Source organism: Stenotrophomonas sp. CASM114 (assembly GCF_049384325.1).
GTDB classification, from domain to species: domain Bacteria; phylum Pseudomonadota; class Gammaproteobacteria; order Xanthomonadales; family Xanthomonadaceae; genus Stenotrophomonas; species Stenotrophomonas muris.
Window position 1 is genome coordinate 1 of the sequence record NZ_JBMRGJ010000023.1, and the last position, 54139, is coordinate 54139.

A 54139-nucleotide genomic window follows, 5' to 3' on the forward strand; every position below is an offset into this window, starting at 1 on the left:
GGCCACGGCATCCATGCCGCGGACACCCCGCCATCCGACACCTCCCCGCCTCCGACAGTTTCCCGGTGACGGTTGGTGGGTGTCGACCTTGCTCGACACGGTAGATCCACGCCATGCGTGGATGAGATCTGTCAGATCGAAGTGGGGCAGGGCACGTGGTATGCCGCTTTTGCTCTTGCTCTTCTTTTTTCTTTCCGTGGCGGGCGGAACCGCCGGAATGTGTCGGAGGCCGGGCGGGTGGGGATGACGGGGGTGTCCGCGGCATGGATGCCGCGGCCAAGCCCCCACGGACGGGTTTACGGCGTCCCCCGCCATCCCCACCCGCCCGGCCAAGCCCACCAATCCAACCGGGCTTTCCGCGACCAACCCAAACAAACTCCCGCCACGAGGGGCTGCGCCGTTGGCTGAAAATCCATGTAACCGCTTACAAGGAAACGGATTTTTGCCGCAACGGGTATCATGACCGGCTGACTTCACACAGGAGCCACCCGCTCATGCGCCGCAAGATCGTCGCCGGAAACTGGAAGCTGCATGGCAGCCGTCAATTCGCCAATGAACTGCTGGGGCAGGTGGCCGCCGGGCTGCCGCTGGAGGGGGTGGACGTGGTGATCCTGCCGCCGCTGCCGTACCTGGGCGAGCTGGTCGAGGACTTCGGCGAGACCAGCCTGGCCTTCGGCGCGCAGGACGTGAGCAGCAACGAGAAGGGCGCCTATACCGGCGAGGTCTGCGCGGCCATGCTGGTCGAGGTCGGGGCCCGCTATGGCCTGGTCGGCCATTCCGAGCGCCGCCAGTATCACCATGAAAGCAGCGAGCTGGTCGCGCGCAAGTTCGCCGCCGCCCAGCATGCCGGCCTGGTGCCGGTGCTGTGCGTGGGCGAGACCCTGGAGCAGCGCGAGGCCGGACAGACCGAAGCGGTCATCGCCAGCCAGCTGGCGCCGGTGCTGGAACTGGTCGGCGCGGCCGGCTTCGCCCAGGCCGTGGTCGCCTACGAGCCGGTCTGGGCCATCGGCACCGGCCGTACCGCCAGCAAGGAGCAGGCGCAGCAGGTGCACGCGTTCATCCGTGGCGAAGTTGCGCGCTTCGATGCTAGAATTGCTGATTCACTGCCCATTGTTTACGGCGGTAGCGTGAAGCCCGACAATGCCGGGGAACTGTTCGCGCAGCCGGATGTCGATGGTGGGCTGGTCGGCGGCGCCTCCCTGGTGGCCGCGGACTTCCTGGCCATCGCACGGGCGGCGGCCGCGAACTAATCCTAGAAGTATTGTCCGAGGGCGGTTTCCAATGCTGATGTTGATCCTCAATGTCGTCTACGTGCTGGTCGCTGTGGCCATGATCGCGCTGATCCTGATGCAGCGTGGCTCGGGTGCGGCGGCGGGTTCGGGCTTTGGCGCCGGCGCCTCGGGTACGGTGTTCGGTGCGCGTGGCGCCTCGAACTTCCTGTCCAAGTCGACCAAGTGGCTGGCCGTCGTGTTCTTCGGCATCAGTCTCTTCATGGCCTGGTATGCCGGTCACGGCACCCGTCCGGCGGCCGACCAGGACCTGGGCCTGATGTCCGCCCCGGCGGCCAGCGCGCCGGCGGCTCCGGCGGGCGAACTGCCGGCCGTTCCGAAGGCCGATCCGGTCCCGGCCGCCCCGGTTCCGGCGGCGAATGTGCCGGCTCAGGCGGAATCTTCGGTTTCTGGTGAAGAAAAGCCTTCGGAAGGCTCCCAGAAACACTGAAGCCGGTTACAATACGCGGCGCATCGGGAAGATAGTCTGATGTGATCGTTTGCCCAGGTGGCGGAATTGGTAGACGCACTACCTTGAGGTGGTAGCGACGCAAGTCGTAGGGGTTCGAGTCCCCTCTTGGGCACCATTTGTAAGTAAAGCGGGTTCGTCTGGCGCGCAAGGCGCCGGGCAGGTTCCCGTCCACTCCCCCATGCCAAAGCGCCTGCAGGCGCGGCGGCAGAGGCAAGAGAGAATCGCTGTGCTGGCCGAATATTTGCCTTCTCTGCTGTTTCTGATCGTTGCCACCGGTATCGGCATTACGCTGATGCTGGTTGGTCGATTCCTCGGTCCCCGCCGCCCCGATCTGGAAAAGCTGTCGCCGTACGAGTGCGGCTTCGAGGCCTTCGAAGACGCGCGCATGAAGTTCGACGTGCGCTACTACCTGATCGCGATCCAGTTCATCGTCTTCGACCTGGAAATCATCTTCATCGTGCCGTGGACCCAGGTCTTCATGGAGCTGGGCGCCCGTTCGCTCATCACCATGGGCCTGTTCGTCGGCATGCTGTTCCTCGGTTTCATTTACGTCTGGAAGAAGGGAGCGCTGGAATGGGAGTGATTCAGACTCTCGATGGCCTCATGAACAACCCGTCGCCGGAAGGCCGGGTTGATGACATCCTGCGGCCGGAAGGCGACAACCCGCTGCTGGAAAAGGGCTTCGTCACCACCAGCGTCGACGCACTGCTGAACTGGGCGCGCACCGGCTCAATGTGGCCGATGACCTTCGGCCTGGCCTGCTGCGCGGTCGAGATGATGCACGCCGGCGCCGCGCGCCTGGACCTTGACCGTTACGGCGTGGTGTTCCGCCCGTCGCCGCGTCAGTCCGACGTGATGATCGTGGCCGGTACCCTGGTCAACAAGATGGCCCCGGCGCTGCGCAAGGTCTACGACCAGATGCCGGACCCGAAGTGGGTCATCTCGATGGGTAGCTGCGCCAACGGCGGTGGCTATTACCACTACTCCTATTCTGTCGTGCGCGGCTGTGATCGCGTGGTGCCGGTGGACGTCTACGTCCCGGGCTGCCCGCCGACCGCCGAGGCGCTGGTGTACGGGATCCTGCAGCTGCAGAAGAAGATCTGGCGTACACAGACCATCGCCCGCTGACCCCTTAACCTGACAAGAGCGCGCCAAGCCCCCATGGCAGAGCAAGCATCCTTCATCGACCGACTCTCCGCACGTTTCGCTGGTGCGAAGGTCATCGTGGTCGAACCCCGCGGCGAAGTGACGCTGGAAGTGCCTGCCGCCGAGTGGCACGCCACCGCCCTGGCGCTGCGTGACGAGTTTGGTTTCGAGCAGGCCGTGGATCTGTGCGGCGTCGACTACCTCGGTTATGGCTCCGACGAATGGGACACCGCCGACGTGTCCTCGCAGGGCTTCAGCCGTGGCGTCGAAGGCAAGGCCCAGGGCCGCTTCGCGTGGGGCGAGTTCCCCACAGAGGAAAACGGTGCCGACGGTGCCCGCCCGCAGCACATGCCGACCCAGCGTTTCGCCGTGGTCGCCCAGCTGCGCTCGTACCAGCACAACCTGATGATGCACCTGCGCTGCTTCGCCCCTGACGAAGCGCTGCCGGTGGTGTCCTCGCTGACCAGCGTGTGGCCGGGCCTGAACTGGTTCGAGCGCGAAGCGTTCGACCTGTACGGCGTGATCTTCGAAGGCCACCCGGACCTGCGCCGGATCCTGACCGACTACGGTTTCGTCGGCCATCCGTTCCGCAAGGACTTCCCGCTGATCGGCAATGTCGAAGTCCGCTACGACGAAGAAAAGAAGCGCGTGATCTACGAACCGGTCACCTCGGTGGAGCCGCGTGTCGGCGTGCCGCGCGTGATCCGTGACGACGCCCGTCTGCAGACCGCAGCCGGTGAGCGCGCGCAGGAGGCAGTGAAGTGAGCCACGTACACCAGGCCGGCGAAGCGTTCGCCAGCAACGCCGCCGAAAGCCGGCAGGAAATCCGCAACTACACCATGAACTTCGGCCCGCAGCATCCGGCCGCTCACGGTGTGCTGCGCCTGATCCTGGAAATGGACGGCGAAACCATCATGCGTGCCGACCCGCACGTGGGTCTGCTGCACCGTGGCACCGAGAAGCTGGCCGAGTCCAAGCCGTTCAACCAGTCGATCGGCTACATGGATCGCCTCGACTACGTGTCGATGATGTGCAACGAGCACGCCTACGTGCGCGCGATCGAGACCCTGATGGGCATCGAGGCGCCGGAGCGTGCGCAGTACATCCGCACCATGTACGACGAGATCACCCGCATCCTCAACCACCTGATGTGGCTGGGCTCCAACGCGCTCGACCTGGGTGCGATGGCCGTGATGCTGTATGCCTTCCGTGAGCGCGAAGAGCTGATGGACTGCTATGAAGCGGTCTCCGGCGCGCGCATGCACGCGGCGTACTACCGCCCGGGCGGTGTCTACCGCGACCTGCCGGACCACATGCCGAAGTACAAGGAATCGCGCTGGCACAAGGGCAAGGCGCTGAAGCAGCTCAATGCTTCGCGCGAAGGCTCGCTGCTGGACTTCCTGGAGAACTTCACCGTCGAGTTCCCCAAGCGCATCGACGAATACGAAACCCTGCTGACCGATAACCGCATCTGGAAGCAGCGTACCGTCGGCATCGGCGTGGTCACTCCGGAACTGGCCCACCAGTGGGGCATGACCGGCGTGATGCTGCGCGGCTCGGGCATCGCCTGGGACCTGCGCAAGAAGCGCCCGTATGCCAAGTACGATGCCGTCGATTTCGACATCCCGCTGGGCAAGGAAGGCGACTGCTACGACCGCTACCTGGTCCGCGTCGCCGAAATGCGCGAATCCAACCGCATCATCAAGCAGTGCGTGGCGTGGCTGAAGGCCAACCCCGGCCCGGTCATGGTCAAGAACTTCAAGGTCGCTCCGCCCAAGCGCGAGGACATGAAGGACGACATGGAAGCGCTGATCCACCACTTCAAGCTGTTCAGCGAAGGCTATTGCGTGCCGGCGGGTGAAACCTATGCGGCCGTGGAAGCGCCCAAGGGCGAATTCGGCTGCTACCTGGTCTCCGATGGCGCCAACAAGCCCTTCCGCGTGCACCTGCGCGCACCGGGCTTCGCCCACCTGTCCTCGATCGATTCGATCGTGCGCGGCCACATGCTGGCCGACGTGGTGGCGATGATCGGTACCTATGACCTGGTGTTCGGCGAGGTTGACCGGTAATGCCGTCCGCCACGCCAACGCCCGCTGCAGGCAGCCGGCGCAAGCCGGCGCCGCAGTTTCTGGAATTTCACGTTATGCATTTCGCTGAGGTCGGCCGATGAAGGCGACAGGTAATTTCGAGGCGGCGCGCGACGTCGACCCGATGGTGGTGCTGAGCGACAAGACCCGCGCTCACATCGATCACTGGCTGTCCAAGTTCCCGCCGGACCGCAAGCGCTCTGCCGTGCTGCAGGGCCTGCATGCGGCCCAGGAGCAGAACCAGGGCTGGCTGACCGACGAGCTGATCGCCGCCGTCGCCAAGTACCTCGACCTGCCGCCGGTGTGGGCCTACGAGGTCGCCAGCTTCTACTCGATGTTCGAGACCGAGAAGGTGGGCCGCAACAACGTGGCCATCTGCACCAACATCAGCTGCTGGCTCAATGGCGCCGAGGACATCGTCCGCCATTGCGAGAAGAAGCTGGGCATCAAGCACGGTGAATCGACCCCGGACGGCCGCGTCTACCTCAAGCGCGAGGAAGAGTGCCTGGCCGGTTGTGGCGGCGCGCCGATGATGGTCATCAACGGTCACTACCATGAGCGTCTGACCCTGGAAAAGGTCGACGAGCTGCTGGACGGGCTGGAGTAAGGGCATGGCACATCACCACGAATCCAAGGGTCCGGTCGGCCCCGCGCCGCTGCCGCACCAGGTGGTTTACACCACCCTGCATTACGACACCCCGTGGTCGTACGAAAGCTACCTGAAGACCGGTGGCTACGCCGCCCTGCGCAAGATCCTCGAAGAGAAGATCCCGCCGGAGCAGGTCATCGAGATGGTCAAGGCCTCGGGCCTGCGCGGCCGCGGCGGCGCAGGCTTCCCGACCGGCCTGAAGTGGTCCTTCATGCCCAAGGGCAACATGCAGAAGTACATCCTCTGCAACTCGGACGAATCCGAGCCGGGCACCTGCAAGGACCGCGACATCCTGCGCTACAACCCGCATTCGGTGGTGGAAGGCATGGCGATCGCCTGCTACGCCACCGGTTCGACCGTGGGTTACAACTACCTGCGCGGTGAGTTCCACCACGAGCCGTTCGAGCACTTCGAGCAGGCCCTGGCCGACGCCTATGCGAACGGCTGGCTGGGCAAGAACATCCTCGGCAGCGGCGTAGACATCGACATCTACGGTGCGCTGGGCGCCGGCGCGTACATCTGCGGCGAAGAAACCGCGCTGATGGAATCGCTGGAAGGCAAGAAGGGCCAGCCGCGCTACAAGCCGCCGTTCCCGGCCAATTTCGGCCTGTATGGCAAGCCGTCGACGATCAACAACACCGAAACCTACGGTTCGGTGCCGGCGATCATCCGCAACGGTCCGGAGTGGTTCAAGGGCCTGAGCCTGACCGCCAACGGCGGTCCGAAGTGCTTCTCGGTGTCCGGCTGCGTGCAGAACGGCGGCAACTTCGAAGTGCCGCTCGGCACCAAATTCCACGACCTGCTGGAAATGGCCGGTGGCCTGCGTCCGGGCCGCACGCTGAAGGGCGCGATCCCGGGCGGCGTGTCGATGCCGGTGCTGACCGCGGCCGAGCTGGAGGACCTGCCGATGGACTACGACACCATCCGTGCACTGGGCTCCGGCCTGGGTTCGGGCGCGATCGTGGTGCTCGACGACAGCGTCTGCTGCGTCAAGTTCGCCTGCCGCATCAGCCAGTTCTTCCACAAGGAATCCTGCGGCCAGTGCACCCCGTGCCGTGAAGGTACCGGCTGGATGCACCGCGTGCTGGAGCGCATCGTCGCCGGCAAGGCCACGATGGAAGACCTGCACCAGCTGAAGGCGGTGGCGGGGCAGATCGAAGGCCACACCATCTGTGCGTTCGGTGAAGCGGCTGCATGGCCCATCCAGGGCTTCCTGCGCCAGTTCTGGGACGAATTCGAGTACTACATCGTCAACGGTCATTCGATGGTTGACGGCAAGAAGGTGGAGGCAGCCGCCGCATGAGCGCGCAACCCGTAAACCCGAACGTGCCACCGGATCACGTGACCATCGAGATCGATGGCAAGTCGCTGGTCGTGCCCAAGGGTTCGATGATCATCCAGGCGGCCGACAAGGCCGGTATTCCGATTCCGCGCTTCTGCTACCACGAGAAGCTGCCGATCGCCGCCAACTGCCGCATGTGCCTGGTGGACGTGGAGAAGTCGCCGAAGCCGGCGCCGGCCTGCGCCACCCCGGTGATGGACGGCATGAAGGTCGCCACCCGTAGCGAGAAGGCACTGAAGTTCCAGCGCTCGGTGATGGAGTTCCTGCTCATCAACCACCCGCTGGACTGCCCGATCTGCGATCAGGGCGGCGAGTGCGAGCTGCAGGACGTCTCGTTGGGCTATGGCCGTTCGGTCAGCCGCTTCAACGAGCGCAAGCGCGTGGTGCCGGACGAGGACATGGGCCCGCTGGTCGCCACCGAGATGACCCGCTGCATCCAGTGCACCCGCTGCGTCCGCTTCACCGCCGACGTTGCCGGTACCTACGAACTGGGTGGCATGTACCGCGGTGAGAACCTGCAGATCGGCACCTTCGACGGCAAGCCGCTGACCACCGAGCTGTCCGGCAACGTCGTCGACGTCTGCCCGGTCGGCGCGCTGACCAACAAGGTGTTCCAGTTCCGCGCCCGTCCGTGGGAACTGACCGCGCGCGAATCGCTGGGCTACCACGACGCGATGGGTTCGAACCTGTTCCTGCACGTGCGTCGCGGTGAAGTGCTGCGCACCGTGCCGCGCGACAACGAAGCCGTGAACGAGTGCTGGCTGTCCGACCGTGACCGCTACTCGCACCAGGGCCTGTACAGCGAAGACCGTGCGGTCAAGCCGCTGCGCAAGGTCAATGGCGAGTGGAAGGAAGTGAGCTGGGCTGAAGGCCTGGCCGCGGCCGCCGAGATCCTCAAGGCCAACCAGGGCGACAACCTGGGCGTGCTGGTGCACCCGTCCACCTCGAACGAGGAAGGCGCGTTGCTGGCCCGCCTGGCCAAGGGCCTGAGCACGGGCAACATCGACCACCGCATCAACAACCGCGATTTCTCCGACGCCGCAACCGCCGAAGTGTTCGGCCTGCCGCTGGCCGAAATCGAGGGCGCTGACCGCATCGTCGTTCTGGGCAGCAACATCCGCCACGAACTGCCGCTGCTGCACGCCCGCCTGCGCAAGGCGCAGACCACCAAGGGCGCGAAGATCCATGTCGTCAACCCGGTGGACTTCGACTTCGCCTTCAGCATCGCCGGCAAGCAGATCGTCGCACCGTCGAAGTTCGTCGACGCGCTGGCCAACGCCGAGCTGCGTTCGGCAGTGCAGGGCGGCAACAACACCGTGCTGATCGTCGGTGGCATCGCCGAAAACCACCCGCAGGCTGCCGCGATCCGCGCTGCTGCGCGTGAGTTCGCCGCCGCCACCGGTGCCAAGCTGTGCCGCATCCCGCAGGGCGCCAACGCCGTTGGCCTGACCCGCGCCGGTGTGCTGCCGGCTGGCAAGGACGTCGCCGCGATGCTGGCGCAGCCGCGCCAGGCCTATGTGGTGTACGGCCTTGAGCCGGGCCTGGACTTCGCCGATGCACCTGCCGCGCGCAAGGCGCTGGCCGGTGCCCAGGTGGTGGCTTTCAGCCAGTTCGCCTGTGCCTCGACCCGCGACGTCGCCGACGTGATCCTGCCGATCGGTGCGCTGCCGGAAATCGACGCCACCCTGACCAACCTCGATGGTCGCGAGCAGTCGGCCCGTGCCGGCGGCAAGCTGCCGGGCGAGGCCCGTGAAGGCTGGCGCGTGCTGCGCGCCCTGGGCGGCGAGCTGGCCGTGGCCGGTTTCGACTTCACCGACCTGGCCGGCCTGCGCGCCAGCCTGGCCCCGGTACCGGTCACCGTTGCCGCTTCGGCGCAGCCGGTGGTTGCCGGCGAAGGCCTGGAAGTGGCTTCGACCGCCGCGATCTACCGCACCGATGCGGTGGTCCGTCGCGCCCCGGCGCTGCAGTCGCATCCGCTCAACAACGCCCCGCGCATCGTGCTGAACGCTGAAGATGCCGCTCGCCTGCAGCTGCAGGAAGGGCAGATGGCCAAGGTCGGCACCGATGCCGGCAAGGCCACCCTGCCGGTGGTGGTCGACGCCCGCGTCGCTGCGGGTTCGGTCTGGATTGAATCGGGCCACGGCGCGACCGCGCCGCTGGGTGCCGCTCGCGTAACGGTGGTGGCTGCATGAACGAATTGCTGTTGAACGCGGTCGACCCGCTGCACCAGTGGCTGCTTGGCCTCGGTGACATCGGCGCGCTGATCTGGATCATCCTGAAGATCCTGGTGATCACCGTTCCGGTGATCATCTCGGTGGCCTTCTACGTGGTCTGGGAACGCAAGCTGATCGGCTGGATGCACGTCCGCCACGGCCCGATGTACGTGGGCATGGGCATCTTCCAGGCCTTCGCCGACGTCTTCAAGCTGCTGTTCAAGGAAGTGGTCCAGCCGAGCAGCGCCAACAAGGCGATCTACCTGCTGGCCCCGCTGATCACCCTGGCCCCGGCCTTCGCGGCCTGGTCGGTGGTGCCCTTCGATTCGCAGATCGTGCTGTCCAATGCCAATGCCGGCCTGCTGTACCTGCTGGCGATGACCTCGCTGGGCATCTACGGCATCATCCTGGCCGGTTGGGCGTCCAACTCGAAGTATGCGTTCCTGGGTGCGATGCGCGCCTCGGCGCAGATGATCAGCTACGAAATCGCCATGGGCTTCGCCCTGGTCGGCGTGATGATCGCCTCGGGCAGCCTGAACCTGAGCAACATCGTGATGGCGCAGGCCGGCAGTTCCGGCTTCTTCGACTGGTTCCTGCTGCCGCTGTTCCCGCTGTTCGTCATCTACTGGGTCTCGGGCGTGGCTGAAACCAACCGCGCGCCGTTCGACGTGGTGGAAGGCGAATCGGAAATCGTCGCCGGCCACATGGTGGAATACTCCGGCGGTGCCTTCGCTCTGTTCTTCCTGGCCGAATACGCGAACATGATCCTGATCAGCTTCCTGATCTCGATCTTCTTCCTCGGCGGCTGGCTGAGCCCGGTCCAGGGCTGGGTCAACTTCGGCGATGTCTCGCCGCTGGTCGACTGGATCTGGAAGGGGGGCGCGCCGTGGCTGTTCGTCAAGGTGTTCTTCTTCGCCAGTGCCTACATCTGGTTCCGCGCCAGCTTCCCGCGCTTCCGCTACGACCAGATCATGCGCCTGGGCTGGAAGGTCTTCATCCCGCTGGCCATTCTGTGGATCGCGGTTACCGCCGTCATGGTGTTCTTCGGCGTGATTCAAAAGGGCGTCTAAAGTGATGAACAGGATTACCCATTACTTCAAGAGCCTGCTGCTGCTCGAACTGCTGGCGGGCCTCTGGCTGACGCTGAAGTACAGCTTCAAGCCGAAGTACACGATGATGTACCCGATGGAGAAGTTCCCGCAGTCGCCGCGCTTCCGTGGCCTGCATGCGCTGCGCCGTTATCCCAACGGCGAAGAGCGCTGCATCGCCTGCAAGCTGTGCGAAGCGGTGTGCCCGGCGCTGGCCATCACCATCGACTCGGCCAAGCGCGAGGACGGCACCCGCCGCACCACGCGTTATGACATCGACCTGTTCAAGTGCATCTTCTGTGGCTTCTGTGAGGAAAGCTGCCCGGTGGACTCGATCGTCGAAACCCACATCCTCGAGTACCACTTCGAGAATCGTGGCGAAAACATCGTTACCAAGCCGCAGCTGCTGGCCCTGGGCGACCGTCTCGAAAACGAGATCGCCGAGCGTCGCGCCGCCGATGCCGCTTACCGCTGAGGTCGAGAGATGGATTGGGTAAATATCGCTTTCTGGGTGTTCGCCATCGCGGCAACGGTTTCGGCCGGTGCGGTGATCAGCGTGCGCAACCCGGTTCACGCCGTGCTCTGCCTGGTGCTGACCTTCTTCTCCATCGCCTGCGTGTGGCTGCTGGTGGGCGCCGAGTTCCTCGGTGTGGCGCTGGTGCTGGTCTACGTCGGTGCGGTGATGGTGCTGTTCCTGTTCGTGGTGATGATGCTGGACATCGACCCCACCAAGCTGCGTGAGGGCTGGGTGCGCTACCTGCCGGTTGGCCTGATTGTCGCGGTCGCGATGCTGGCGCAGATGCTGATCCTGATCGGAGTCAAGGCGCGTTCGGTCACGCCGTTCCCGGCCGACAACGCCGCTGCGGTCGCCGCCGACAGCTCCAACATCACCTGGCTGGCACGCACGCTGTTCACCGAGTACCTGCTGCCGTTCGAGTTCGCCGCCGTCATCCTGACCGTGGCCGTGGTTGCCGCCGTGATGCTGACCCTGCGTCGCCGTACCGGCGTGAAGAGCCAGAACCCGGGCCAGCAGACCATGGTCAAGGCCGGCCAGCGCCTGCGCATGGTCAAGATGGGTGCCGAAGCACCGGTCGTGCACAGCAACAGCAAGCCGGTCGCCGGCGAGGAGACCCAGCCGTGATCACCCTTGGCCATATCCTCGCGCTGGGCGCGGTGCTGTTCGCCATCAGCCTGGCCGGTATCTTCCTCAACCGGAAGAACGTCATCGTCCTGCTGATGTCGATCGAGCTGATGCTGCTGTCGGTGAACATCAATTTCGTCGGCTTCTCGCGTCAGCTGGGCGATCCGTCCGGCCAGCTGTTCGTGTTCTTCATCCTGACCGTCGCCGCCGCGGAAGCCGCCATCGGCCTGGCGATCCTGGTGACCCTGTTCCGTACACGCCGCACGATCAATGTCGGCGAAGTCGATTCGTTGAAGGGCTGATCCACAGATGGAAATCACTCTCTCCAAGAGTCTGTTGATCGCAGTGGTGCTCGCACCGCTGTTCGGCAGCATCATCGCCGGCCTGTTCGGTCGCCAGGTCAAGCGCTTCGGCGCGCAGACCATCACCATCCTCGGCGTCGCGGTGGCCTGCGGCCTGTCGATGTATACGCTCTACCAGCTGCTGTGGGGCGGGGCGCAGCCGTTCAACCAGAACATCTACACGTTCTTCGAAGTCGGCCAGTACTCGGCCCACGTCGGTTTCATGGTCGACAAGCTGACCGCGATGATGATGGTGGTGGTGACCTTCGTGTCGCTGCTGGTCCACATCTACACGATCGGCTACATGCAGGACGATCCGGGCTACCAGCGGTTCTTCAGCTACATCTCGCTGTTCACCTTCTCGATGCTCACCCTGGTGATGAGCAACAACTTCCTGCAGCTGTTCTTCGGCTGGGAAGCGGTGGGCCTGGTGTCGTACCTGCTGATCGGCTTCTGGTTCAAGCGCCCGACCGCGATCTTCGCCAACATGAAGGCGTTCCTGGTCAACCGCGTCGGTGACTTCGGCTTCCTGCTGGGCATCGCCGGCGTGCTGTGGGTGTTCGGCACCCTGGATTACTCGCAGGTGTTCTCGCAGGCCGGCATGCTGGCCGACCCGCGCGCCCAGCTGCAGATCTGGGACGGCACGATCCTGGGCATGCAGCTGCTGAACGAGCCGGTGATCTGGTCGATCGCCACCGTCATCTGCATCTGCCTGTTCATCGGTGCCATGGGCAAGTCGGCCCAGGTCCCGCTGCATGTGTGGCTGCCGGACTCGATGGAAGGCCCGACCCCGATCTCGGCGCTGATCCACGCCGCGACGATGGTGACCGCCGGTATCTTCATGGTCACCCGCATGTCGCCGCTGTTCGAGCTGTCGCAGACCGCGCTGAACTTCGTGCTGTTCATCGGTGCCACCACCGCGTTCTTCACCGGCCTGATCGGCATCGTGCAGAACGACATCAAGCGCGTGGTCGCGTACTCGACTCTGTCGCAGCTGGGCTACATGACGGTTGCGCTGGGCGTGTCGGCCTATTCGGCTGCCGTGTTCCACCTGATGACCCACGCCTTCTTCAAGGCCCTGCTGTTCCTGGGCGCCGGCTCGGTCATCATCGCGATGCACCACGAGCAGGACATGCGCAAGATGGGCGGCCTGCGCAAGTACATGCCGATCACCTTCATCACCATGTGGATCGGTACCCTGGCGCTGGTCGGCACGCCGTTCTTCTCCGGCTTCTACTCGAAGGACACCATCATCGAGGCGGCCGAGCTGCACGCGCACCTGTCCAACAGCTGGGTGGCCACCTATGGCTACTGGGCGGTGCTGGGTGGCGTGATCGTCACCAGCTTCTACAGCTTCCGCCTGCTGTTCCTGACCTTCCACGGCAAGGAGCGTTTCCGCGACGCGCATGATGACCACGCCCATGGCCACGGCCATGACGATCACCACGCCGCCGACGCCCACCACGGCGATGCGCATCATGACGACCACGGCCATGGCCACGGTCCGCACGAGCCGCACGAAACCCCGTGGGTGGTGACCCTGCCGCTGATCCTGCTGGCCATCCCGTCGATCGCCATCGGTTTCTTCAGCATCGGCCCGATGCTGTACGGCACCGACTGGGCCGGCAACCACGCGCACGATGCCATCAAGGGCCAGGCGCACACGTTCTTCACCGGCATCGTCGACTTCTACGATCCGGCCAAGAACACCATCGGCTTCCTGGGTGAGGAGTTCCATGGCCCGGTCGCCTTCGCGCTGCATGGCATGATGGCTCCGGCGTTCATGCTGACCGTTGCGGGCTTCCTGCTGGCCGCACTGTTCTACCTGTGGAAGCCGGACCTGTCGGGCAAGGCCCGCAAGACCTTTGCTCCGCTGGTGTCGGTGCTTGAAAACAAGTACGGCTTCGACAGGCTGTGGATCGATGGCTTTGCCGGTGGCAGCGTCAAGCTGGGCAAGGTCTCGCGCTGGATCGACAGCAACATCGTCGACGGCGTGGTCAATCTCTCGGCACGTGTTGTGGACGTCGCAGCCGGCGTGCTGCGTCGTACCCAATCCGGTTTCCTCTATCACTACGCCTTCGCGATGATCATCGGCCTGATTGCCCTGCTGGGCGTGCTGATGCATTACCTGCGTTGATGACCTGTACGGAATAAGAAGACGTGTCGAACTGGCCTCTACTCAGTGTCCTCATCTGGCTGCCGATCATCGGTGGTGCCCTGATCCTTGCGATCCGTGATGCGCAGACCGCCCGCTGGGCGTCGCTGGGCGTAGCGGTGCTGACCTTCGTGGCGAGCCTCTCGCTGCTGAGCGGCTACAACGCAGGCGTCGATGGTCTGCAGTTCGTCGAGACCCATGCCTGGATCCCGGCGTACAAGATCGGCTACAACCTGGGCGTGGACGGCATTGCCGTGGCGCTGATCCTGCTGACCACCCTGGTCAGCGTGCTTGCCCTGATCGGCGCCTGGAGCGCCATCGACAAGCGCGTGAACCAGTACGTGGCGGCCTTCCTGATCCTGGAAGGTGTCACCGTCGGCATCTTCGCCGCGACGGACGCGATGCTGTTCTACGTGTTCTTCGAAGCGATGCTGATCCCGATGTTCCTGATCATCGGTGTCTGGGGCGGTCCGCGCCGCATCTACGCCGCGCTGAAGTTCTTCCTGTACACCTTCCTCGGCTCGGTGCTGATGCTGGTGGCGCTGATCTACCTGTACATGAAGGGCGGCAGCTTCCAGTTGGCCGACCTGTACGCGCTGCCGCTGTCGGCCAAGGAGCAGACCTGGATCTTCTTCGCCTTCCTGATCGCCTTCGCGGTCAAGGTGCCGATGTTCCCGGTCCACACCTGGCTGCCGGACGCCCACGTGGAAGCGCCGACCGCCGGTTCGGTGATCCTGGCCGCGATCGCCCTGAAGATCGGTGGCTACGGCTTCCTGCGCTTCAACCTGCCGATCGTCCCGGACGCGTCGCAGGAGTGGGCCTGGCTGGTGATTGCACTGTCGCTGATCGCGGTGATCTACGTCGGCCTGGTCGCCCTGGTGCAGGACGACATGAAGAAGCTGATCGCCTATTCGTCGATCGCGCACATGGGCTTTGTCACCCTGGGCACCTTCATCGCGCTGTGGCTGGTGCGCGAAGCCGGCAACGCCGATGCCGCGCGCCTGGGCCTGCAGGGCGCCATGGTGCAGATGATCTCGCACGGCTTCGTGTCCGGCGCGATGTTCTCCTGCGTCGGCGTGCTGTACGACCGCATGCACAGCCGCCGCATCGCCGACTACGGCGGCGTGGTCAACGTGATGCCGTGGTTCGCCACCTTCGCGATGCTGTTCTTCATGGCCAACGCGGGCCTGCCGGGTACCAGCGGTTTCGTTGGCGAGTTCATGGTCATCCTCTCGGCCTTCCAGCGTAATCCGTGGATCGCCCTGGGCGCGGCCACCACCCTGATCATCGGCGCCGCCTACACCCTGTGGCTGTACAAGCGCATCTTCTTCGGTGAAGTGGCCAACAGCCATGTTGCCGAACTGAAGGACATCAACGGCCGCGAATGGCTGGTGCTGGGCGTGTTCGCCATCGGCGTGCTGGCCCTGGGCATCTACCCCAAGCCGCTGACCGACCTGATGGAGCCCTCGATCGCGAAGCTGGCGATGCAGATCGCATCCAGCAAGCTGCTGTAATTCCAGGATTTGATGATGACCACCTCGCCGCTGCTGCCATTGACCGCCGCTGACCTGCCACCGCTCGCTCCCGAGCTGGTGCTGATCGGCAGCGCCTTCGCCCTGATGATCCTCGACCTGTTCGTCAGCAACCGGAACAAGATCGTCACCCACCTGTTCTCGCTCGCTGCGCTGGCCGTGGTGCTGTTCATGCTGGCCACCGGCGTGGGCGGGCAGGGGGAGGTCTTCCATGGCATGTTCGTGCGCGATACCGCCGCGGACGTGATGAAGACCGGGATCGTGCTGCTCAGCGGCCTGACCCTGGTCTACGGCTGGCGCTACCTGCGTGATCGCGACCTGTTCCAGGGCGAGATCCCGGTGCTGATCCTGTTCGGCACCGCCGGCATGATGATCCTGGTCTCGGCCGGCAGCCTGCTGATGGTCTACCTGGGCCTGGAACTGCTGGCGCTGTGCTCCTACGCCCTGGTCGCCAGCAACCGCGAAAGCGGCCTGGCGTCGGAAGCGGCGATGAAGTACATCGTGCTGGGTTCGCTGGCCTCGGGCCTGCTGCTCTACGGCATGTCGCTGATCTACGGCGCCACCGGCAGCCTGCACCTGGATGTGATCCGCGAGGCCATCCCGCACTCGGAAGAGCGCGTGCTGCTGATCACCGGTGCGGTGTTCATGATCGCCGGCGTCGCCTTCAAGCTGGGCGCCGCGCCGTTCCACATGTGGCTGCCGGACGTGTACCAGGGTGCCCCGGCACCGATCGCACTGTTCATCAGCTCGGCGCCGAAGCTGGCCGCGTTCGGCATGGCCTACCGCCTGCTGGAAATGGGCGTGGGCCCGCTGTCGACCGAACTGCAGCTGCTGATTGCCGGCCTGGCCGCGGTATCGCTGGTCATCGGCAACCTGATGGCCATCGCGCAGAGCAACCTCAAGCGCATGCTGGCGTTCTCCACCGTCTCGCACATCGGCTTCCTGCTGATGGGCATCGCCGGTGGCGGTTCGCAGGGCTACGCCGCCGCGCTGTTCTACGCACTGGCCTACGCGATCATGTCCACCGCCGCCTTCGGCGCGATCATCGCGCTGTCGCGTGCCGGCTTTGAAGCCGAGAACATCGAGGACTTCAAGGGCCTGAACGCCCGCAACCCGTGGATGGCCGGCCTGGTGCTGTGCATCATGGCGTCGCTGGCCGGCATCCCGCCGTTCCTGGGCTTCTGGACCAAGCTGGCGGTGCTGGGCGCGGCCGTCAACGGCGGCCTGCTGTGGCTGGCCATCCTCGGCGTGCTGTGCGCCGTGGTCGGCTGCTTCTACTACCTGCGCCTCATCAAGGTCATGTACTTCGATGAGCCGGTGGGCGAGGCCATGCCGCGCAGCAACGACCGCGTGCTGGGCGTGGTGCTGGGCGTGAATGCCCTGGCGCTGCTCGCGCTGGGCCTGGCCTGGAACCCGATCATGGTCTGGTGCCAGCAGGCATTTGCGCATCTTGCATAAAAGTTGACACAAAGCTGCGCGATTCGTGTAATATGCGCAGCCTGAGTTGTCACTGCAGCGGTTCAGCCAGAACATCGTTGCGGTAGCCTTCCTCGAAAGAGCAGGGCAGCAGTTCAAACACTTCCGGTGCGGGGTGGAGCAGTCTGGCAGCTCGTCGGGCTCATAACCCGAAGGTCGCAGGTTCAAATCCTGCCCCCGCTACCAACGTCGGACCGGCGCCAACCGGTTCGATGAATGAGGGAAAGCTTGCATTTTTCGCAGCAATGCCTCATGATTCCGCTTCTGATGCGGGGTGGAGCAGTCTGGCAGCTCGTCGGGCTCATAACCCGAAGGTCGCAGGTTCAAATCCTGCCCCCGCTACCAAGTAAAGAGATCGCCTTCGAAGTCCTGCTTCGAGGGCGTTTTTCTTTGGGGTCTGCGTTGTTTCTGCGTGATCGGGGTCAGATCCCTTATCCACGGGAAAAGGGATCTGACCCGGGTCCGCACCTTGCACCAGCGCGGTGCAGTCGCTATCATCAGCGGCCTAGCAGTACCCCTGAAGGCGGCCTCCCAGCGGGAGTCCGGACCCGGAAGGAGGGCCGCAACCGGCAGGCAATGCAGGTTGCAACCGGAATCCAGTCACCGGAGTCTTTCCGGAAAAGGGGCCCAACGGGCCCTTTGTCGTTTCCGGGGCGTCACGTTTCCACGCCGGCCAAGGCCGGCACCCAACCATAGAGATCAAGGCAGGCTGTGAGCGACAAGGCAACCGACATCGCGAATCTGCTCGCCCCGACCGTTGTGTCGCTGGGCCTGGAGCTGCTGGGCGTTGAGTATCTGCCGGCCCCCGGCGGTGCGACCCTGCGCCTTTACATCGACGTGCCGCTGGCTGAACAGCCCGAGCGCATCATCAATGTCGACGACTGCGAGCGGGTCAGCCGCGAAGTGTCGGCGCAGCTGGACGTCGAGGACCCGATCAGCGGCAATTACACGCTGGAAGTGTCCTCGCCGGGCGTCGACCGTCCTCTGTTCAGCCTGGAGCAGTTCGGCCGTCACCTCGGCGAATCGGCCAAGGTCACGCTGAAGCTGCCGCAGGACAACCGTCGTCGCCTGCAGGGTCGTATCGAGGCGACCGACGAGGCGGCGGGGACCATCACTTTCATCGTCGACAAGGCCGAAGTGGTCGTGTCGGCCGACAACATCGACAAGGCACGGATCATGCCCGACTGGGTGGCGCTGGGGCTGGCCCCGAGCAAGCCGACCGGTCCGGCACCGAAGCGTCCGAAGCCGAACACGAATTCTTCTTCCAACGAGCCGGCGGCAAAGAAGCCGCGCGCGGAGTGAGCCAATGAGCAAGGAACTGTTGCTGGTAGTCGACGCAGTCGCCAACGAGAAGGGCGTGCCGCGTGAAGTGATCTTCGATGCCATCGAGGCCGCCCTGGCCTCGGCAGCGAAGAAGCGCTATCCCGACGAGGAAGTGCTGACCCGCGTGGTCATCGACCACAAGGACGGCAGCTACGAAACCTTCCGCCGCTGGGAAGTGGTGGCCGATGACGTGGTCATGGAATCGCCGGACCGCCAGATCCGCCTGATGGATGCCGTCGATGAAGCCGAAGGCGTCGAGGTCGGCGACTACATCGAAGAGCAGATCGAGAACCCGGATTTCGGCCGCATCGCTGCCCAGGCCGCCAAGCAGGTCATCGTCCAGCGCGTGCGCGAAGCCGAGCGCCAGCAGGTCGTGGATGCGTGGAAGGATCGCGTGGGTGAGCTGATCACCGGCGTGGTCAAGCGCGCCGAGCGCGGCAACATCTATGTCGACCTCGGTGGCAACGCCGAAGGCTTCATCCCGAAGGACAAGGGCATCCCGCGCGACGTGCTGCGCGCCGGTGACCGCGTGCGCGGCTACCTGGCCGAAGTGCGCTCGGAGCCGCGTGGCCCGCAGCTGTTCATCAGCCGTGCCGCCCCGGAATTCATGATCGAGCTGTTCAAGCTGGAAGTGCCGGAAGTCGGCCAGGGCCTGGTGGAAATCAAGGCCTGTGCACGTGACCCGGGCGACCGCGCCAAGATCGCCGTGCTGGCCCACGACCAGCGCACCGATCCGATCGGCGCCTGCATCGGCATGCGCGGTTCGCGCGTGCAGGCCGTGTCCAACGAGCTCAATGGCGAGCGCGTGGACATCGTGCTGTGGAACGACAACCCCGCCAACTTCGTCATCAACGCGATGGCGCCGGCCGAAGTGCAGTCGATCATCGTCGATGAAGACAAGCACTCGATGGACCTGGCCGTTGCCGAAGACCGCCTGGCCCAGGCGATCGGCAAGGGCGGCCAGAACGTGCGCCTGGCCAGCCGCCTGACCGGCTGGCAGCTCAACGTGATGACCCAGGACCAGGTCACCGCCAAGTCGGAAGCCGAGCAGGCTGCGGCCCGCCAGCTGTTCATGGACAAGCTGGAAGTGGACGAGGAAATCGCCGGCATCCTGGTCAGCGAAGGCTTCGGCACCGTCGAGGAAATCGCATATGTCCCGGTCGGCGAACTGCTGGCCGTGGAAGGTTTCGACGAGGACATCGTCGAAGAGCTGCGCGCTCGTGCCCGCGATGCGCTGCTCAATGAGGCCCTGGCAGTCGAGGAAGGCCTTGAAGACGGCCAGCCGGCGCAGGACCTGCTGTCCCTGAAGGGCATGGACGAAGCCACCGCATACGCGCTGGCCGGCCACGGCGTGCGTACCAGCGAGGATCTGTCCGACCTGGCCGCCGACGAGGTCATGGACTTCGGCATCGAAGGACTGGATCAGGCGCGCGCCGCTGCGCTGATCCTGGCCGCCCGTGCCGAGGAGATCGCCCGACTGGAACGCGGCGAATGAGCCGGCAATGAACAGGGCCCTGAGCCGCTCAGGGCGTAGAATCCGCGCCACCTCCACATGCGGGGGGGCGCCCACAAGATCATAGGATCCGAATGTCGCAGCAAACCACCATCCGCAAGCTTGCCGAACTGGTCAACACGCCGGTCGAAAAACTGCTGGAACAGCTGGCCGGTGCCGGCATGAAGTTCAGCGGTCCCGACCAGGTCGTGACCAGCTCCGAGAAGGTGAAGCTCCTGGGCTTCCTTCGTCGTTCGCACGGCAAGCCCGAGCAGGCCCCGGAAGAGACCGATCAGTCTGCGAAGAAGATCACGCTCAACCGCCGGAAGCAGCAGGAAGTGACGGTCAATTCCGGTCGCAACAAGACGACCGTGAATGTCGAGGTGCGCCAGAAGCGTACCTACGTCAAGGATGGTGCTCGCGCCATGACCCCGGACGAAGAGCGCGCCGACATCCTGCGCAAGCTGGAAGAGTCGCGTGCCCGCAACCTTGCCGAACAGCAGGCCCTGGCCGAGAAGGATCGTCTGCGCGACGAAGCCATCGTCCGTGCCCGTGAGGAAGAGGCCGCCGCCAAGGAACGCGCCGAGGCCGAAAAGAAGGCCGCCGAGGAAGCTGCGGCTGCCGCCAAGGCGGCCGAGACGCTGGCTGCCAGCAAGCCCAAGCGTGCTCCGATCGACGAAACCGCGCCGCGCCCGCCGCGCACCCCGGCCGCAGCCCCGGCTGCGCCGCGTGGTGCACCGCCGCCGCCGCGCAACGACGACCGCAACAACCGCAGCGCGCCGCGCAACGAGCGTGGCCCGGGTGACCGTTTCGCCGGCCAGATGCACCTGTCGGCCGCCGACCGTGCGCGTCGTGGCAACAGCAACAACAGCAACACCCGGGGTCGTCCGGGCGGGCGCAACCAGGCCGGTGGCCGTCGCGACATGTCGCGCGGTGGCAACAATGCCGGCCCGCACGCCTTCGAGCGTCCGACCGCACCGGTGGTGCGTGAAGTGGCGATCGGCGACACCATCACCGTGGCCGACCTGGCGCAGAAGCTGGCGCTGAAGGGCGGCGAGGTGGTCAAGGCGCTGTTCAAGATGGGCGTGATGGCGACCATCACCCAGTCCATCGACCACGACACCGCCGCACTGGTGACCGAAGAACTCGGCCACAAGGCGATCCGTGCCAACGACAACGACGCCGAAGACGCACTGCTGGCCTCGACCGGTGAAAACCAGGGCGAAGCCACCCAGCGTCCGCCGGTGGTCACCATCATGGGCCACGTCGACCACGGCAAGACCTCGCTGCTGGATTACATCCGCCGCACCAAGGTCGCCACCGGCGAAGCGGGTGGCATCACCCAGCACATCGGCGCTTACCACGTCGATACGCCGAAGGGCGTGATCAGCTTCCTGGACACCCCGGGCCACGCCGCCTTCACCTCGATGCGTGCGCGCGGCGCCAAGCTGACCGACATCGTGGTGCTGGTCGTGGCCGCCGACGACGGTGTCATGCCGCAGACCAAGGAAGCGATCCAGCACGCCCGTTCGGCGGGTGTGCCGCTGATCGTGGCGATCAACAAGATCGACAAGTCCGACGCGGATCCGATGCGGGTCAAGAACGAACTGCTGTCCGAGCAGGTCGTGGCCGAAGACTTCGGTGGTGACACCCAGATGGTGGAGATCTCGGCCAAGACCGGCCTGGGCATCGACGACCTGCTGGACGCCATCTCGATCCAGGCCGAACTGCTGGAACTGAAGGCGGTCGATGAAGGCCGCGCCTCGGGCGTGGTGATCGAATCGTCGCTGGACAAGGGCCGCGGCCCGGTCGCGACGGTGCTGGTGCAGCAGGGCCGCCTGAAGAAGGGCGACTACCTGGTGTGCGGCATCCAGTACGGCCGCGTGCGTGCGCTGTTCGACGAAACCGGCAAGCAGCCGGAGTTCGCCGGCCCGTCCATCCCGGTGCAGGTCCTGGGCCTGTCCGGCGTGCCGGAAGCTGGTGACGACTTCGTGGTCGTCGAGGACGAGCGCCTGGCCAAGGACGTTGCCCAGCAGCGCGAGACCAAGCGCCGTGAATCGCGCCTGGTGGCCACCGCTGGCAGCCGCATGGAAGACATCATGGCGACCCTGGGCAAGGGCGAGGGCCAGCAGGTCCTCAACCTGGTCATCAAGGCCGACGTGCAGGGTTCGGTGCAGGCGCTGAGCCAGGCACTGGTCGCGCTGTCCAACGAAGACATCCGCATCAACGTGATCCACTCCGGCGTGGGTGGCATCACCGAGTCGGACGCCAACTCGGCCGCCGCTTCGAAGGCCACCGTCATCGGCTTCAACGTGCGTGCGGACGCTTCGGCCCGTCGCATCATCGAATCCAATGGTGTCGACCTGCGTTACTTCTCGATCATCTATGACGTGATCGACCAGGTGAAGCAGGTGGCCTCCGGTCTGCTGGGCGTGGAGATCCGCGAAGAGATCATCGGTATCGCCGAGGTCCGCGACGTCTTCCGCAGCTCGAAGCTGGGTGCCGTCGCCGGCTGCATGGTCATCGAGGGTGTGGTCAAGCGCAACAAGCCGATCCGCGTGCTGCGCGACAGCGTGGTGATCTTCGAGGGCGAGCTGGAATCGCTGCGTCGCTTCAAGGAGAACGTCGAGGAAGTCCGCAACGGTACCGAATGCGGTATCGCGGTGAAGGCCTACAACGACGTCAAGCCGGGTGACCAGATCGAGTGCTTCGAACGTATCGAAGTGCCGCGCACCCTGTAATGCTGCAAGGTGGCCCGGCCAACGGTCGGGCCCCACCATGTACCTGTAGCGCCCGACCGTTGGTCGGGCGACAATCGAATCAAAGGTAGTGCCCGACCGTTGGTCGGGCGACAACTGAACCAAGAGCTCCTCGTGCCCAAGACTTTCCATCGAACCGACCGTGTCTCCGCCCAGCTGCGCCGTGAACTCGGCACCCTGGTGCACAACGCCGTGCGCGAGCACGGGTTGCCCTCGGTGAGCGTGTCCGACGTGGAAATCACCCGCGACATGGCCCATGCCAAGGTGTTCGTCACCGCGCTGATGCCGGAACGTTCGGCTGAAGCCGTGGCCGGCCTGAAGGAACTGGGCTACCGCCTGCGCATGGACCTGGCCCGCGCGATGAAGCTGCGCCACGTGCCGGAGCTGCATTTCCACTACGACGACTCGGTCGACCGTGGTGAGCACATCGACAACATCCTGCGCGACCTGCCCGATACGCTGGCCGCCGAGAAGCGTCGCGAGAGCGACGAAGAATAACCGCGCGACGCCGGGCATGCCCGGCGTTGCTGCATTCCGGCTGCGCGATGTCTGATGCAGGCCGCGCTGCGGCAGCCGAGCATGGCCCGTCCCAACACTTTCCTGTCATGACCCGAATTCAGTTCCGTCGCCTGGATGGCATCCTGCTGCTCGACAAGTCGACCGGCATGAGCTCCAACGCCGCCCTGCAGGTGGCGCGCCGCCTGTTCCGCGCCGAGAAGGGGGGGCATACCGGCAGCCTCGACCCGCTGGCCACCGGCCTGCTGCCGCTGTGTTTCGGCGAGGCGACCAAGATCGCTGGCCTGCTGCTGGGTTCGGCCAAGGCCTACGACGCCGAGATCGTGCTCGGCCAGACCACCGATACCGACGATGCCGAAGGCCAGGTGCTGCTGCAGCGCCCGGTGCCGGCGATCAGTGCCCAGGCCCTGCAGGCTGCGCTGGCGCCGCTGACCGGCACCATCCGCCAGCGTGCCCCGATCTATTCGGCGCTGAAGCAGGGCGGTGAACCGCTGTATGTGAAGGCCCGCCGCGGTGACGTCATCGAAGCGCCCGAACGCGAGGTGCAGGTACACGCCATCGAGGTGCTGGAGCAGCAGCCGGAACGGCTGCGGCTGCGCGTGACCTGTGGTTCCGGCACCTATATCCGCAGCCTGGCCCGCGACCTCGGCGAACGCCTGGGCTGTGGCGCCCACATCAGCGCGCTGCGCCGGCTCTGGGTCGAGCCGTTCCGCGAGCCTGCCATGGTCACCCTGGACCAGCTGCGGGCGATGGTCCAGGCCGGTGACGAGGCTGGCATGGACGCGTTGCTGCTGCCGCTGGCGGCCGGCCTGGCTGAATACCCGAGGGTCGACCTGGACGCCGACCAGGCCCACCGGTTCTGCGTGGGCCAGCGCCAGCGCGACCTGTCCTGGCCGCGCGGCCTGGTGGCCGTGTTCGGTCCGGACGATGCCGTCCAGGGCCTGGGCCAGGTCGACGAGAGTGGCCTGCTGGCCCCGCAGCGCCGTTTCAACCTCTGACCGGGGCCTGCCGGTTCAGCCCCGGTCCTTGTCCCGGACGCCCCCGGCCGTTACAATTTCGCGGCCGTTTTCCGGCAACCTGCCTCGCGCAGGTTTCATCCTCGTAGTCCACGGCGAGCCTGGCGGTGCGCGAAGCGCGTTCCTGCCGGCCACGCATCACAGAGAAAAAAGAAATGTCGATCGACACCCAGAAGGTCATTGAAGACAACAAGCGCAGCGCGGCTGACACCGGCTCCCCGGAAGTCCAGGTTGCACTGCTGACCGCCCGCATCGAACTGCTGACCGGCCACTTCAAGACCCACAAGAAGGACCACCACAGCCGCCGCGGCCTGCTGCAGATGGTCAACCGCCGTCGCAGCCTGCTCGACTACCTGAAGAAGAAGGACGTCGAGCGCTACAAGGCCCTGATCGAGAAGCTTGGCCTGCGTCGCTAAGCAACGAATCCCCCGCGGCGCAGCGATGCGCCGCGGTTTTGTTTTGTAGTACCGCAATCCCCGATTCAGGCCGGAACGATCCGGCCACCCGCTGGCGGCAAGGGTCGCCGACGGTCCAAATTCGCAGACAGCATCCCCAAGGACACCCTCCGTGGCAAAAATCACCAAAACCTTCCAGTACGGCAAGCACACCGTCACGCTTGAGACCGGCGAAGTCGCCCGTCAGGCCAGCGGCGCCGTCATCGTCAAGATGGACGACACCGTACTGCTGGTCACCGCCGTCGCCGCCAAGAGCGCGCGCGAAGGCCAGGACTTCTTCCCGCTGACCGTCGATTATCAGGAAAAGTTCTACGCCGGCGGCCGTATCCCGGGTGGTTTCTTCAAGCGCGAAGGCCGTGCGACCGAGAAGGAAACCCTGATCTCGCGTCTGATCGACCGTCCGATCCGCCCGCTGTTCCCGGAAGACTACAAGAACGAAGTGCAGATCATCGCCACGGTGATGTCGCTGAACCCGGACGTGGACGGTGACATCCCGGCCCTGATCGGTGCTTCGGCTGCCCTGGCCCTGGCTGGCACCCCGTTCATGGGTCCGATCGGCGCGGCCAAGGTCGGTTACAAGAACGGCGAGTACATCCTGAACCCGACCGTCAGCGAACTGGCTGACTCGCAGCTGGAGCTGGTCGTCGCCGGTACCTCCAACGCCGTGCTGATGGTTGAATCCGAAGCCGCGCTGCTGTCCGAAGAAGTGATGCTGGGCGCCGTGACCTTCGGTCACCGCGAAATGCAGAAGGTCATCAACGCGATCAACGAGCTGACCGTCGAAGCCGGCACCAAGCCGTCGACCTGGGAAGCCCCGGCCAAGAACGAAGCGCTGATCTCCGCCCTGAAGGAAGCCATCGGCCCGCGCCTGGGCGAAGCCTTCCAGGTGCGTGACAAGCTGCAGCGCCGCGACGCCATCTCGGCGATCAAGAAGGACGTGTTCGAAGCCCTGGCTGGTCGCGTGGCCGCTGAAGGCTGGAACCCGGCCGAGCTGTCGAAGGAATTCGGCGAGCTGGAATACCGCACCATGCGTGACTCGGTGCTGGACACCAAGGTCCGTATCGACGGCCGTGCGCTGGACACCGTCCGCCCGATCACCGTGAAGACCGGCGTGCTGCCGCGTACCCACGGTTCCTCGCTGTTCACCCGTGGCGAAACCCAGGCCATCGTGACCATCACCCTGGGCACCGCCCGTGACGGCCAGGTCATTGACGCCGTTGCCGGTGAGTACAAGGAAAACTTCCTGTTCCACTACAACTTCCCTCCGTTCTCGGTGGGTGAGTGCGGCCGCATGATGGGCCCGAAGCGCCGCGAAATCGGCCACGGTCGCCTGGCCAAGCGCGGCGTGCTGGCTGTCATGCCGTCGCTGGAATCCTTCCCGTACACCATCCGCGTCGTCTCGGAAATCACCGAGTCGAACGGTTCCTCGTCGATGGCATCGGTCTGCGGCTCGTCGCTGGCCCTGATGGACGCCGGCGTGCCGGTGAAGGCGCCGGTGGCCGGTATCGCCATGGGCCTGGTCAAGGAAGGCGAGCGCTTCGTCGTCCTGTCCGACATCCTGGGTGACGAAGATCACCTGGGCGACATGGACTTCAAGGTGGCCGGTACCGCTGAGGGCATTTCCGCCCTGCAGATGGACATCAAGATCGAAGGCATCACCGAAGAGATCATGAAGCAGGCTCTGCAGCAGGCCAAGGCTGGTCGTCTGCACATCCTGGGCGAAATGGCCCACGGCCTGACCGCTCCGCGTGAAGAGCTGTCCGACTACGCGCCGCGCCTGCTGACCATCAAGATCCACCCGGACAAGATCCGCGAAGTGATCGGCAAGGGTGGCTCGACCATCCAGGCCATCACCAAGGAAACCGGCACCCAGATCGACATCCAGGATGACGGCACCATCGTCATCGCTTCGGTCAATGCCATCGCCGCCCAGGCCGCCAAGGCCCGCATCGAGCAGATCACCTCGGACGTCGAGCCGGGCCGCATCTACGAAGGCAAGGTCGCCAAGATCATGGACTTCGGTGCGTTCGTCACGATCCTGCCGGGCAAGGACGGTCTGGTCCACGTGTCGCAGATCTCCAGCGATCGCGTCGAGAAGGTCGGCGACGTGCTGAAGGAAGGCGATGTGGTCAAGGTCAAGGTGCTGGAAGTCGACAAGCAGGGCCGTATCCGCCTGTCGATGAAGGCCGTGGAAGAAGGCGACGCCGTCAGCGCCGAGTAATCGACCTCCGGTCGATTACGGTAGGTGTCAACCTTGGTTGACACGCTTCTGGAATCGCTGAATTGAAAAAGCGGGCTTCGGCCCGCTTTTTCTTTGCCTTGATGTCATGCAGTGCCGCTCATCCAGGTCGCTGCATGTCCTGCTGCAGTGCGTGAGCGCCGCCACGTGGCCATCGTTCTGTCACGGTTGCGCGGATCACGCCTGTCCACGGGACGACATGCCGCGACAACCGTCCCGCAGCCACATCGGTTTGCTAACGTGGCGGCGCCTTCGAACCGGGAGATCCCATGTTCCGCCAGACCGTGGCCGTCCTTGCCGTGCTGATTGCCGGTGCCGTGCCCATCGCTGCGCGCGCCGCGCCGGCGCCGCCGCCGATCTTCGGTGCCTACTACCCCGGCGGCTCGGCCGAGCGCTATCCGGTGTCGAGCATTCCCGCCGAGCGCCTGACCCATCTGTTCTATGCGTTCTCCACCATCGAGGACGGCCGCTGCGCGGTCGGCGCGGAAGCGCCGAAGAACTTCGCCGCGCTGGCCGAGCTCAAGAAGGCGCATCCGCACCTGCGCACGCTGATTTCGATCGGTGGCTGGGGTGCGGGTGGGTTCTCCGATGCAGCGTTGACCGAGGCCAGCCGCAAGCGCCTGGTGGACTCATGCATGGCACTGTTCTTCGATCACCATGCCGGCAGCTTCGATGGCGTGGATATCGACTGGGAGTTCCCGGTCAGTGGCGGGCCGAAGGAGCTGGCGCATCGCCCGCAGGATCGCGCCAACCTGACCAGGCTCGCGCAGGCGTTCCGCGTGGCACTCGACGCGCACGGGCGCAAGGTGGGGCAGCCAATGCTGCTGAGCGCCGCGCTGGCCGCCGGTCGCCTGCAGACCGATGGCCCCTATGATCCGGCGGCGAGCTACGACCTGCCGGCGCTGGCCAAGGTGTTCGATTTCATCAACCTGATGAGCTATGACATGGGCACCGGCTTCTCATCGGTGTCGACCTTCAATGCGCCCCTGCATGAAGTGCCGGCCGATCCGCTGGCGCCGGAGCTGCGGCGCTGGAACAACGTGGCCGGCGCGGTGCAGTACTACCGCGAGCACGGTGTGCCGGCCGACAAGCTGGTGCTGGGCGTGCCGTTCTATGGGCGCGGCTTCAAGGTCACCGGCGATGCGCCGGATGGCCTGTATCAGCCCTACAGCGCACCGGCCGACGCCGGCGACTGGCGGGTGATCAAGGCGCGCTATCTCGACCAGCCGGGTTGGGTGAAGCACTGGCAGCCGCAGGCGCAGAGCCCGTGGCTGTACAACGCCGTGCAGAAGATCTTCATCAGCTATGAAGACCCGCGCTCGATCGGCCTGCGTGCCCGGTTCGCCCGCGAGCAGGGCCTGGCCGGGGTGTTCATGTGGGAGCTGACCGGCGACGACGAGCAGGCCAGCCTGCTCAACGCGATGCTCGGCCCGTGGCAGAAGGCGCGCATCGGCGATTGAGTCACTGGTGGCGCCGGGCCATGCCCGGCGCCAGGCGGCAACGCCATCGGCCCGACACCGCACATTGCGACGACGCCGGCGGCGCTACGCTTTGGGCATGATCCATCTCGAACGCCTGGACCACCTGGTCCTCACCGTCGCCGACATCGAACGCAGCTGTGACTTCTACCAGCGCGTGCTCGGCATGCAGGTCGTGCGCTTCGGCGCTGGCCGTACCGCGCTGCAGTTCGGCCAGCAGAAGATCAACCTGCATCCGGCCAGCGCGCCACTGCAGCCGCATGCGCTGCGACCCACGCCGGGCAGTGCCGATCTGTGCCTGGTCACGCATACGGCAATGGTCGATGTGCTGGCGCACCTGCAGGCGCAGGCCATCGTGGTGGAGGAGGGGCCGGCCACACGTACCGGTGCGCTGGGACCGATCGAATCGGTGTACTTCCGCGACCCGGATGGCAACCTGATCGAAGTGAGTCGTTACCCGGGCGAAGAACACCCGCAGCGGTAGCGCCGGGCCATGCCGGGTGAAGGCTTAGTTGGCCCAGACGCTGTTGGGGTCGCCGTTGCGGGCGCGGCGCTGGCTGGCGACGGCCAGGCGAGCGAAGCCGAAGGCCATGGCCAGCGCGATGGCATCGACCCAGAACACCGGCCAATGGCCACGCGCGGCGGCGCGCCACAGCCAGTCACCATTGAGTGCGCCGTGCAGGACCGGCACCAGTGCAGTGCTGAGCGCTGCGGTCCACAGCAGCTCGCGCGCCGCCTGCGCGGGTCGGCGCAGTGCGGCCCACAGCGCACAGGCTGCCCAGCTGCCGAAGCAGGCCCAGCGGATGCCATGGTCGACCGCCGACGGTGCCAACCGCTCCAGCACCAGCGCGGTGATGAAAGCGACCGAGATCGCCACGCACAGGCCGATGCACACGCCGACCGTGGCCCGCGCCATGTTCACCCCGGCGCGTGGCTGTTGCGGCTGGCGACGCTTGCGCCGCGACTCGATCCACAACAGGTTGCCGGAGTAGAACAGGAACGCACCGCCGAGGCCGAGCAGGAAGTACAGCCAGACCACCACGCCGTTGCCGAACTCGCCGAAGTGCAGGGCATAGGCGGCGCTGAGCGTGGCGTGGTTGGCATCGCGCTGGCCCGGCAGCTGGGAGGCCAGGACGTTGCCGGTGGCCACGTCCAGGGCCACCGAACCGAGCGGCCCGAGTGTGCCGGTGGATTCGCCCGTGATCTCGATCGTGGCGTTGGCATCGCCGGCGTTGGCCAGCTTCAGGTAGGCCGGCTCGAAGTTGGCCACGCCCTGTGCGCGGGCTACTTCAAGCGCGCGCGCATGCAGCAGGCGCAGGCTGCCCGGCGGTGCCGGGATGCCACTGGCGTCGCGCACCGGCGCGGTGTCCATTGCAGTCGGTACCGCCTGCAGGGCCTTGCCGTCGTAGATCAGTGGATTGAGCAGGGCCATCTGCACGAACACCAGGCAGAGCAGGGCGCCAGTGACCGCGAACATCAGGTGGAAGGGCAGGCTGAGCACGCCGATCACGTTGTGCGCGTCCTGCCACAGTTGTTTCAGGTTGCGGCCCGGACGCAGCGCGAACAGGTCGCCGAACAGCTTCGGCAGGTGGATCACCAGGCCGCTCAGCAGCGCCATGCCATACAGCAGGCTGACGATGCCCATCACGTAGATGCCGGCCACCGGCAGTCCGAGGCTGTAATGCAGTTCGTTGACCAGTTCGGCCAGCCCGGTCTGTGGCGGCGTCGGGCTGCCGGCGATCTCGCCCGGCCAGGCATAGCGCCAGCTGCCGTCGTCGGCCTGCCAGTAGGCCAGGGGTTGCGGATGTTCGGCGCCGGGGAACGTCATGCCGACGTGGCGGCGGGCTTCCGGGTGTGCCGCCAGCACGTCTTCCAGCAGGTACTGCGCATCGTCCAGGCCCGCCGGCAACGCGGTGGCTGCACCGGGCGTCTGCCACAGCGGCAGGTCGTGGTGGAACAGGGTCAGCGCACCCGCGTAGAAGGCCACGAACAGGCCGAAGCCGGCAACCAGGCCGACCCAGGTGTGCAGGGTGGTGAACGTACGCAGGGTCTGCGAGCTGAACTTCATGGGCGGAGTCTCATTGCACCGCGCCGGTCAGGCGCAGCAGCGTCAGCACGGCGAAGCCGGCCGCAGCGCTGCCGGCCAGTGTCACCCAGGCGCGCAGCGCGCTGCGGAAGCTGAACGCCCACAGGGCAGCCAGCATCCACAGCGGGATGAACGTGATCAGGCTGGGCACCAGCGCGTTCTGCCAGGGGCCCGGCGGCAACCACGTCACCAGCCCGGTCGCGGCCGCGGCCAGCAAGAAGCCGGCCACGATGCCGGCGAAGGCGCGCGGCCACATCAGGGCGACTCCGTGCCCGGGCGATGCCAGGCGGCCAGTGCCGGCAGCAGCATCGCGGCCAGCATCCAGGTGCACAGCATCGCCACCAGGCCAGCGGCAAAGCCGAGTTCGGCCATCCACAGCCACAATGCGGCAGCCGCGGCGACCAGGCCGATCTGGCGGCCGAGGCGGCCGGCGCGGCGCAGGCGGGGCCAGCGGCAGTGCGGCGAGGCGGCATAGAAGGCCAGTGCCGAGAACATCGCTGCCAGCATGCCCAGGCTGCAGAAGCCCAGCGTGGAAAGGCCGACGGTGATCATTGCGGGCGGCCGCCATGGCAGCGGGCCAGCGAACGCGGGGCACGGGCGGGGCCGGCGGGAGCCGGTCGGAGCGGGTGGCGCATCACGAGGTCCTGGGGGGAAGCGGGCAGGCTGGCACGGGGCGGGCTGCGCGGACATGGTAATCATTGCGTTTTCACGCCGCCAGCGAGGACCATTCAGCGGACCGTACGGTAGGCCTTGGGCTTTCCGGTGTGCTGGTTTAAGATCGTCGCAGAACCCTGACTGGAACAAGGTGGCCCGCGCCCAGCGCCGGCCGAGCGTGCGACATGAGCACTACCACCGCCCACTGTTGACCTGCCCCCGAAGGCCCTGTGTTCCAGGCGCCCTCGCGGCGCTTTTTTATTGCCCGGGCAATGGCCCGGGAACGCTTTCCAGCCCGCCCAGCGGGCCCCGCACGAAGCCAATGCGATGATCAACATTACCCTTCCCGACGGCAGCCGCCGCGAGTTCGAAAACCCCGTCAGCGTCATGGACGTCGCCCAGTCGATCGGTGCCGGCCTGGCCAAGGCCACCATCGCCGGCTCGGTCGATGGCGTGCTGGTCGATGCCAGTGACGTCATCGACCACGATGCCAGCCTGCGCATCATCACCGCCAAGGACGAGGAGGGCGTGGAGATCATCCGCCACTCCTGCGCCCATCTGGTCGGCCACGCCGTCAAGCAGCTGTACCCGGACGTGAAGATGGTGATCGGCCCGGTGATCGCCGAGGGCTTCTACTACGACATCTATTCCGAGCGCCCGTTCACCCCGGACGACATGGCCGCGATCGAGAAGCGCATGGGTGAGCTGATCGCCCAGGATTACGACGTCATCAAGAAGATGACGCCGCGCGCCGAAGTGATCGAGATCTTCAAGGCCCGTGGCGAGGACTACAAGCTGCGCCTGATCGAGGACATGTCCGACGACATCCAGGCGATGGGCATGTACTACCACCAGGAATACGTGGACATGTGCCGCGGCCCGCACGTGCCGAACACGCGCTTCCTGAAGGCCTTCAAGCTGACCCGCATCTCCGGCGCCTACTGGCGCGGCGATGCGCAGAACGAACAGCTGCAGCGCATCTACGGCACCGCCTGGGCCGACAAGAAGCAGCTCGAGGCGTACATCAAGCGCATCGAGGAAGCCGAGATGCGCGACCACCGCCGCATCGGCAAGCAGCAGGACCTGTTCCACCTGCAGGAAGAGGCGCCGGGCCTGGTGTTCTGGCACCCGAAGGGCTGGGCGTTGTGGCAGGTGGTCGAGCAGTACATGCGCAAGGTCTACCGCAGCAGCGGCTACGGCGAAGTGCGCTGCCCGCAGATCCTGGACGTGAGCCTGTGGAAGAAGTCCGGCCACTGGGACAACTACCAGGACAACATGTTCTTCACCGAGTCGGAGAAGCGCACCTACGCGGTCAAGCCGATGAACTGCCCGGGCCACATCCAGGTGTTCAACCAGGGCCTGCACAGCTACCGCGACCTGCCGATCCGCTACGGTGAGTTCGGTTCCTGCCACCGCAACGAGCCGTCCGGCGCGCTGCACGGCATCCTGCGCGTGCGTGGTTTCACCCAGGACGACGGCCATGTGTTCTGCACCGAGAGCCAGATCGAATCGGAAGTGACCGCGTTCCACCAGCAGGCGCTGGCGGTCTACCAGCACTTCGGCTTCGACGAGATCCAGATCAAGATCGCGCTGCGTCCGGAATCGCGCCTGGGCGACGACGCCACCTGGGACAAGGCCGAGGGCGCACTGCGTTCGGCGCTGTCCGCCTGTGGCGTGGAATGGCAGGAGCTGCCGGGCGAGGGCGCCTTCTACGGCCCGAAGATCGAGTACCACCTGAAGGATGCCATCGGCCGTACCTGGCAGCTGGGCACCATGCAGGTCGACTTCATGATGCCGGGCCGCCTGGGCGCCGAGTACGTGGATGAGAACAGCCAGAAGAAGCATCCGGTCATGCTGCACCGCGCCATCGTCGGCTCGATGGAGCGCTTCCTGGGCATCCTGATCGAGCACCACGCCGGCCAGTTCCCGGCCTGGCTGGCGCCGACCCAGGTGGTGGTGGCCAACATCACCGACGCCCAGGCCGACTACGTCTCGGGCGTGACCAAAACCCTTGCGGAGCAAGGCTTCCGCGTCAGCTCGGATTTGCGTAACGAGAAGATCGGCTATAAAATCCGCGAGCATACGTTGCAGCGCGTGCCCTACCTGCTGGTCATTGGTGACCGCGAGAAGGAAAATGGGGCTGTGGCGGTGCGTACGCGTTCTGGCGAAGACCTGGGCAGCATGAGCCTGCAGGCCTTCATCGAGCGGCTCCAGGCCGAGGGCGCGTAAGCAAAGGTCCGGTCCGGGCGCACAGGCACCCGGACCGGTTCGATACCCTTGGGAGAACGTAATATCAGCACCCCTGACAACAAACAGAACCGCAAGAATCAGGAAATCCGTGTGCCGCGCGTCCGCGTGATCGGCAGTGACGGAGAAATGATCGGCGTGTTGTCGCGCGACGAAGCGCTGTCCATGGCCGAAGATGAAGGCCTGGACCTGGTCGAAATCCAGCCGCAGGCCGATCCGCCGGTCTGCAAGATCATGGACTTCGGCAAGTTCAAGTTCGAAGCGCAGAAGAAGGCCAGCGAGGCCAAGAAGAAGACCAAGCAGGTCGAGATCAAGGAAGTGAAGTTCCGTCCGGTCACGGACGAGGGCGACTACCAGATCAAGCTGCGCAAGATGCGCGGGTTCCTTGAAGAAGGCGACAAGATCAAGGTCAACATCCGTTTCCGTGGCCGTGAAATGAGCCACCAGGAACTGGGTCGCGAAATGGCCAACCGGATCGAGACCGATCTGGGCGAGGACATCGTCATTGAATCCCGTCCGCGCCTGGAAGGGCGTCAGATGGTCATGATGATCGCGCCGAAGAAGAAGACCTGAGGCCTGACGGGCCGCCTTCCGGGGCGCCTGGCTGAATGGTTCAGGGTAAGGGGACGCCACTGGCGTCCCTTTGCGTTTGCAGGATGCCGGTGAAATGCCGGCGCAAGAGGTGCTGGGGCTGGTGGCAGGGCGGTTTTGCCTGTATCATGCCCGGCTCGACCCACCCAGGACGGGTCGTACGCCGATCATGGCAGGACGGAAAGAGCGGCCCAGGCCGCCGCCAGATCAGTCAGAAACCAGGGTCAAATCCCATCAAGGACATTGCAATGCCCAAGATCAAGACCAACCGGGCAGCGGCCAAGCGTTTCCGCAAGACCGCCTCGGGCAAGTACAAGTGCGGCCACGCCAACCGTAGCCACATCCTCACGAAGAAAGCGACCAAGCGTAAGCGTAATCTGCGTCAGACGGGCCATGTCCGTGCAGAAGACGCAGGCCGTCTGGACCGCATGCTCCCTTACCTCTGAGGAACTGAAAAATGGCACGAGTTAAGCGTGGCGTACAGGCGCGTCGCCGCCACAAGAAGATTCTGGATCTCGCCAAGGGCTATTACAACGCCCGCCGCAAGGTCTTCCGCGTCGCCAAGCAGGCGGTCATCAAGGCACAGCAGTACGCCTACATCGGCCGTAAGCAGAAGAAGCGCAACTTCCGTTCGCTGTGGATCACCCGTATCAATGCGGCTGCCCGCATCAACGGCCTGAGCTACAGCCGCTTCATGAACGGTCTGCTGAAGGCCGGCATCACCCTGGACCGCAAGGTCCTGGCTGACATCGCCGTGCACGACGCAGCCGGTTTTGCTGCGCTGGCCGAAAAGGCCAAGGGCGCGCTGGCGGCATAAGTCCTTCCCGATGCCGTAACCGTTCATCCGGAACGGTGTCAGGTCAAGGCAATGCATGGGGAAGGGCGCAAGTCCTTCCCCATTCTTTTTTGGGTCCCGGCGAGGCCATGGCGGCAGCGCGGGGACGGCGGTGGCGACAGGGGTCGGCCCTTCGCGCATCGCGATGGCAGATCGACTGGAGTTCCGGCCCCCCATGAGCGACATCCAATCCCTCACCACCCAGGCGCTGGCCGATGTGGCCGCCGCACAGAGCCCCGACGTGCTGGAACAGCTGCGCGTGGCCCTGCTTGGCAAGAGTGGCAGCATCACCTCGCAGCTCAAGCAGCTCGGCGCCCTGCCGGCCGACGAGCGCAAGGCCGCCGGTGAAGCGATCAACCAAGCCCGCGACGCGCTGACCCGCGCGCTCGGCGAGCGCAAGGCGCTGCTGGAAGATGCGGCACTGGATGCACGCCTGGCCGCCGAAGCCATCGACATCACCCTGCCGGGTCGCAACGGCGACCGCGCCGGCCTGCATCCGATCACCCGCACCCTGGAGCGCATCACCGGCATCTTCGGCCGGCTGGGCTACGAGCTGTCGGAAGGGCCGGAGATCGAGGACGACTGGCACAACTTCGAGGCGCTGAACTTCCCGCCGCACCATCCGGCGCGCGCCATGCACGACACCTTCTACTTCGGCGACGGCCGCCTGCTGCGCACGCACACCTCCGGCGTGCAGGTGCGCTACATGGGTGACCACGCGCCGCCGCTGCGCATGATCGCCGCCGGCAAGGTGTACCGCAGCGACAGCGACCAGACCCATTCGCCGATGTTCCATCAGGTGGAAGGCCTGCTGGTGGACGAGCATTCGACCTTCGCCGACCTGAAGGGCACGCTGGCCGAGTTCGTGCGCGCCTTCTTCGAGCGCGATTTCGAAATGCGCTTCCGCCCCAGCTATTTCCCGTTCGTTGAGCCGGGCGCGGAAGTGGACATCGCCTGGCAGCAGCCCGATGGCAGCACCCGCTGGCTGGAAGTGCTGGGCTGCGGCATGGTCCATCCGAACGTGCTGCGCAACGTCGGCATCGATCCGGAGCGCTACACCGGCTTCGCCTTCGGCATGGGCGTGGAGCGCTTTGCAATGCTGCGCTACGGCGTCAACGACCTGCGTGCGTTCTTCGAGAACGACGTGCGGTTCCTGAAACAGTTCGCGTAAGCCGCAACCGTGTAGGGCCGAGCCATGCTCGGCTGCTCCCAAATTCGCAGGCCCAGGCGCATGCGCCGGGCCCACCAGGATGACACCATGAAATTCTCCGAAAACTGGCTGCGCAGCCACGTCCCGACCAGCGCTTCGCGCGATGAACTGAGTGCAGTGCTGACCGCCATCGGCCTGGAAGTGGAAGACGTGACCGCGCTGGGCGAAGGCCTCGACCACGTGGTCGTGGCACGCATCGTCGATGCGGTGCGCCATCCGGAAGCAGATCGCCTGCAGGTGTGCAGGGTTGATGCCGGGCAGGGCGAACTGCTGCAGATCGTGTGCGGCGCCCCGAACGCGCGCCCGGGCCTGGTCGCGCCGCTGGCGATGGTCGGTGCGCAGATCGGCGAGCTGAAGATCAAGCCGGCCAAGCTGCGTGGCGTCGAGTCCAACGGCATGCTGTGCTCGGCCAAGGAACTGGGCCTGGACAACGATGCTTCCGGCCTGCTGGAACTGCCCGACGACGCACCGGTCGGCCAGACCCTGGTCGCGTACCTGGGCCTGCCGGATGCCAGCATCGAGATCAAGCTGACCCCGAACCGCGCCGACTGCTTCAGCCTGCGCGGCATCGCCTACGACGTCGCCGCCGCCACCCGCAGTGAAGTGCTGGACTTCGCTGCCGACGCCATTCCGGCAGTCGGCAGCCGTGAGCTGGGCATCCAGCTCGACGCCGGCGCCGAAGCGCCGCGTTACCTGGGCCGTGTCATCGAAGGCGTCAATGCTGCCGCCAGGACCCCGTTGTGGATGGCCGAGCGCCTGCGCCGCAGTGGCGTGCGTCCGGTCTCGCTGCTGGTCGACATCACCCAGTATGTGATGCTGGAGCTGGGCCAGCCGATGCACGCCTACGACCTGGGCACCCTGCAGGGCAGCATCGCCGTGCGGCGTTCGCGCGCGGGCGAGACGCTGAAGCTGCTGGACGGCCGCGATGCTGCGCTGGACGACAGCTTCCTGGTGGTCACCGACGCTGACCGCGCGGTCGGCCTGGCCGGCCTGATGGGCGGCTTCGACACCCGCGTCACCGACGCGACCACCGCCGTGTTCCTGGAAGCCGCGCACTTCGCGCCGGCCGCGATCATGGGTCGTGGCCGCAAGCTTGGCCTGCACACCGATGCCGGTCATCGCTTCGAGCGCGGCGTCGATCCGGCGCTGCCGCGCACCGCGATCGAGTACGCCACCCGCCTGGTGCTGGACCTGGCCGGCGGTACCCCGGCACCGGTCACCGAGGCCGTGCGTGAAGCCGATCTGCCGCACCCGGCGACCATCGTGCTGCGCCGCGCCCGCATCACCCGCGTGCTCGGCATCACCATCGACGATGCGGAAGTCGAGCGCATCCTGCGCGCGCTGGGCATGGACGTGGTCGCCGCCGCCGACGGCTGGCAGGTGGTCGCGCCGAGCCGCCGCTTCGACATCGCCATCGAAGAAGACCTGATCGAAGAGCTGGCCCGCATCCACGGTTACGAGCAGATCCCGACCACGCTGCCGGGCGGTGCCTCGCGCGTGGCGATGCCGAGCGAGACCCAGCTGGACGCGCTGAGCGTGCGCCGCCAGCTGATCGCCCGTGACCAGCAGGAAACCGTCAATTTCGCCTTCGTCGACGACGCGCTGCTGACCCAGTGGCAGCTGCGCGACGGCCTGGTGCCGCTGGCCAACCCGCTGTCGGCCGAACTGGCGGTGATGCGCCCGTCGCTGCTGCCGGGCCTGGTCGCCACGTTGGGCCGCAACGCCGCCCGCCAGTTGGGCCGCGTGCGTCTGTTCGAGCTCGGCCGCGTGTTCGCCCAGCAGGCCGGAGACGGCCAGCCGGCACCGCTGGAAACCCCGCGCGTGGCCGCTGCGGTCTGCGGTGAGGCGCAGGCGGTGCAGTGGGGCCTGCCGACCCGCAAGGTCGACTTCCATGACCTGAAGGGCGACCTGGAATCGCTGGCGGCCGCCAGTGGCGCGCAACTGGAGTTCCGCCCGTCCGTCCGCGCCTACGGCCACCCGGCGCGTTCGGCCGAGGTGTTCCGCGATGGCGTGGCGATCGGCTGGATCGGCCAGATCCACCCGCGCCTGACCCGGGCGATGGATATCGAAGCCGACGTCTACGCCTTCGAGCTGGACCTGGAGCCGCTGACCGCCCGCCGACTGCCGCGCGCCGGCGAACTGTCGCGCTTCCCGGCGGTGCGTCGCGACCTGGCATTCCTGGTGCCTGAACAGGTGGCCTGGGCCGATCTGGCGGCCACCGTCCGCCAGGCCGCCGGCCCGCTGCTGCGCGACCTGAACCTGTTCGACCGTTACGTCGGCCAGGGCGTCGAGCCGGGATTCAAGAGTCTCGCTATGGGCTTGATTTTGCAGGACAAGTCGCGCACTCTGACGGACCGCGACGTGGATGCGGTGGTGGCCGAGGCGGTCACTGCCATCGAGCGTGAACACCACGCCCGGATCCGCGGCTGAGCGGGCAGCACTCGGGGGTAGCAGGCAATGGCATTGACCAAGGCGGAGATGGCGGAAAAGCTGTTCGACGAAGTCGGTCTGAACAAGCGGGAAGCCAAGGAATTCGTCGACGCGTTTTTCGATGTGCTGCGTGAAGCATTGGAACAGGGACGTCAGGTGAAGCTGTCGGGCTTCGGTAATTTCGATCTGCGGCGCAAGAACCAGCGCCCGGGTCGCAACCCCAAGACCGGCGAGGAAATTCCGATTTCCGCCCGTACGGTGGTCACCTTCCGTCCGGGCCAGAAGCTCAAGGAGAGGGTGGAAGCTTATGCTGGATCCGGGCAGTAACCGCGAACTACCGCCGATCCCGGCCAAGCGCTACTTCACCATCGGTGAAGTCAGTGAGCTGTGCGACGTCAAGCCGCATGTCCTGCGCTACTGGGAAACCGAGTTTCCCAGCCTTGAGCCGGCCAAGCGCCGAGGCAACCGCCGCTACTACCAGCGCCACGACGTGCTGATGGTGCGGCAGATCCGCAGCCTGCTGTACGAACAGGGCTACACGATCGGTGGTGCACGCCTGCGTCTGGACGGCCCCGATGCCCGCGAGGAATCGGCGCTGAGCAACCAGATCATCAAGCAGGTGCGCATGGAGCTGGAAGAAGTGCTGCAGTTGCTGCGCCGCTGATCCCATTTCCATCGTAATCCGCTATACTTCACGGCCCGCCGCAGTGGCGGGCACATCGCAGCATCAGTCGGGGCGTAGCGCAGCCTGGTAGCGCATCTGCCTGGGGGGCAGAGGGTCGTCGGTTCGAATCCGGCCGTCCCGACCACTGTGATGAATCAAGAAGCCCGCGCAGCGATGCGTGGGCTTTTTTGTGCGTGCGGTGTATGCTGCGCGCCACTCGTACTACCGCGGCTGCTGAACCCGGTACTCACGAGAACACATCATGGATTCTGCAAGAAACCGTGCCTGGCGTCGCAGCCAGGCTCGCAACCGTGGTGGCGACCGCGCCACGACCGCCTACAGCTACAAGCCCGAGAAGAACTGGAAGCTGCTGTATACGCGCGATGCCAAGCTCGCGCGCGCACGCCAGCTGGGCTTCACCTATCCGGTCCTCAGCGCCCGCCAACTGCAGGAACAGGAATGATCAACCTGCTGTTCGTCTGCAGCCGCAACCAGCTGCGCAGCCCGACCGCCGAAGCCATGTGGCGACGGCGACCCGGCTTCGCTGCGCTGTCGGCCGGCACCAGCCCGCATGCACGACGCCTCATCGGCCCGGCGGATATCCGCTGGGCCGATGTCATTTTCGTGATGGAGGCCAAGCACCAGCATCGCCTGCAGGCCGCGTATGCGCGCCTGCTGGAATACAAGCGCCTGCATTGCCTGGATATCCCCGACGACTATCGCTGCATGGATCCGCTGTTGATGGACCTGCTGGACGCCAAGGTGGCCACGTATCTCGATCAGCTGCCGGCAAAGCGGTAGAGCAGCTCCGGATCGCCTTCGTCCAATCCGTGCACGATGCCGCTGTCGATGAAACCCGAAGCGGCGAGCAGGCGTTGCATGCCGGTATTGGAAGCATTGGTCGAAGTGAACAGCCTGCCGTGGCCGTGCAGCGCGATGGCATGGCGCAGCAGGGCGGCGCCGACGCCCTGGCTGCGTTGTTCGCGCGCCACCATCAGCATCTCGACGAAGGCTTCGCCGAAGAAGTGATGGTGGATGACCAGGTAACCGGCCAGCTGACCGGCCCATTCGGCCACGTGCATGCCACCACGGGCCTGCCAGTCGCTGATCTGCCGTGCGCGTTGCGGATCGTGGACCGCAACGCTGTCGAGCGCGATCAACGCGGAAACGTCGGCGGGCATTGCCTCGCGGATGTGCAACATCGTCGAGGAGGGATCGGGCGGCACCATCGAAGGCTCCTGGGCTGGGTGCGCCCAGTCTATCGATCGCGTCGGCCGTGTCTGCGCATCCGCCACAGCCAGCGTGTGGTCGGCAGTCAATACACACGGAACTCGGCACGGCAGCCGTCGCTGACCCACACGCCGCGGCGGTCCCAGCCCCAGTTGCGATCCTCGACGCACGGTGTCACCGACTTCTGCTTGACCAGGCGTACCTCGTGGCGCACACGGATGCGGCATTCCTTGTCCTTCTGCTCGTAGGACTCGCAGACCAGGCGCTCGCCATCGTCATCGCGGTCACGGTCCCGGCCGCGCCCCGGCCAGCGGCCGCGTCCCTGTCCGTCGGCCACGAACTCGGCGCGACAGCCGTCGGTGACCCAGAGCATGCGGCGGCTCTGGCCCCAGTTCTGGTCCTCTACGCAGCGAGTGACCGACAGCTGCCTGGCCAGGCGCATGCGGCCTTCGATCGGGCACTGCTGGGTCTTGTTGAACTGCGATTCGCAGCGCAGCGGCGCAATGGGATCGCTGTCGTAATCCTGGGCGGCCACCCTGGTGGCGGCCAGCAGCAGGGCCAGGGTGGGGAGGGCAATCGGCAGCAGCAGGCGATGGGTCATGGGGGGCCTCGGCAGGGGAACGGGCCGCAAGAATGGACCAGCCCGGGGCCATCGGAACGGATCGTTCCGGCGTTGGCTCAGTGGGGATTTAGTAGTGTGCACCGGCCCATGCAGAGCCTTACATCCCTTATCATCGCGGCACATCCGATCGCATCGGCTTACACCTTCTTACATCTCTCCCACGCTTGCCGGCCCAGCCTGTGGCTGCCGTCACTGGCGTGCAGCCGGCGTGTGGAGGAGGATGCGCGGACCACGACGACCACAGGGGGTTGCGTTGATCAGCAGTACCGTCATTCATCGCTCGGCTGGCGCAGAGGCCGGGCAGGTGCGTGTCCTGGACACCACGTTCAAGGGCAAGCATGTGTTCATTGCGTGGGGCCTGCGCGGGCCGGAACTGGCCCGCAGCGCGGACCCGCCCGCCACCGTGGCTGCGCGCAAGGCGCTGCATGCCGTGGCCGGCCACAGCGAGGGACCGCGCAGCCCGGAGGTATTCATCGCCAACCAGTCGGCAGTGGCGATTACCGTCTATCGGCTGCTGACCGAGGCGCGTTCGGGCGATGCCATCTTCTTCCTGTGTGATTCGCAGGCCGTGGTCGACTGGTTGATCACCGCACTGGAAGTGCAGGGCGAAGACTGACAGCGCGCAGGGTCAGGCCAGTGCCGCATCCACCGCCGCCAGGGCGTGCAGGGTGGTGGTGTCGAACAGCGGCACCGGGCTGTCCTCGGCGCGGACCAGCAACATGATTTCGGTACAGCCGAGGATGATCGCTTCGGCGCCGCGTGCAACCAGGCGCGCGATCACGCCGGCGTATGCCTGCCGCGAATGCTCGCTGACCACGCCGCAGATCAGCTCCTGGTAGATGATGTCGTGCACGCTGCGGCGATCATCGGCCTCCGGAACCAGTACCTCCAGCCCGAAGCGGTCCTGCAGCCGGTCGCGGTAGAACGCCTGCTCCATGGTGAAGGCGGTGCCGAGCAGTCCCACCTTGCGGATGCCGGCCTGCAGGATCGCCGCGGCGGTCGGGTCGGCGATATGCAGCAGGGGCAGCGGGCATCCGGCTTCGATCCGGCCGGCCAGCGTGTGCATGGTGTTGGTGCAGATCACCAGCAGCTCGGCGCCACCGGCCCGCAGCCGCCGTGCAGCATCGAGCATGTGGTTGCCCAGCAGATCCCATTGGCCGTCGTGCTGCAGCTGCTTGATGCCGGCGAAATCCACCGACCACAGCAGCAGTTGCGCCGAATGCGCGCCACCGAGGCGATGCCGCACCGCCTCGTTGATGAGCCGGTAGTACTGCGCCGAGCTTTCCCAGCTCATGCCGCCGATCAGGCCAAGGGTCTTCATGCACTGCTCCAAGCCAGAGACGGCCATTGCAGCACAGATGGCAGTGGCGCTGCCGTGCACGGGCGCCGGCATCTGTAACCGTCGCATCCACCGCCCGCTGTATGTGCCGCGTCCTGCATGGGTGCCCTATGCTGGTGCCGTCTTCTGAAGTGGAAACCGGCAATGGCCCTGCATACCTGGTGGTGGTTCCTGGCCACGGTCTTCGTGCTGTGCGGGACGCCCGGGCCGAACATGCTGCACATCCTCGGGCGCAGCGTCGGGCTGGGGTTCCGTGGCAGCGTGCCGGCCATGGCCGGCTGCCTGCTGGCGATGCTGCTGGTGCTGGCCGCATCCGCTGCGGGCCTGAGCGCGTTGCTGCACTCCTCGCCGATGCTGTTCGAAGTGCTGCGCTATCTCGGTGTGGCCTACCTGGCCTGGCTTGGCATCAAGGCGTGGCGTGACAGTTGCCGCCCGGCACCCGCGGTGGCCGATGCTGCCGAGGTCACACTGGCGCCGGTACATGGCGCAGCGACGGTATTCCGTGGCGGCCTGTGGGTTGGCTTGAGCAACCCCAAGCTGTTGTTGTTCGCCGCGGCGTTCCTGCCGCAGTTCGTTGATCCGTCGCGTAGCCAGGCCGTGCAGTACAGCGTGCTGGTGGCGACCTTCGCGGCCTGCGAACTGTTCTGGTACGTGATGTACGCCGCCGGTGGCCACGGCCTGCGTCGTTGGCTTGCAAAGCCATTCGCACGGCGCTGGTTCGAGCGGCTGGTGGGAAGCGTGTTCCTGGCCTTCGCGGTGGCGCTGCTGCGCTTCCGGCCGCGCTGATTCACGCCGCACACGCGGCCTTTTCACGATTGCCGCATCGGCTGCGGCCTAGCCTGATCACACCGTTTGCGTTCCCTGCGGGGTAAGGACTGACATGATCAAGTGGGCCATCATTTTCGCCATCATCGGCATCATCGCCGGCGTGCTGGGCTTCGGCGGCATCGCCGGTGCCGCTGTGGGCATCGCCAAGTTCCTGTTCTGGGCCGGCATCATCATTGCCGTGGTGCTGTTCCTGATCGGCATGAGCGTGGCGAAGAAGGTCAGCTAGCACCTGTCGCGCAGCAGCGTGTTCAGTGCGCGCTGCTGCGCGAGAACAGGTTGATCACCAGCACGCCGGCGCAGATCAGCGCGATGCCGGCCAGCGCAGCTGCATCCAGCCGCTGCTTGAACACCACCAGGCCGATCAGCGAGATCAGCACGATGCCGACGCCGGACCAGATCGCATAGGCGATGCCGGTCGGCACCGACTTCATGGTGACCGACAGCAGGTAGAAGCACAGCCCGTAGCCGACCAGCGCGCCCAGTGTCGGCCACAGCCGGCTCATGCCGTCCGAGGCCTTCAGCAGCGACGTGGCAATCACTTCCAGCACGATGGCGGCGGCCAGGTAGATATAGGGGTTCATCGCGGGCTCCGGGTCACTGCGGGTCGCACAGCTTGAGGGCCTGCTCGGCCATCGCCAGCGCATTGAGGCGCTCTGCTTCGTCCAGCGGCCGACCATAGGCGGTGGCCCAATAGCCATCGGCCGCGCAGCGTGCCGCGTACAGGCGCGGATCGCCGGCTTCGCCGGGGAACTCGGCCAGCATCGCGCGCTTCCAGTCGCGCCAGTGCGCCAGCAGGGCCGGCTCCATCAGGTTGCCCAGGGTCAGGCCGATGTCGTTGTCCTGTTCCTGCTGCAGCAGGTGCTCGAAGTTGGCCCGCACATAGGCGCGGCTGAAGCAGCCGTGGCCGGGCGTGCCGTCCTGCAGGAGCGCGCGCACACGCGCCTCGAATTCGCCGATGAGTGCGCCGATGGCTTCATCGACCAGTGCCTGCTTGCTGCTGAAATGGTGGAACAACGCGCCCTTGCTGACCCCGGCCACGCGCGCGACATCCTGCACGGTCAGTGCCGCCAGCCCGTGCTGGCCAATCACGGCAATGGTGGCGTGCAGCAATGACTGGCGCACGCTGTCGGGCGCTTTGCGCCGCGAGCGGGGAGGGGGGGAGGACATGATGGGAAGAAACCGACTGGACGGTATGATTGTACCGCAGCCGGATCGCGTCACCGGCGCGACCATCGGCCACCGCCCGGTGGGAGCCGGATCAATCGTCGATGCGTGCGAAACGCGCCTGCGGGCCGTGTTTGCCTGGGATCTGCTCGACGAACATCGGGTAGGGGCGTACCCACAGGCCACCTTCGCCGTAGAGTGCGCGGTACAGCACCAATGGCTCCAGCGTCTCGCTGCTGCGGACGATGTCGATCACTTCGTATTCGCCGCCCTTGAAGTGGCGATACCGGCCACGGGCGAGGTCGGGCAGGGGACTCAGCTCAGCCATGACGGGTCGTGCTCACTTGCGCGCCGGGCTGGCGGGCGTGGCGCAGTACGCGTCGATGGCCTCGGCGTTGTTGGCCAGGCCGTGTGCCTGTGCCAGCTCCCAGGGCCGCTCGCAGCGCTGGCTGTGCTCGCACCACTGGTAGCCGGCCGAGCCGATGCAGCCGTGCGCGTCGCGATCGCCGCCTACCCTCGGCGTGGTGGTCGAAGGCTTGCCGTCGGCACGCGGGGCTGCATTGTCCGGGCTCGCGCATGCGGCCAGAACCAGCAGCGCTGGAATCAGAAGAAGCACCTTCATGCGCGAGCTCCGTGCGTAAAGCAACATTTTCTGTCGCAAATAGCCCGTCAGCAAGCGCTCAATGCACGGCGGCGCGGACCAACTCTTCGATCAGAATCAGATAGCTGGCCACGAAATAGAACTTCAGCAACGTCGAACGCTGGTGCGAGAAGAAGGTGCGCATGTGGAAGGGGCCCCTGTTGATGATGGTAGTGTGAAGCCCAGCTGACTCCGTGACAAGGATCACGGAATGAACGAGCTAAACGGACTCAGGGATGTGATGAGGGTGGGGTTCTGACGCACTGGCGCGGACTTTTCGTACAAATCTGATAGGCCATTCCGGAGGCGGTCGCTAGCCTGATGGTGTAACGGCGAGCGGCACGTCTGCCTGCCACCGCACCCTCTATCCGCAGGAGCCTCCCCATGGTCATCACCGTCCAATGCACTGCCCAGCGCTGGTCCGTACTGCACCCGCAGGCACGCGAGGCCACCCGCTACGCACGTGGCGCCGACGCCTTTGACGCCGCCGCCGCGCTGGCCCTGGAGCATCACCGCCGCACCGGCCAGCGCAGCACGGTGCGGGTCGCGGCGCTTGGCAATACGGTAGACGCGCTTCACGTCGGAGAGTGACGCCAGCAACCGTGACGCAGTCAGGTCCGGTTGCGTTGTTTGAATGGGGAAAAACTGCCGTTGCGCTCCCCTCTGTGCGCCGGGCCGTGAATCCCGGATGCTTGCGCCATCGTATTCATCTGGAGATCTCGATGGGCAAGGCACTCACTTGGCGCACCCTGGCCTGCACCCTGTTGCCGATGCTGGCGGCGGCCGGCGGCGCCCAGGCGCAGAGCTATGGCTACGGCTATGACGACGACCGCTATGGTGGCCGCGATGGCAGTGGCATCGTGCGCTGCGAGTCGGTCAAGAATCGCAGCAATGAGTGCCGCCTGGACGGCCGCGCGCGGTTGATCCGCCAGTTGTCCGGTTCGCCCTGTGTGGAAGGTGAGACCTGGGGCCAGTCGCGCAACGGCGTCTGGGTCACGCAGGGGTGCCGTGCCGAATTCGTCGGTGAATATCGCCGCGGTGGCGGCTGGGGTGGCAATGGTGGCGGCTGGGGCAATGGCAATGGCAACGGATGGGGCGGCGGCGATGTGGTCACCTGCCATTCCAATGGACATCGGCAGGAGTACTGCGATGCGCGCATCCGCCGGGGCGTGCGCCTGATCCGCCAGGACTCACGCAGCGCCTGCATCGAAGGCCAGAGCTGGGGCTGGGATCGCCGCGGCATCTGGGTGAGTGATGGCTGCCGGGCGCAGTTCCAGGTGAACTGACCTTTACGGGTCCAGCCCATGAAAATCAGAATAATCTGATACAGCTCACATTTTGAACGCCGTATTGTCTGCGATCAGGGCATGTTGCATGCCCTGAATTCCAGCGGTGCCGTGTGCCATAACCGGCATGGGCATCCCTCCGCCGTCGATACGCTGTCTCAAGGAGTGAGCTGCATGTTGATCCGCCTGCAATGCGAACAGCGCCAGTGGCGCGTGCTGCATCCGGACCGGCCGGAGCCGATCGAGTTCCGCGATGGCGCCCGCGCCTACGACTTCGCCGAGACTCTGGCCCGCCTGCACTTTGTCGACACCGGTCAGCGTGCGGCCGTGCGCGTGGAAGCCAGCGGCGCGTTCGTCGAAGCGGTCAGTTACGGCTGAGCGCGGGTGCCTGCCAAGGCAGGCACCCGGAATTCCATCATCCACGCATGGCGTGGATCTGCGCGTTTCGAGCCTGGAGGGTGCGGACGCTGTCCGCGCCCATTGCGCCCTGTGTGGATCTACCGGGTGGTGATCGGCCTCAGCCTGCCGCGCTGAGCGGCGGGGTACCTGCGGCGAGCTGCGGCCAGCGCTTGAGCACAGCAGCGCGGATGCCGGCGGCGTCGATGCCGGCTTCGGCCAGCAGGTCTTCGCGGCTGGCATGGTGCTGGTAGCTGTCGGGCAGCCCCAGGTGCAGGATCGGACGCAGCACACCTTCGGCATTGAGCAGTTCACCAACACCGGAGCCGGCGCCACCGGCCACCACGTTGTCTTCGATCGTCACCAGGCCCTCGTGCTGGGCGGCGACAGCCAGCACCAGCTCGCGGTCCAGCGGCTTGATGAAACGCATGTTGACCACGCTCAGGCCCAGTTCGCGACCGACCTGCTCGGCGGCGGCCACGGTGCTGCCGAAGGCGAGCAGGGCAATGCGGCTGCCCTGCAGGCGCAGTTCGCCCTTGCCGATCGGCAGGGTCGACAGGTCGGTGCCGGCTGCAACGCCGGTGCCGGTGCCGCGCGGGTAGCGCACGGCGGCCGGGCCCGGGTGCTGCAGGCCGGTGCTTAGCATCTGCCGGCACTCGGCTTCGTTGGACGGTGCCATCACCACCAGGTTCGGCACGCAGCGCAGGAAGCTCAGGTCGAGGTTGCCGGCGTGGGTCGCACCGTCCGGGCCGACCACGCCGGCGCGGTCAATCGCGAACAGCACGTCCAGGTCCTGGATCGCCACGTCATGTACCAGCTGGTCGTACGCGCGCTGCAGGAAGGTCGAGTAGATCGCCACCACCGGCTTGCCACCCTGGGTAGCCATGCCAGCGGCGAGGGTGACCGCATGCTGCTCAGCAATCGCAACGTCGAAATAGCGCTGCGGGTATTCCTTGCTGAAACGCACCAGGCCGGAGCCTTCGCGCATCGCCGGGGTGATGCCGTACAGGCGCGGCTCGGCGGCGGCGGCATCGCACAGCCAGTCGCTGAATACATCGGTGTAGGTCGGCTTCTTGGCCCCGGCCTTGGCCACCAGGCCCTTGTCCGGATCGAACGGGCCCACGGCGTGGTAACCGATCTGGTCGCCCTCGGCCGGCTCGTAACCCTTGCCCTTGGTGGTCATCACATGCAGCAGCTTCGGGCCCTTGGAGGCGCGCAGCGTCTTCAGCGTGGACAGCAGGGCGGGCATGTCGTGGCCGTCGATCGGGCCGGTGTAGTGGAAGCCCATTTCCTCGAACATCGTGGAAGGCACGAACATGCCCTTCCAGTGTTCTTCCCAGCGCTTCACGAAGCGTGCCGGATTGTTCTTCTTGTCACCGAGAATCTTCTTGCCGCCTTCGCGCAGCGCGTTGAGCGTGCGGCTGCCGGTGGCGCGGCCCAGCATCTTGGTCAGGCCGCCCACGGCCTCGGAGATCGACATGTTGTTGTCGTTGAGGATCACCAGCAGGTTCGGCTCCGGCTCCATGCCGCCAGCGTGCATCAGCGCTTCGAACGCCATGCCGGCGGTCATCGCGCCGTCACCGATCACCGCCACGATCTTGCGGTCGTCGCCTTCGGACTGGCGGGCGATGGCCATGCCCAGTGCGGCCGAGATCGAGGTCGAGGAGTGGCCGACACCAAAAGTGTCGTACTCGCTTTCCTCGCGCTTCGGGAACGGCGCGATGCCGTCCTTCTGCTTGACGGTGTGGATTTCGTCGCGGCGGCCGGTCAGGATCTTGTGCGGGTAGGTTTGATGGCCGACGTCCCAGACCAGCTGGTCGTGCGGTGTCTGGTACAGGTAGTGCAGGGCCACGGTGAGCTCGATCACGCCCAGGCCGGCGGCGAAGTGGCCGCCACTCTTGCCCACCGATTCAATGAGGTAGGCGCGCAGTTCGTCGGCAACCGCCCTCAATTCGGATTCGTCGAACGTGCGCAGGTCATCCGGCGTCTGGATGCGCGCGAGGCGGGGATAGCGGGCAGAGTCGATCATCATGTTCGCACTTTTTCTGAACGCCCATTTTCGCCCTCAAACGGGGGTGGGGCAAGCAAACGCCGCCGTCCGTGACAGGACGGTGAGGGTTGCATTTTCAGGCGTTCAGGTGCTCAGTTTCGAGCGCTTGGGCAATTGCGCCTTCAGGAAGGCCATCTGGTCGGCCAGGATGTTGCGGTTGGACAGGATCAGGTGCTCGATCCAGCTGGGCCGGTAGGGCACTGCCAGCAGGGGCATGCCGGCCTGCTGCGGGGTGCGGTCGCTCTTGCGCGAATTGCAGTGGAAGCAGGCGGTGACCACGTTTTCCCAGCAGTCCAGGCCGCCCTTGGACAGCGGCATGACGTGGTCGCGGGTGAGCGTGGGGCGGCTGAACTGCTGGCCGCAGTACATGCACAGATGGGCGTCGCGGGCGAAAAGGGCCTGGTTGGTCAGGTTCGGCGTCGGGTCGATCGCACGGGAGCGGGCGTGGCCGCGGGCGGCGATGATCGGGTGCAGGTCCATGCCGCTCTGCAGGCCGCTGAAACGGTTGGTGCCGCCGTGGATGTGCAGGCAGGGGTCGCCGAGCGTCCAGGCCACCGCCTCGCGGGCGTAGAGGCAGGCCGCGTCCTGCCAGGTGATCCAGTCCAGTACGCGTCCGTGGGCATCAAGCGAGAGCAGCCGGACCGAACCGGGGCGATGCAGCGTCGTGGCGTTGGGCGATGCTTCGGCGCCCGGAGCAGAAAACGGAGCTCCGGCTTCGATCAGACCCAAGCGTGTAGTGTCTGTCTCCATCGGGAGAACAGCTTATACCTGAATCATTGCGATTTGGGTATCGCCCGGAGGGCGAAACCCAAATCGCAAGATTCAGGTCCGCGCATTCCTCCTATCCCCCGCGCCTTCGGCGCGCCCCCTTTAGCAACCCAGCCCGCCGTCGGCGCGCTGGGTTGCCCGCGCATTCTTCCTAATCCCCGCGCCTGTCGGCGCGCCCCCTTTAACAAAAGGGGGCTCTTCTCCAGAAGGATTTCAGGGGTTCTCATCCACGCGTGGCGTGGATCTACAGCAGCGGAAATCTGTCGAAGGCGGGGTGGGTCCGGTGGCGTGCGCCGTCCCCCGCAATTGGACCCACCTCGCCATCCCGCAGGAAGCCGGCTGTTGCGGTTGCCGGCCAGCGGCCGGCACTACCGCGGGTGCCGGGCGAAGCCCGGCTCAGGCGCCGAAGCGCTCGTCGTCCATGGCCATCAGCGGCGCGGCGCCGGCCTGGATCGCGGCGGCGTGGCTGAGGGTGCGCGGCAGCACGCGGGCGAAGTAGAACCGTGCGGTCTCGCGCTTGCCCTGGGCGAAGGCGGCGCCGTGCGCGCTGGCATCGGCGGCGGCCACGCTGCGGGCCCACCAGTAGGCCAGCACCACGTAACCCGAATAGAACAGGTAGTCGTAGCTGGCCGCGCCCAGTTCGTCGGGATTGGCGGCCGCGCGCTGCAGCACGTCCATCGTCAGCTTGCCCCATTCGGCGGCCTTGGCGCGCAGCGGGCCGATGAACTCGGCCAGCGCTTCGTTGCCCTCGTGTTCCTTGGCGAAGGCTTCGATCTCGGCCAGCATCAGCTTCAGGCCGGCGCCCTGGCTGGATGCGGTCTTGCGGCCGATCAGGTCCAGCGCCTGGATGCCGGTGGTGCCTTCATACAGCGTGGTGATGCGTGCATCTCGGGCCAGCTGCTCCATGCCGTGCTCGCGGATGTAGCCGTGGCCACCGAAGCACTGCAGGGCGTTGTAGGTGTTCTCGATGCCCCATTCGGTCTGGCAGGCCTTGGAGATCGGGGTCAGGAAGCTTACCAGGGTGTCGGCGCGCTCGCGCTCGGCGGCATCCTCGGCGTGGTGGGCGATGTCGATCAGGGTGGCGGCATGCAGCGCCAGCAGGCGGCTGCCTTCGACCAGCGACTTCACGGTCAGCAGCATGCGACGCACGTCCGGGTGGACCAGGATCGGGTCGGCCGGCTTGTCCGGGAACCTGGCGCCGCTCAGGGCGCGCGACTGCAGGCGCTCACGGCTGTACTTCAGTGCGTTCTGGTAGGCGCGCTCGGACAGGCCGATGCCCTGCAGGCCGACACCCAGGCGCGCGGTGTTCATCATGGTGAACATGGCCTGCAGGCCCTTGTGCGGCTGGCCGACCAGGTAACCCTGCGCACCATCGAAGTTCATCACGCAGGTGACCGACCCCTTGATGCCCATCTTGTGTTCGATCGAGCCACAGCGCAGTGCATTGCGCTCGCCGACGTTGCCATCGCGGTCGACCTTGAACTTCGGGGTGACGAACAGCGAGATGCCCTTGGCGCCCGGAGGGGCGTCGGGCAGCTTGGCCAGCACCAGGTGCACGATGTTCCCGGTCAGGTCGTGCTCGCCGGCGGTGATGAAGATCTTGGTGCCGGTGATCGAGTAGCTGCCGTCGGCGTTCGGCTCGGCCTTGGTCTTGAGCAGGCCCAGGTCGGTGCCGCAGTGCGGCTCGGTCAGGCACATCGTGCCGGTCCAGCGGCCTTCGATCAGCGGCTTGAGGAAGGCGTCGTGCTGCCACGCCTCGCCGTGCTGCTTCAGCGCTTCAATGGCGCCGTGCGAGAGCAGCGGGAAGTTGCCCCACGCCAGGTTGGCGGCGTTGATCATTTCGTTGAGCGGCACCCCCAGGGTGTGCGGCAGGCCCTGGCCGCCCAGCTCCGGCGAGGCGGTCAGGCCGGTCCAGCCGCCATCGACGAACTGGTCGTAGGCCTGCTTGAAGCCGGGCGGGGTGGTCACTTCACCGGTGGCCTGGTCGAGTACGCAGCCGATCTCGTCGCCGACGCTGTTGAGCGGGGCCAGCACGGTGGCGCTGAAGCGGCCGGCTTCCTCCAGCACGGCATCGACCACGTCGGCGGTGGCGTCGGTGAAGCCGAGGCGGGCGAACAGGGGTTCGACCTTGAGCACGTCGTGCAGGGCGAAACGGAGGTCGGAAAGCGGGGCGGTGTAGCTGCTCATCGGTACGTCTCGATTTGATCAGGGCAGAGGGGAGCGGCGCCGGGCGCCGCGACGAAAGGCGGGTTCAGCGCAGCACGCCGGGCAGGCCGGGGGCCTGGTTGAGGGTGCTGCGGCTGCTGATGTCGAAGCTGCGCTGCTTCTTTTCCTGCGGCGTGGCCGCCACCGTTCCCTTCAGGGCGTAGGCCAGGGTGCGGTTGCTGGCCAGCGCGTCGGCCACCACCAGGCGCGCGGTCGAGCTGGGCACGAGGTCGACATTGATGACGTCGGCGGAGGTGCCGCCGATGGAGATGCCGGGCTTGACCTGCAGGGTGCCGGCATCGCTGTCGCCGACGGTCAGCGCCAGTGAGACATCATCGAAGGTCATCGGCATCGAGCTGAAGTTCTGCAGGCGCAGGGCCACGGTCCAGTTGCCGTCGGCACGCACGGTCAGCTGCTGCAGGCTGGCCGCCGGTTCCGAAACACGCTTGACGATGCCGTTGCTGCAGGCAACAAGGGCGAGGGTGCACAGGACGATCAAGGCGGTACGGAAGCGGTGGAGCATGGGCGCAAGTCCTCTGGAGGGGGTGCGTTGGGGTAAGCATACTACGGCGTATGGTTTTATGGATCGCCCGGAGCGACCCGTCCGCAGAGGGTAGCGCGTGAAGATGGCGGTCGGGCATGCACAACGCCGGATGGCGCGCGCACGATGCGCCGGATGCGAAGCGGTTCAGTCGGCCGCGGGATCGCGCAGCGGGGCCATCAGGCGCAGTGGCCCGAGGTCGTACCCCATAGACTCGGCCTTGGCTTTCAACTGTTCGAACCGATCGCGCTCCATCTCCGGCAGGCGCGAGAGGATCCACAGATACTTGCGGCCGGGTTCGCCGACCAGGGCCCATTGATAGTCCGGGTCCAGCGCCAGCACCCAGTAGTCGGCCCAGACCAGGGGCGCCCAGCTCAGCCAGTCGGGGACGAAGCGCACCTGCAGTTGCCCGGGATGGCCGGCCACCGGGCGTGCCACGCCTTCGGCGACCACGCGCTCGCCGTCACCCTTGCGGCAGGCATTGGTGACGCTGATGCGGCCGTCGCGGCGCAGGCCATAGTTGGCGGTGATGTCGCCCACGCACTGCTTCTGGAACGAGACTGGAAGATGCGCGATCTCGTGCCATTGGCCCGCGTAGCGATCAATGTCCAGGTGCTCGACCGCGCGCACCGGTTCAGTGGCGATCACCGGGAAGGCGGCCAGCAGCAGGCAGGCGAGCAGGGCGGGGCGCAGATGCATCGGCAGGCTCCAGGCAGGAGTCTGGAGCGTAGGTGCCGCGGCCCGTGCCGGTGTAAATGTTTCGTCAACCGGGCCACGGTGGTCGCCGCTTGCGCGAAGCGCGAATAAAAAAAGACCTGCATTTCTGCAGGTCTCTGAAGATGGTGGCCGAAGACGGAATCGAACCGCCGACACGGGGATTTTCAATCCCCTGCTCTACCAACTGAGCTACTCGGCCAAATTGTGTGGCTACCGCGGTGAGTGCGGTTTCCGGAAAAAAAAGACCCGCATTTCTGCAGGCCTTCGAAAGTGGTGGCCGAAGACGGAATCGAACCGCCGACACGGGGATTTTCAATCCCCTGCTCTACCAACTGAGCTACTCGGCCACATGTTTCGTTGCAGCGAGGTCGCTGCCAAGGACGCGTATATTACGGAGGTCGGCTGCCTTCGGCAAGCGTTTTGCCAAGATTTCTTCACATTGCCCTCTGCGCGCTCGCAAGTGCTTGATCCTCCGTTGTGGGGCGGGGCGTGCCCCATCGATTGTCGTCTGCGGTGGAAATCAGCAGGTCGCCGCGTTCGCCAAAGCTGCAAGGGCAAGGGGTGCGCCGGACCCGCGCGGGTCCGGGCAATGGAACGCTGTTTTCGTGGCCGCCATCGGGGATCGCCGCAGCGTAGTGTCGGCAGTCCTTTCCCGATGCTGGCAACAGCAGAGACCTGGCCATGTCCGATTGCTCCACCGCGTCCCGCATCGTGCTTGCCTCGCGTCCGCAGGGGGCGCCAAGTGCAGCCAATTTCCGCCTGGAACAGGTTGCGCTGCCGGCACTGGCCGAGGGCGAAGTGCTGCTGCGCAACCGCTACCTTTCGTTGGACCCGTACATGCGAGGACGCATGGACGAGGGCCCGTCGTATGCCGCGCCGGTGGCGGTAGGGGCGGTGATGGAAGGCCAGACCGTGGCCGAGGTGTTGCAATCCAAGGCCGAGGGCGTAACCGCAGGCGAGCTGGTGCTGGCGCCGGGTGGCTGGCAGACCCACGCGGTGCTGCCGGCCAAGGCGCTGGGGCGTCGTCTGGATCCGGCCGGGCTGCCGCTCAGTACGGCGCTGGGGGTATATGGCATGCCCGGCTTCACCGCCTATTCCAGCCTGCATGAAATCGCCCGTCTGAAGCCGGGCGAGACGTTGGTGGTAGCCGCCGCGACCGGGCCGGTGGGCGCGACCGTGGCGCAGCTGGCCAAGCTGCAGGGCGCGCGCGTGGTCGCCATCGCCGGTGGCGAGGCCAAGCGTGCCTATCTGCAGACGCTGGGCGTGGACGTGGCGCTGGATCATCGCGTGGCTGATTTTGCGGACCAGCTGCGCGCGGCAGTGCCTGCGGGCATCGACGTGTACTTCGAGAATGTCGGCGGCCATGTGCTGGATGCGGTGCTGCCGCTGCTCAACGACTTCGCCCGCATTCCGGTCTGCGGCACCATCGCTACCTACAACGAGCGGGG

General features: G+C 65.9%; 57 protein-coding genes and 6 tRNA genes (1 of these 63 cut by a window edge). 46 read left to right on the top strand and 17 right to left on the bottom strand.

The features are described from left to right. Positions 1 to 494 precede the first annotated feature (494 nt). The 28 genes from tpiA to VG566_RS17410 all read left to right on the top strand — a co-directional run bounded on the left by tpiA (position 495) and on the right by VG566_RS17410 (position 28672). A complete protein-coding gene (gene tpiA, locus VG566_RS17275) occupies positions 495 to 1250 on the top strand; it encodes a triose-phosphate isomerase (RefSeq protein WP_197561163.1) in 756 nt (251 codons plus the stop codon). 31 nt (positions 1251 to 1281) lie between these two features. Further along, positions 1282 to 1719, top strand: coding sequence for a preprotein translocase subunit SecG (gene secG / locus VG566_RS17280; protein ID WP_014647871.1), 438 nt, complete (start codon positions 1282 to 1284; stop codon positions 1717 to 1719). A 51-nt stretch (positions 1720 to 1770) separates the two neighbouring features. Then, positions 1771 to 1855: transfer RNA gene (locus VG566_RS17285), tRNA-Leu, on the top strand. Between the two features lie 111 nt (positions 1856 to 1966). After that, positions 1967 to 2323 (top strand): NADH-quinone oxidoreductase subunit A, encoded by a 357-nt coding sequence (locus VG566_RS17290; protein ID WP_008265012.1) that lies wholly within the window; start codon positions 1967 to 1969, stop codon positions 2321 to 2323. Next, on the top strand, positions 2314 to 2868 hold the full coding sequence (locus tag VG566_RS17295; protein WP_005417936.1) for a NuoB/complex I 20 kDa subunit family protein: 555 nt from the start codon (positions 2314 to 2316) through the stop codon (positions 2866 to 2868). Before VG566_RS17290 ends, VG566_RS17295 begins: the two co-directional genes overlap by 10 nt. A 33-nt stretch (positions 2869 to 2901) precedes the next feature. Next, a complete protein-coding gene (locus tag VG566_RS17300) occupies positions 2902 to 3651 on the top strand; it encodes an NADH-quinone oxidoreductase subunit C (RefSeq protein ID WP_014647869.1) in 750 nt (249 codons plus the stop codon). Continuing rightward, positions 3648 to 4955 carry an NADH-quinone oxidoreductase subunit D gene (locus VG566_RS17305; RefSeq protein WP_006458796.1) on the top strand — a complete coding sequence of 436 codons (1308 nt, stop codon included), beginning with the start codon at positions 3648 to 3650 and terminating at the stop codon, positions 4953 to 4955. The genes VG566_RS17300 and VG566_RS17305 overlap by 4 nt, the downstream gene beginning before the upstream one ends. 97 nt (positions 4956 to 5052) lie before the next feature. Then, complete coding sequence (gene nuoE, locus VG566_RS17310; protein WP_014647867.1) at positions 5053 to 5580, top strand: NADH-quinone oxidoreductase subunit NuoE; 528 nt, start codon at positions 5053 to 5055, stop codon at positions 5578 to 5580. A 4-nt stretch (positions 5581 to 5584) separates the two neighbouring features. Further along, entirely contained in the window at positions 5585 to 6925 is a 1341-nt protein-coding gene (nuoF, locus tag VG566_RS17315) for an NADH-quinone oxidoreductase subunit NuoF (RefSeq protein ID WP_014647866.1), read from the top strand. Continuing rightward, positions 6922 to 9156, top strand: coding sequence for an NADH-quinone oxidoreductase subunit NuoG (nuoG, locus tag VG566_RS17320; RefSeq protein WP_241884336.1), 2235 nt, complete (start codon positions 6922 to 6924; stop codon positions 9154 to 9156). The genes nuoF and nuoG overlap by 4 nt, the downstream gene beginning before the upstream one ends. Further along, the gene (gene nuoH, locus VG566_RS17325) at positions 9153 to 10247 is read left to right on the top strand and encodes an NADH-quinone oxidoreductase subunit NuoH (RefSeq protein WP_006458641.1); all 1095 of its coding nucleotides are present in this window, start codon (positions 9153 to 9155) and stop codon (positions 10245 to 10247) included. The genes nuoG and nuoH overlap by 4 nt, the downstream gene beginning before the upstream one ends. Before the next feature lie 4 nt (positions 10248 to 10251). Beyond that, positions 10252 to 10740 (top strand): NADH-quinone oxidoreductase subunit NuoI, encoded by a 489-nt coding sequence (gene nuoI / locus VG566_RS17330; protein ID WP_005410456.1) that lies wholly within the window; start codon positions 10252 to 10254, stop codon positions 10738 to 10740. A gap of 9 nt (positions 10741 to 10749) precedes the next feature. Further along, positions 10750 to 11406, top strand: a complete 657-nt coding sequence (locus VG566_RS17335) for an NADH-quinone oxidoreductase subunit J (RefSeq protein WP_014647864.1) — start codon at positions 10750 to 10752, stop codon at positions 11404 to 11406. Then, a complete protein-coding gene (gene nuoK, locus VG566_RS17340) occupies positions 11403 to 11708 on the top strand; it encodes an NADH-quinone oxidoreductase subunit NuoK (RefSeq protein WP_005417921.1) in 306 nt (101 codons plus the stop codon). Before VG566_RS17335 ends, nuoK begins: the two co-directional genes overlap by 4 nt. 7 nt (positions 11709 to 11715) lie before the next feature. Next, complete coding sequence (gene nuoL, locus VG566_RS17345; RefSeq protein ID WP_241884337.1) at positions 11716 to 13884, top strand: NADH-quinone oxidoreductase subunit L; 2169 nt, start codon at positions 11716 to 11718, stop codon at positions 13882 to 13884. Between the two features lie 23 nt (positions 13885 to 13907). Continuing rightward, complete coding sequence (locus tag VG566_RS17350) at positions 13908 to 15416, top strand: NADH-quinone oxidoreductase subunit M (protein ID WP_019660580.1); 1509 nt, start codon at positions 13908 to 13910, stop codon at positions 15414 to 15416. Positions 15417 to 15431: 15 nt separating this feature from the next. Further along, a complete protein-coding gene (gene nuoN / locus VG566_RS17355; protein ID WP_049404613.1) occupies positions 15432 to 16892 on the top strand; it encodes an NADH-quinone oxidoreductase subunit NuoN in 1461 nt (486 codons plus the stop codon). A gap of 127 nt (positions 16893 to 17019) precedes the next feature. Beyond that, positions 17020 to 17096, top strand: a tRNA-Met gene (locus tag VG566_RS17360). Positions 17097 to 17178: 82 nt separating this feature from the next. After that, positions 17179 to 17255: transfer RNA gene (locus VG566_RS17365), tRNA-Met, on the top strand. Positions 17256 to 17621: 366 nt separating this feature from the next. Continuing rightward, a complete protein-coding gene (gene rimP / locus VG566_RS17370) occupies positions 17622 to 18212 on the top strand; it encodes a ribosome maturation factor RimP (protein ID WP_014647860.1) in 591 nt (196 codons plus the stop codon). Between the two features lie 4 nt (positions 18213 to 18216). Continuing rightward, complete coding sequence (gene nusA, locus VG566_RS17375; protein WP_014647859.1) at positions 18217 to 19728, top strand: transcription termination factor NusA; 1512 nt, start codon at positions 18217 to 18219, stop codon at positions 19726 to 19728. A 92-nt stretch (positions 19729 to 19820) separates the two neighbouring features. Beyond that, entirely contained in the window at positions 19821 to 22466 is a 2646-nt protein-coding gene (gene infB, locus VG566_RS17380) for a translation initiation factor IF-2 (protein WP_100450408.1), read from the top strand. Positions 22467 to 22598: 132 nt separating this feature from the next. Continuing rightward, positions 22599 to 22982 (top strand): 30S ribosome-binding factor RbfA, encoded by a 384-nt coding sequence (gene rbfA / locus VG566_RS17385; protein ID WP_005410447.1) that lies wholly within the window; start codon positions 22599 to 22601, stop codon positions 22980 to 22982. A 107-nt stretch (positions 22983 to 23089) separates the two neighbouring features. Next, complete coding sequence (truB, locus tag VG566_RS17390) at positions 23090 to 23998, top strand: tRNA pseudouridine(55) synthase TruB (RefSeq protein WP_241884338.1); 909 nt, start codon at positions 23090 to 23092, stop codon at positions 23996 to 23998. A 173-nt stretch (positions 23999 to 24171) separates the two neighbouring features. Further along, entirely contained in the window at positions 24172 to 24432 is a 261-nt protein-coding gene (gene rpsO / locus VG566_RS17395; RefSeq protein WP_005417886.1) for a 30S ribosomal protein S15, read from the top strand. 151 nt (positions 24433 to 24583) lie between these two features. After that, positions 24584 to 26692, top strand: a complete 2109-nt coding sequence (gene pnp / locus VG566_RS17400; protein WP_046431803.1) for a polyribonucleotide nucleotidyltransferase — start codon at positions 24584 to 24586, stop codon at positions 26690 to 26692. Positions 26693 to 26979: 287 nt separating this feature from the next. Next, positions 26980 to 28170 (top strand): glycoside hydrolase family 18 protein, encoded by a 1191-nt coding sequence (locus VG566_RS17405; protein WP_049405013.1) that lies wholly within the window; start codon positions 26980 to 26982, stop codon positions 28168 to 28170. Positions 28171 to 28267: 97 nt separating this feature from the next. Then, positions 28268 to 28672 carry a VOC family protein gene (locus tag VG566_RS17410; protein WP_032957457.1) on the top strand — a complete coding sequence of 135 codons (405 nt, stop codon included), beginning with the start codon at positions 28268 to 28270 and terminating at the stop codon, positions 28670 to 28672. Between the two features lie 24 nt (positions 28673 to 28696). Here VG566_RS17410 and VG566_RS17415 read toward each other — a convergent pair whose 3' ends face one another. From VG566_RS17415 to VG566_RS17425, 3 genes are read right to left on the bottom strand one after another with little or no spacing between them, the layout of a single operon-like run. After that, positions 28697 to 30256 (bottom strand): PepSY-associated TM helix domain-containing protein, encoded by a 1560-nt coding sequence (locus VG566_RS17415; protein WP_241884339.1) that lies wholly within the window; start codon positions 30254 to 30256, stop codon positions 28697 to 28699. Between the two features lie 10 nt (positions 30257 to 30266). Next, entirely contained in the window at positions 30267 to 30530 is a 264-nt protein-coding gene (locus tag VG566_RS17420) for a hypothetical protein (RefSeq protein ID WP_032957460.1), read from the bottom strand. Then, the gene (locus VG566_RS17425; protein ID WP_005410439.1) at positions 30530 to 30826 is read right to left on the bottom strand and encodes a hypothetical protein; all 297 of its coding nucleotides are present in this window, start codon (positions 30824 to 30826) and stop codon (positions 30530 to 30532) included. Before VG566_RS17425 ends, VG566_RS17420 begins: the two co-directional genes overlap by 1 nt. Before the next feature lie 429 nt (positions 30827 to 31255). Between VG566_RS17425 and thrS the strand changes: the two genes are divergently transcribed. The 11 genes from thrS to VG566_RS17480 all read left to right on the top strand — a co-directional run bounded on the left by thrS (position 31256) and on the right by VG566_RS17480 (position 39706). Further along, positions 31256 to 33157 carry a threonine--tRNA ligase gene (gene thrS / locus VG566_RS17430; RefSeq protein WP_032957627.1) on the top strand — a complete coding sequence of 634 codons (1902 nt, stop codon included), beginning with the start codon at positions 31256 to 31258 and terminating at the stop codon, positions 33155 to 33157. A 48-nt stretch (positions 33158 to 33205) separates the two neighbouring features. Further along, the gene (infC, locus tag VG566_RS17435) at positions 33206 to 33748 is read left to right on the top strand and encodes a translation initiation factor IF-3 (protein ID WP_079222586.1); all 543 of its coding nucleotides are present in this window, start codon (positions 33206 to 33208) and stop codon (positions 33746 to 33748) included. Between the two features lie 266 nt (positions 33749 to 34014). Then, a complete protein-coding gene (rpmI, locus tag VG566_RS17440; RefSeq protein ID WP_005410436.1) occupies positions 34015 to 34212 on the top strand; it encodes a 50S ribosomal protein L35 in 198 nt (65 codons plus the stop codon). Between the two features lie 11 nt (positions 34213 to 34223). After that, positions 34224 to 34583, top strand: coding sequence for a 50S ribosomal protein L20 (gene rplT / locus VG566_RS17445; RefSeq protein ID WP_005410435.1), 360 nt, complete (start codon positions 34224 to 34226; stop codon positions 34581 to 34583). A gap of 193 nt (positions 34584 to 34776) precedes the next feature. Then, positions 34777 to 35772 (top strand): phenylalanine--tRNA ligase subunit alpha, encoded by a 996-nt coding sequence (locus VG566_RS17450; protein ID WP_005417865.1) that lies wholly within the window; start codon positions 34777 to 34779, stop codon positions 35770 to 35772. An 87-nt stretch (positions 35773 to 35859) separates the two neighbouring features. Then, positions 35860 to 38241, top strand: a complete 2382-nt coding sequence (pheT, locus tag VG566_RS17455; protein ID WP_100450407.1) for a phenylalanine--tRNA ligase subunit beta — start codon at positions 35860 to 35862, stop codon at positions 38239 to 38241. A 27-nt stretch (positions 38242 to 38268) separates the two neighbouring features. Further along, entirely contained in the window at positions 38269 to 38568 is a 300-nt protein-coding gene (locus VG566_RS17460; protein WP_005410432.1) for an integration host factor subunit alpha, read from the top strand. After that, positions 38549 to 38905, top strand: a complete 357-nt coding sequence (locus VG566_RS17465) for a MerR family transcriptional regulator (RefSeq protein WP_005410431.1) — start codon at positions 38549 to 38551, stop codon at positions 38903 to 38905. Before VG566_RS17460 ends, VG566_RS17465 begins: the two co-directional genes overlap by 20 nt. A gap of 68 nt (positions 38906 to 38973) precedes the next feature. Further along, positions 38974 to 39050, top strand: a tRNA-Pro gene (locus VG566_RS17470). A gap of 117 nt (positions 39051 to 39167) precedes the next feature. Then, on the top strand, positions 39168 to 39368 hold the full coding sequence (locus VG566_RS17475; RefSeq protein WP_014647847.1) for a hypothetical protein: 201 nt from the start codon (positions 39168 to 39170) through the stop codon (positions 39366 to 39368). Next, complete coding sequence (locus VG566_RS17480) at positions 39365 to 39706, top strand: low molecular weight protein tyrosine phosphatase family protein (protein WP_049405016.1); 342 nt, start codon at positions 39365 to 39367, stop codon at positions 39704 to 39706. The genes VG566_RS17475 and VG566_RS17480 overlap by 4 nt, the downstream gene beginning before the upstream one ends. Here the strand turns inward: VG566_RS17480 and VG566_RS17485 are convergent. Together VG566_RS17485 and VG566_RS17490 are read right to left on the bottom strand one after the other, a co-directional pair. Next, positions 39685 to 40134 carry a GNAT family N-acetyltransferase gene (locus tag VG566_RS17485; RefSeq protein ID WP_032957620.1) on the bottom strand — a complete coding sequence of 150 codons (450 nt, stop codon included), beginning with the start codon at positions 40132 to 40134 and terminating at the stop codon, positions 39685 to 39687. The genes VG566_RS17480 and VG566_RS17485 overlap by 22 nt on opposite strands. 86 nt (positions 40135 to 40220) lie before the next feature. After that, positions 40221 to 40736: a DUF3011 domain-containing protein gene (locus VG566_RS17490; RefSeq protein ID WP_164165695.1), complete on the bottom strand. Its 516-nt coding sequence runs from the start codon at positions 40734 to 40736 to the stop codon at positions 40221 to 40223. A 241-nt stretch (positions 40737 to 40977) separates the two neighbouring features. On the opposite strand from VG566_RS17490, the gene VG566_RS17495 reads away from it, so the two are divergent. Beyond that, positions 40978 to 41373 carry a hypothetical protein gene (locus VG566_RS17495; RefSeq protein ID WP_032956187.1) on the top strand — a complete coding sequence of 132 codons (396 nt, stop codon included), beginning with the start codon at positions 40978 to 40980 and terminating at the stop codon, positions 41371 to 41373. 12 nt (positions 41374 to 41385) lie between these two features. On the opposite strand, the gene VG566_RS17500 is transcribed toward VG566_RS17495, so the two are convergent. Then, a complete protein-coding gene (locus VG566_RS17500) occupies positions 41386 to 42078 on the bottom strand; it encodes an aspartate/glutamate racemase family protein (RefSeq protein ID WP_241884340.1) in 693 nt (230 codons plus the stop codon). Between the two features lie 162 nt (positions 42079 to 42240). On the opposite strand from VG566_RS17500, the gene VG566_RS17505 reads away from it, so the two are divergent. Both VG566_RS17505 and VG566_RS17510 read left to right on the top strand, forming a co-directional pair. Further along, on the top strand, positions 42241 to 42882 hold the full coding sequence (locus VG566_RS17505) for a LysE family translocator (protein ID WP_014647842.1): 642 nt from the start codon (positions 42241 to 42243) through the stop codon (positions 42880 to 42882). A 94-nt stretch (positions 42883 to 42976) separates the two neighbouring features. Next, complete coding sequence (locus VG566_RS17510) at positions 42977 to 43150, top strand: DUF1328 domain-containing protein (protein ID WP_005417836.1); 174 nt, start codon at positions 42977 to 42979, stop codon at positions 43148 to 43150. A gap of 22 nt (positions 43151 to 43172) precedes the next feature. Here VG566_RS17510 and VG566_RS17515 read toward each other — a convergent pair whose 3' ends face one another. The 4 genes from VG566_RS17515 to VG566_RS17530 all read right to left on the bottom strand — a co-directional run bounded on the left by VG566_RS17515 (position 43173) and on the right by VG566_RS17530 (position 44710). Further along, positions 43173 to 43505, bottom strand: a complete 333-nt coding sequence (locus VG566_RS17515; protein ID WP_014647841.1) for an SMR family transporter — start codon at positions 43503 to 43505, stop codon at positions 43173 to 43175. 13 nt (positions 43506 to 43518) lie between these two features. Then, positions 43519 to 44091 (bottom strand): TetR/AcrR family transcriptional regulator, encoded by a 573-nt coding sequence (locus VG566_RS17520; protein WP_046431777.1) that lies wholly within the window; start codon positions 44089 to 44091, stop codon positions 43519 to 43521. A gap of 91 nt (positions 44092 to 44182) precedes the next feature. Then, complete coding sequence (locus VG566_RS17525) at positions 44183 to 44416, bottom strand: DUF1653 domain-containing protein (RefSeq protein ID WP_053495097.1); 234 nt, start codon at positions 44414 to 44416, stop codon at positions 44183 to 44185. Positions 44417 to 44428: 12 nt separating this feature from the next. Continuing rightward, positions 44429 to 44710, bottom strand: coding sequence for a hypothetical protein (locus tag VG566_RS17530; protein ID WP_032956180.1), 282 nt, complete (start codon positions 44708 to 44710; stop codon positions 44429 to 44431). 402 nt (positions 44711 to 45112) lie between these two features. On the opposite strand from VG566_RS17530, the gene VG566_RS17535 reads away from it, so the two are divergent. From VG566_RS17535 to VG566_RS17545, 3 genes are all read left to right on the top strand, one after another. Beyond that, positions 45113 to 45319: a hypothetical protein gene (locus tag VG566_RS17535; protein WP_032956178.1), complete on the top strand. Its 207-nt coding sequence runs from the start codon at positions 45113 to 45115 to the stop codon at positions 45317 to 45319. A gap of 131 nt (positions 45320 to 45450) precedes the next feature. Beyond that, the gene (locus tag VG566_RS17540; protein ID WP_032956176.1) at positions 45451 to 46014 is read left to right on the top strand and encodes a DUF3011 domain-containing protein; all 564 of its coding nucleotides are present in this window, start codon (positions 45451 to 45453) and stop codon (positions 46012 to 46014) included. Between the two features lie 174 nt (positions 46015 to 46188). Next, positions 46189 to 46392: a hypothetical protein gene (locus tag VG566_RS17545; RefSeq protein WP_005417823.1), complete on the top strand. Its 204-nt coding sequence runs from the start codon at positions 46189 to 46191 to the stop codon at positions 46390 to 46392. Positions 46393 to 46531: 139 nt separating this feature from the next. Here the strand turns inward: VG566_RS17545 and dxs are convergent, their stop codons facing one another. The 7 genes from dxs to VG566_RS17580 all read right to left on the bottom strand — a co-directional run bounded on the left by dxs (position 46532) and on the right by VG566_RS17580 (position 53038). Continuing rightward, positions 46532 to 48439: a 1-deoxy-D-xylulose-5-phosphate synthase gene (gene dxs / locus VG566_RS17550; RefSeq protein WP_032956193.1), complete on the bottom strand. Its 1908-nt coding sequence runs from the start codon at positions 48437 to 48439 to the stop codon at positions 46532 to 46534. A 105-nt stretch (positions 48440 to 48544) separates the two neighbouring features. Further along, the gene (locus VG566_RS17555; RefSeq protein ID WP_032956174.1) at positions 48545 to 49210 is read right to left on the bottom strand and encodes an HNH endonuclease; all 666 of its coding nucleotides are present in this window, start codon (positions 49208 to 49210) and stop codon (positions 48545 to 48547) included. A gap of 414 nt (positions 49211 to 49624) precedes the next feature. Then, complete coding sequence (locus VG566_RS17560) at positions 49625 to 51415, bottom strand: acyl-CoA dehydrogenase C-terminal domain-containing protein (protein WP_049405024.1); 1791 nt, start codon at positions 51413 to 51415, stop codon at positions 49625 to 49627. 64 nt (positions 51416 to 51479) lie between these two features. Further along, positions 51480 to 51956 carry an LEA type 2 family protein gene (locus tag VG566_RS17565; RefSeq protein ID WP_014647826.1) on the bottom strand — a complete coding sequence of 159 codons (477 nt, stop codon included), beginning with the start codon at positions 51954 to 51956 and terminating at the stop codon, positions 51480 to 51482. 165 nt (positions 51957 to 52121) lie between these two features. Next, positions 52122 to 52673 carry a lipocalin family protein gene (locus VG566_RS17570; protein WP_049405026.1) on the bottom strand — a complete coding sequence of 184 codons (552 nt, stop codon included), beginning with the start codon at positions 52671 to 52673 and terminating at the stop codon, positions 52122 to 52124. A 141-nt stretch (positions 52674 to 52814) separates the two neighbouring features. Beyond that, positions 52815 to 52890 (bottom strand) — tRNA-Phe (locus VG566_RS17575). Positions 52891 to 52962: 72 nt separating this feature from the next. Further along, a tRNA-Phe gene (locus tag VG566_RS17580) sits at positions 52963 to 53038 on the bottom strand. A gap of 334 nt (positions 53039 to 53372) precedes the next feature. Between VG566_RS17580 and VG566_RS17585 the strand changes: the two genes are divergently transcribed. After that, positions 53373 to 54139 carry the 5' portion of an NADP-dependent oxidoreductase gene (locus VG566_RS17585; RefSeq protein WP_100450355.1) on the top strand. The gene runs 259 nt beyond the window's last position, so 767 of the gene's 1026 nt are visible here — the first part of the coding sequence; it begins with the start codon at positions 53373 to 53375; the stop codon falls past the right edge of the window.

Excerpts from the sequence above, each read along its gene's own strand:
- tpiA (WP_197561163.1), top strand. The coding sequence starts at position 495 with ATGCGCCGCAAGATCGTCGCCGGAAACTGGAAGCTGCATGGCAGCCGT.
- secG (WP_014647871.1), top strand. The coding sequence starts at position 1,282 with ATGCTGATGTTGATCCTCAATGTCGTCTACGTGCTGGTCGCTGTGGCC.
- VG566_RS17295 (WP_005417936.1), top strand. The coding sequence starts at position 2,314 with ATGGGAGTGATTCAGACTCTCGATGGCCTCATGAACAACCCGTCGCCG.
- VG566_RS17300 (WP_014647869.1), top strand. The coding sequence starts at position 2,902 with ATGGCAGAGCAAGCATCCTTCATCGACCGACTCTCCGCACGTTTCGCT.
- nuoE (WP_014647867.1), top strand. The coding sequence starts at position 5,053 with ATGAAGGCGACAGGTAATTTCGAGGCGGCGCGCGACGTCGACCCGATG.
- nuoF (WP_014647866.1), top strand. The coding sequence starts at position 5,585 with ATGGCACATCACCACGAATCCAAGGGTCCGGTCGGCCCCGCGCCGCTG.
- nuoG (WP_241884336.1), top strand. The coding sequence starts at position 6,922 with ATGAGCGCGCAACCCGTAAACCCGAACGTGCCACCGGATCACGTGACC.
- nuoH (WP_006458641.1), top strand. The coding sequence starts at position 9,153 with ATGAACGAATTGCTGTTGAACGCGGTCGACCCGCTGCACCAGTGGCTG.
- nuoI (WP_005410456.1), top strand. The coding sequence starts at position 10,252 with ATGAACAGGATTACCCATTACTTCAAGAGCCTGCTGCTGCTCGAACTG.
- VG566_RS17335 (WP_014647864.1), top strand. The coding sequence starts at position 10,750 with ATGGATTGGGTAAATATCGCTTTCTGGGTGTTCGCCATCGCGGCAACG.
- nuoL (WP_241884337.1), top strand. The coding sequence starts at position 11,716 with ATGGAAATCACTCTCTCCAAGAGTCTGTTGATCGCAGTGGTGCTCGCA.
- nuoN (WP_049404613.1), top strand. The coding sequence starts at position 15,432 with ATGACCACCTCGCCGCTGCTGCCATTGACCGCCGCTGACCTGCCACCG.
- nusA (WP_014647859.1), top strand. The coding sequence starts at position 18,217 with ATGAGCAAGGAACTGTTGCTGGTAGTCGACGCAGTCGCCAACGAGAAG.
- infB (WP_100450408.1), top strand. The coding sequence starts at position 19,821 with ATGTCGCAGCAAACCACCATCCGCAAGCTTGCCGAACTGGTCAACACG.
- truB (WP_241884338.1), top strand. The coding sequence starts at position 23,090 with ATGACCCGAATTCAGTTCCGTCGCCTGGATGGCATCCTGCTGCTCGAC.
- rpsO (WP_005417886.1), top strand. The coding sequence starts at position 24,172 with ATGTCGATCGACACCCAGAAGGTCATTGAAGACAACAAGCGCAGCGCG.
- VG566_RS17405 (WP_049405013.1), top strand. The coding sequence starts at position 26,980 with ATGTTCCGCCAGACCGTGGCCGTCCTTGCCGTGCTGATTGCCGGTGCC.
- VG566_RS17410 (WP_032957457.1), top strand. The coding sequence starts at position 28,268 with ATGATCCATCTCGAACGCCTGGACCACCTGGTCCTCACCGTCGCCGAC.
- VG566_RS17415 (WP_241884339.1), bottom strand. The coding sequence starts at position 30,256 with ATGAAGTTCAGCTCGCAGACCCTGCGTACGTTCACCACCCTGCACACC.
- VG566_RS17420 (WP_032957460.1), bottom strand. The coding sequence starts at position 30,530 with ATGTGGCCGCGCGCCTTCGCCGGCATCGTGGCCGGCTTCTTGCTGGCC.
- VG566_RS17425 (WP_005410439.1), bottom strand. The coding sequence starts at position 30,826 with ATGATCACCGTCGGCCTTTCCACGCTGGGCTTCTGCAGCCTGGGCATG.
- thrS (WP_032957627.1), top strand. The coding sequence starts at position 31,256 with ATGATCAACATTACCCTTCCCGACGGCAGCCGCCGCGAGTTCGAAAAC.
- rpmI (WP_005410436.1), top strand. The coding sequence starts at position 34,015 with ATGCCCAAGATCAAGACCAACCGGGCAGCGGCCAAGCGTTTCCGCAAG.
- rplT (WP_005410435.1), top strand. The coding sequence starts at position 34,224 with ATGGCACGAGTTAAGCGTGGCGTACAGGCGCGTCGCCGCCACAAGAAG.
- VG566_RS17450 (WP_005417865.1), top strand. The coding sequence starts at position 34,777 with ATGAGCGACATCCAATCCCTCACCACCCAGGCGCTGGCCGATGTGGCC.
- pheT (WP_100450407.1), top strand. The coding sequence starts at position 35,860 with ATGAAATTCTCCGAAAACTGGCTGCGCAGCCACGTCCCGACCAGCGCT.
- VG566_RS17460 (WP_005410432.1), top strand. The coding sequence starts at position 38,269 with ATGGCATTGACCAAGGCGGAGATGGCGGAAAAGCTGTTCGACGAAGTC.
- VG566_RS17465 (WP_005410431.1), top strand. The coding sequence starts at position 38,549 with ATGCTGGATCCGGGCAGTAACCGCGAACTACCGCCGATCCCGGCCAAG.
- VG566_RS17475 (WP_014647847.1), top strand. The coding sequence starts at position 39,168 with ATGGATTCTGCAAGAAACCGTGCCTGGCGTCGCAGCCAGGCTCGCAAC.
- VG566_RS17480 (WP_049405016.1), top strand. The coding sequence starts at position 39,365 with ATGATCAACCTGCTGTTCGTCTGCAGCCGCAACCAGCTGCGCAGCCCG.
- VG566_RS17485 (WP_032957620.1), bottom strand. The coding sequence starts at position 40,134 with ATGGTGCCGCCCGATCCCTCCTCGACGATGTTGCACATCCGCGAGGCA.
- VG566_RS17490 (WP_164165695.1), bottom strand. The coding sequence starts at position 40,736 with ATGACCCATCGCCTGCTGCTGCCGATTGCCCTCCCCACCCTGGCCCTG.
- VG566_RS17495 (WP_032956187.1), top strand. The coding sequence starts at position 40,978 with ATGCGCGGACCACGACGACCACAGGGGGTTGCGTTGATCAGCAGTACC.
- VG566_RS17500 (WP_241884340.1), bottom strand. The coding sequence starts at position 42,078 with ATGAAGACCCTTGGCCTGATCGGCGGCATGAGCTGGGAAAGCTCGGCG.
- VG566_RS17505 (WP_014647842.1), top strand. The coding sequence starts at position 42,241 with ATGGCCCTGCATACCTGGTGGTGGTTCCTGGCCACGGTCTTCGTGCTG.
- VG566_RS17510 (WP_005417836.1), top strand. The coding sequence starts at position 42,977 with ATGATCAAGTGGGCCATCATTTTCGCCATCATCGGCATCATCGCCGGC.
- VG566_RS17515 (WP_014647841.1), bottom strand. The coding sequence starts at position 43,505 with ATGAACCCCTATATCTACCTGGCCGCCGCCATCGTGCTGGAAGTGATT.
- VG566_RS17520 (WP_046431777.1), bottom strand. The coding sequence starts at position 44,091 with ATGTCCTCCCCCCCTCCCCGCTCGCGGCGCAAAGCGCCCGACAGCGTG.
- VG566_RS17525 (WP_053495097.1), bottom strand. The coding sequence starts at position 44,416 with ATGGCTGAGCTGAGTCCCCTGCCCGACCTCGCCCGTGGCCGGTATCGC.
- VG566_RS17530 (WP_032956180.1), bottom strand. The coding sequence starts at position 44,710 with ATGAAGGTGCTTCTTCTGATTCCAGCGCTGCTGGTTCTGGCCGCATGC.
- VG566_RS17535 (WP_032956178.1), top strand. The coding sequence starts at position 45,113 with ATGGTCATCACCGTCCAATGCACTGCCCAGCGCTGGTCCGTACTGCAC.
- VG566_RS17540 (WP_032956176.1), top strand. The coding sequence starts at position 45,451 with ATGGGCAAGGCACTCACTTGGCGCACCCTGGCCTGCACCCTGTTGCCG.
- VG566_RS17545 (WP_005417823.1), top strand. The coding sequence starts at position 46,189 with ATGTTGATCCGCCTGCAATGCGAACAGCGCCAGTGGCGCGTGCTGCAT.
- dxs (WP_032956193.1), bottom strand. The coding sequence starts at position 48,439 with ATGATCGACTCTGCCCGCTATCCCCGCCTCGCGCGCATCCAGACGCCG.
- VG566_RS17555 (WP_032956174.1), bottom strand. The coding sequence starts at position 49,210 with ATGGAGACAGACACTACACGCTTGGGTCTGATCGAAGCCGGAGCTCCG.
- VG566_RS17560 (WP_049405024.1), bottom strand. The coding sequence starts at position 51,415 with ATGAGCAGCTACACCGCCCCGCTTTCCGACCTCCGTTTCGCCCTGCAC.
- VG566_RS17565 (WP_014647826.1), bottom strand. The coding sequence starts at position 51,956 with ATGCTCCACCGCTTCCGTACCGCCTTGATCGTCCTGTGCACCCTCGCC.
- VG566_RS17570 (WP_049405026.1), bottom strand. The coding sequence starts at position 52,673 with ATGCATCTGCGCCCCGCCCTGCTCGCCTGCCTGCTGCTGGCCGCCTTC.